The following is a 57,671-nucleotide window of genomic DNA, read 5'->3' as shown; positions in this document are numbered from 1 at the left end:
GTAATGCCCCATTTCCCTCCACGCCAATACCATTGAGCACTGACGCGGCGAAAGTTGCTATTTCGATTGTGTTTCGATGATTTGCTTGTAGGACATGAATCCGTTCAGGCCTTGCTTCGTACCCTGCTTCCGCCCAAGTAAAGCCGCGCGCGTATACCTGCTGGACAGTGTCGATTACAAACGTAACCGTGTGGTCTTGTGCTAAGTGATGGCGAACTGCTCGCAATTGATTGGCAGAGAAATCTTGGCTTTCATCGACAATTACAATGTCGTAGCCTATTGAAGTGACATCTTTTGCCATTGCCAATGCCACATCATTCCAGTCCATCCACTGATTTTCTTTAAGCCAAGCCTGGTAAGGATAGATTACGTCGTCGAGTATTTTTCTTCTCAAATTTTTATCTACTCGAGGAAGTGCGCCCCTCCCAGTTCGCTCACAACCTATGTAGGATTCTAAATCCTCAGCCTCAAATCGACCTAGTAGGTATTCTGCCTCCTTGACTATATAAGCAGGTGTGAGAGCAGCAATGTTACTGGCTAGCTGAAGCATTTTCGTTTGCGCACGTTTTTCTTGAACGTTAGGGCTATGAAACGCCCCAAGATTATCCATCGCCCATTTGCTAAATGTATTTATTTCAAGGCTTACCGATTTGCCATGTTCAACTTGGTGTTCCGCAAGTGATCTAAGATACCCGGCCAAGGTGCGATTGAATGTCAGAACTAGTACTTTGACAGGCTTCGTATCGCCGTTTCGCTCGTTTCTGCTGGAGAATAGGTGAATCAATGAGCGTAAACGAAGTAGAGCTGTGGAGGTTTTTCCACTCCCAGCAGCTCCACAAATGACTTCAACCCCAAATCGGTTGTAGCTCATCAGTTTCAGTTGTTCGCCTGTCGCTTTGACTTGAGGTAAAGTTTTCAATTACAACAAATTCCTTTTCAATTTTCGCGTCGTAAAAAATAGCTTTCCCGATGTTAGCAATAAGCCATCATCCTAGCCACAGGCACTTCATCATCTAAAGACGTCCACGGACGTCATTTTTTGCGTATTAAATCCAGTAAAAACAATGGCTTAGCGCTATTTTGCCGCGCAGAGGCTTTTTTGCGTTCCAACCGTCTGGGTATTTCAAATGGTATTCCAAGCCATCCGGTGCTTATTTTTGGAATACCAAAACGGCGTCAGAGGTAGCTCCAATTTCGATCAGAGGACGGCCCCGGTTGATAAACAGCCCCACCGGCCGCCCTGCATCAATCCGAATCGATAGCCTGACAATCCAGATCCGCCAGCGCTTCGGGTGCAAGAGTAGTCAGCACCAGGCGTGAGGCGAAGTCTGCGCACATATGAACCGTGTTGGTCGCAATGCGTTTGTACAAAGCCTGCCCCTCGGCCTCACCACTGTTGGGATTGACGTCGAAGTGCGGGAAATTGCTGCTGGCAATGTCCAGGCGCACGCGGTGCCCGCGTTTGAACAGGTTGCAGGTGGCAAACGGCTCGATCACGACTTTTACCCGTTGCCCCGGAGTCAGTAGCTGCGGTTTCTCCCACGAGTCGCGGTAACGGCAGCGCACGATTCCGTCGGTGATGTTCATCGCATAGCCATCCGGATAAACGTCCACCAGTTTGGCGGTGAAGTCGGTATCGAGGCCGTCGCTTTCCACCCACAGTTCAATGCTTAGCGGGCCGGCGACGATCATGTCTTCGGTCAATGGCAGGGTCTGGAAACTCAGCACATCGGCACGTTCGGCCAATGGCCGGTCATTACCCTGTGTGCCGAAAAAATCCGCTCGCTCACGTTGATCGAACGCGCCACCGACGAATACCGGAGCACCGGAGGTCAGTGCGCCGCCGATGGTCGGCACCGGATGATCGGGATCGGCGCGATAGCTCAGGCTCGACTCGCGAGCTGAAGGCTGATCCGTGGTCAATTGGCGCTGAGCGTTCAGGTACAGGCTCAGGGACCGACTGCCCGGAAGCGGCCACTGCGAGCTCTTCAACCAGCGTCCGCCATGGTGCAGTCGGCCGTGCTGATCTTTCGAACCATCACCCCCGCCCATCAGAAATACCTGGACGGACGACGTGGCCGCAGCCTCGCCGGTCTGGTCCTTGAGCGAGCGTGCAAACCAGTCCAGTCGACAATCCAGCCAGGTGCACGCCACGTTGCCATCGAAGTTGGCCGCCGCACCGAACTCGACATCGCCGCTATGACTGATGTTGCGATCGCCGTGCAGCCACGGTCCCATGATCAAATGCTGGGCGCTGCGGTTGTGGCGGCTGAAGGCACGGTAGTTGGCGAGCGTCGAGCTGACATACGCGTCGTACCAGCTGGACATGAACAGCACCGGAATATCCGGCAGGTTGTCGTAGTGTCCTTCGGCATAGATGCCGGGCTTGCGCCAGTAATCGCTGAAAGTACCCTGCGACCATTGTTCCAGTAGATAGGCTTCGTACTCCGGAACATGGCGAATCGGCGAGTGTCCGGCCTGCCACGGCATGCGGGCGAACCACTGGTGAATGTCTTCTTGCTCGAGGGCTTCGCGGATCTTCGGGTTGGCGATCGCGGCGGGACTTTCCTTGGCCTGCCGCCAGGCCCACGTCGCCTGTTTCAATTCGAACGCGCCACCCTGGCGAATGCCGCACTGGAACGCGTTCGCAAAGCCGCCGGAGTCGAGCACCATGCTTTGCAGTCCCGGTGGATGCAGGCAGGCCATCGCCAATTGCGTATGGGCCGCGTAGGACAAACCCATGCTGCCGATTCGCCCGTTGCACCAGGGTTGCTCGACAATCCAGGCGAGGGTGTCAAAACCGTCTTCGCCTTCCGAGGTGTATTTGGTGAATACGCCTTCGGAGGCGTAGCGCCCGCGACAATCCTGAAAGATCGCCACGAAGCCTTGCGCAGTGAAACGCTCGGCCATGGCCCCGCGGGAGATGTGCTGGGCGTCGAGTTGTTTTTCCGAGCGCGAGGGGCTGCTCTTGTTGTAGGGCGTGCGCTCGATCACCACCGGCCACGGGCCTGCGCTATCGGTTGGCAGGTAAATATCGGTCGCGAGGTGGATGCCGTCACGCAGACGGATCATCTGGTCACGCAGCAAGCGCATGGCGGGCAATGCCTGTTCGTTCAGCGAAGTCATATCAGAACCTTGTGGAAACCGGCGCCCGTCCCCTTGCGGGTGGACGCCCTGGAACTCAGTAACCGGTGGTCACTGCGACCGCCAGCAACACCATCGCCAGCACGGTATAGATCAGGAACAACGGCAAGATGTAGCGCGCCCACTGACCCCAGCCGACTTGTGCGGTGGCGAGCAGCACCAGCAGACCGCTGGAGGTCGGGGTGATCATGTTGGTCAGGCCATTGCCGAGCAAAAACGCATACACCGTGGTTTGCGGGCTGACACCGGAGAGTTGGCCGAGTGGGCCGAAGATCGGCATGGTCACGGCCGCCTGACCGGAGGTGGACGGGATCAGCACATCCAGGCCTAGCTGCGAAAAGAACATCGCGTAGGCCGAAACCACCGGGCCATGATCGCTGACCACGCTCGCCAGACCGTTGACGATGGTGTCGAGCACCTGACCGGTGCTAAGGATGATTTCCACCGCTGTCGCCAGACCGATCAACACACCGGCGATCAGGACTTTTTTCATGCCGTCGACAAAAGCACTGGCGGCGATGCTGGCACCCATGCCGTGGATCGCTGCGAAGATCACGCTCAGCAGCAGATAGAACGCCGACAGTTCGTGGTACTTCCAGCCCCAGCGGTTTGACGCAAAGACCATAAAACCCACGCCGAAGGCCAGCACCAGCAGGTTGAGCAGATGGCGCCACGGCAACGGTTGGCTTTCGAAGGTAATGACCGCGCTGGCGTCATAGCCGTGGCGACGAATGCTCCACAGCACGAAGACAATGCCAACGGCGAGGAACAATGCGTAAGCGGCAATGCGCATGCTCATGCCGCTGAAAATCGGCAGCCCGACCATAGGTTGCGCCACGGACAGTGCGACCGGATTGGTGATCGATGCCAGATAACCGATCTTCACTGAAATACAGACGATAGCCAGCCCGATCAGGTTCGACAGCCCCAGTCGATTGGCCATGGCGACCATCAGCGGCACGATCAGGATGAATTCCTTGGCCAACCCCATGAAGGTGCTGCCGGCGGAGAACACCAGCATCAGCATCGGCACCAGCACGTAGATGTTGCCGCGCGTCATGCCGAGCAGGCGTTCGAGCCCGGCGTCGATCACCCCGGCCTTGTTCAGCACGCCGAACATGCCGCCGATGAACAGCACCATGAAAATCAGTCCGGCGCGTTTTTCGATGCCCTGCGGGATCGCCATGAACCCTTCGATCAGCGACACCGGGCGGGCCACCGCATCCTTGGCTGCGCGAGGTTCGACAGCCAACAGATGAGTGAGGGAATGACTCTTTTCCAGGACTTGATAAGAGCCCGGTACCACCAGCCCGTTCTGACGCTGGAAGCTGCCGGAGTTGACCGCATACGTGAACCCGACCGCGAGCAACACGATGCTCAGCAGGATGATGGCCGGGTTAATGGTTTTGCGTACAGTCGGCTTGACGGGTTGCGTCTGACTTTCGGCGGCACCCGGTTGTGCGAGGTCGATCTGGGACATGGCGGTGAGCCCTTTGGTGTTTTTATTTTGAGTGTCAATGTTTCGATGGGGCAGACACTAGGGCAAACGCCAAAGGGCTACAACGTTATGCGTGGAGCGGGTCGGGCTATGCGTTTTGTGATGCGTGGACGGTCTTCATCGACTCGTTCAGACGTTGTTTGAGATGGGCGGCAAAGGCACTCACCATCGGTGGACGCTGCTCGTCCCGACGGAATGCCAGACCGAATTCGTAGCGCAGTGTCGGGCGAAAAGGTCGGGTGACAACCGGCAAATGAGTGAAGTGACTGGCCAGCAATCCATTGACGATCGACACCCCCAGGCCCTCGGCGACAAAGCTGCAGGCGGCGCCGACCGAATGCACTTCGATGCGCACTTGCGGTGTCAGGTTGACGGCTCGAAACACCTGATTGAGTTCGGCGCGCAAGGCCCGTTGCCGGCCCAGCAACACCAGCGGCACATTGCGCAGATGCTGCACGTCGATCACTGCATGGCGGGTCAACGGATGATCTGCGGGCATGACGCAGACACCTTCGGTTTCCAGTACCGGTTCAATGTCGAAGTCGGACAGTTCCGTAGGCAAACGCACGAAGCCGAGATCGGCAGACCGGTCGAGCACGGCGCGCTCGATGGTGTCGTACGAGCCGGTGAGCAACTCGACGACGATGTCGTCGTGACTCTTGAGAAATTCGGCAACGATTTTCGGCAGCAGCTCCTGGGTCATGCTGGTCGGCACGCCCACCTTGAGCAGGCTCTTGTGCGAGCGACCGATGCGCAGCTCATCGGCCATGCGTTGAATGCGCTGCATGCCATCCACCAGCCCCGTGACCTCGGCGAGCAGCTCTTCGGCTTCCGGCGTGGCCATCAAACGGCCCTTTTTGCGCAGGAACAAGGCGAAGCCCAATGCTTCCTCCAGCTGCGTCAGCAAGCGGCTGACGGCCGATTGGGATAGCCCCATGCGAGTGGCGGCGCCGATGGTCGAACCGGTGGCCATGATGGCTTTGAAAGCCTCGAGTTGCTTGATATTCACGCTGCCGATTCCCCTGGTTTTGCAACGGTGCACGCCCGCGAAAAACCAGCTTTCGCATAGCCTGATGCGCTTCTCGCATAACGTTGTGGACGCGCTGTCGAGCCGTTAGTGTCCGCCGCAATGCGCCGCTGAGTCCAGCTTCGCAGGCCAACAAAATCGAGACCCTTCCCGATTCCGGGACCTTTGCGACTGCCCATAAAACCGATAATGCGGGGCTGAGGAAAACACCATGCGTGGACTGTTCACGAGAGGCGGCATTGTGTCCGCAGGAATGCTGGCGGGTCTGTCGCCAGCGCTGATGGCCCAAGGATTTTTCGAGGATTCCCAAGGCAAACTGACCTTGCGCAATTACTACTTCAACGATGGCTATCGCGACGGTGGCGAGGACCGCAAAGAGTGGGCGCAGGGTTTCTTGCTCAACCTGCAATCGGGCTACACCGAGGGTACGGTGGGGTTCGGTCTGGATGCGCTGGGCCTGGCCGGCCTGAAGCTTGACTCCAGCCCGACCCATGCGGGCACCGGTTTGCTGCCGGTGCACGACGATGGCCACGCAGCGGATGGTTTTTCCAGCCTGGGTATCACTGCAAAAATGCGAATCGGCGAGGCCGTGATCAAGACCGGTAACCTGATGCCGAGGATTCCGGTGCTGGTCTACAACGATGGGCGCCTGTTGCCGCAAACCTTTCGCGGTACGCAAATCGAGTACAGCGGCATTCGCGATCTGTACTTGCACAGCGGTCACCTGGACAAGTTCAAGCAGCGCAACTCCACCGACAGCGTCGATATCTATCCACAGGGCTACACCGGTAGCAAAGGCACTGACTTTGATTTTGCTGGCGCCACCTACAAGTTCACGCCCACCCTCAGCGGCACCTGGTATTACGGGGAGATGCGCGAGTTCTACCGGCAGCAGTTTTTCGGTCTAGTGCACAAACTACCGATGGGCAGTGGCAGCCTGACCAGCGATTTGCGCTACTTCATCAGTGGCGATGCCGGTGAGGCACGCAATGGTGCGGTGGATGCCGATATGTTCAGCGGACTTTTCACCTATCGCCTCGGCGGCCATGCACTTGGCCTGGGTTATCAGAAGGTCAGCGGCGATACGGCATTGCCCTACACCAGCGTGTCGACGGTCTATTCGTTCTCCAATGCCGGCGTCGGAAAGTTCATCCAGGCCGGTGAGCGGACCTGGATGCTGCGCTACGACTATGACTTCGCTGCGTTTGTGCCTGGCCTGAGCCTGATGACCCGTTACTACAAGGGCGAGAACGGGGACTACAAAGGACGCGAAGCCCGGGAGTGGGAATCCGACACCAATCTGCGATATGTCATACAGAGCAGCGCGTTCCAAGGCGTAGGCATCGAAGTGCGAAAAGCCACTTATCGTTCTACCTACGCCAGTGATCGAGACAACTATCGCCTGTACCTGACTTATGACATCGCATTGTGGTAACCCATTGACCGGCCCCACAATCAAAGCTGACAAGGCCCGCCCAGTGCGGGCCTTATTGCATCCGGGGTTTGATAATTCATCCCTCACACCGCACCCTGTGGGAGCGGGCTTGCCCGCGAAGAGGCCAGCGAAACCGCCTGGATGTTTTCCAACCGCAGGTCCCCGCGTCACCACCCTCTCTCCCGGAGAAACCCATGCGCCAAGCCCTCCTGATCATCGACGTACAACCCAGCTTCGCCCCACCGCAGTGGCTGGTCGACGGTATCCAGGCACTCATCGGCACCCTGCCCAGTGTCGCCACGGTCGAGCGTCACGACGAGTCCATAACCCCCTTCGAAAAACAACTTGGCTGGCACCCCGCGCCGGACGATGACAGCCTGATCCCCGCCGATCGCATTTTCATCAAGCACGGCTACGCGCCCACGCCGCAAACCATCGAATACCTGAAAAGCCTGAACGTCGAACGCGTGCTGGTGTGCGGCCTGCAGACCGAAACCTGCTGCCTGGCGGCGGGGTTTGCGCTATTTGATGCGGGCTTGCAGCCGACCTTGATTACGGATTTGACGGTGGGGTCGTCGCTGGACCGGACGGGAGGGTTGGGGGTCAGGCTTTGGGAGCATCATTTCAAGCACACGGTGCGCTCCAAGCAACTTTGATCTGCAATTGGCACCACATCATTGAGCCAACCAACCGGCGTTAAGCAGGGCAAAAACTCACTTCCAGGAAATTTCCCTCAAGCTGTGTCCCACTCATGGACTGGAGCTTGATATGCAGCCATGTACGCTGACTTCTCAATCGAGCTCACCGCTTCTGCTGTTTCACCTTTGATGCGCTTCAAACCAAAGGAATGAACAATGACTCCTGCCGAATTGCTCATGCAAGATCAAGCAATGTCCTTCGCTAGATTGCACAAGAAAACCATAGCCAAGCGCCGAACAGATCGAGCGTTATACCCTCCTGAGCAAGATCCTGTATCAGTGTTCATGGCCGGCTCACCTGGAGCAGGAAAAACAGAGGCTTCAATCGCCCTGGTGAATCTGTTTGCTGATACAGCGATTCTGAGGATTGATCCTGATGAGCTTCGTAGTGAATTTTCCGACTACGCGGGAGGAAACGCCTGGATTTTCCAAAACGGAGTTTCAATTTTGGTCGAGAAAATTCTGGATTGCGCTTTCGACCAGAGGCAATCATTTGTGCTGGATGGAACATTTTCCAACATCGATGTAGCACGAAAAAATGTGGAGCGCTCTTTGCGCAAGGGCCGGTTCGTGCAGATTCTTTACGTCTACCAAAATCCGCTCCTGGCATGGGAATTCGTTAAAGCCCGTGAAGAACTCGAAGGGCGACGAATCCGACCAGAGCATTTCATCGACCAGTATTTCGCAGCGCGTGACGTGGTAAATACTCTTAAGCTAGAGTACGGGAGCGACGTTCATGTGGATCTGCTGATCAAGCACATAGACAATTCGGGACGTCTTTACAAAGCTGGGGTCGATAAAATTGACTACCATATCCCTGAGCAATACACGCGGGCTGATTTAATGGCCAGGCTCGGGTTAGGATCAGGAGCACATCAATGATTTCGATCAAGCCAGGTCTGTCCAAGGGCGCCAAAAGCTCATTTGCAGACTTTATTCGTAATGCCAAGTCGGAACAGAAAAAGCGTGTCTATAGCGAAGTGTTGACTGAAGCTACGAGACAGCAAAATCTTTTGATGATGGAAGTCGAAGCGAAACGAAGCTAACTGACCGCGCCAAAATGAAGCCCGACAAATTGTCGGGCTTTTTCGTTTGTTCCTTGAATAGAAAATGGCGTGCTTCGCACTCGATTGGCACGTAGTCACTGTCCTAGGACATTTCCCGCAAAACGCATCGCCTTTCATGAACTGGCGGGGCCTGCTTCTCGACGATAGCCTTCTTGGGTCGCTGCACATCAGCGATCGGCTTTGACAGGCTGAAGAGCAACCTTCCACTCCTCCTGATAAAACGGCATGCTTCCGCGCGTTCTGTCTTTATGGTGGCTGTGCGTGGGGCATCTTCGGATGCACCGGTTTTGTGCTCTCCGGTCTGTCAACCCGCGTACAGCTGCCACCCACATCTGATTGACAGCAGATAGTTGGCAGCTCCTTCAACCAAAGACGGAGCACAATCTTGAAAAAACATAGCCCTAACCCGCCAGACACTTCACCGGACTCAACAACCGAATCACCTGACCTATCCAACCTCTCCAACACCACCGAACCCGCCATCAGCGCCCGCCTGCGCAACCCCAATCACCTCGCCCCCGTCAGCCACGTCTTCACCATCCGCCCCGACATCGACACGCCATCCCTGCTCACCCACGCCAGCGAAACCCTCGCCTCGCTCAACGTCATGAGCACCGACCTTGCCTGCGAGCTTGAGAGTTCGCGTCGCAACATCGCCCTGGCGATCCAGCAGTTGGCCGTGCTGGCGCAATTGCTGGTGAACCGGGCACTGGACAACATCGCCCCACTCGACGAAGCAGAGGCTTGAGAGGGATCGATACATGCCGATGCCTGACAGACAGGTCAGTTGCAGGGCAAACACTTCGGATGAACCCGCAAAGCCCTTCTACACTCCATTCGCAAACGCCCTACCACACCCGTCGAATAGGCCCCCATGACCACCCTCACCGACCGTTTGAAGCAAGGCAAGGATGCGCGCAAGAAGTGCTCCCGCAGTTCGCAGGCAGCCTTGGGCAATGCTGATCGCGACCCTATACCGCTGATCAAGGCGTCGAGTGAGGGACGCATCAAATCGCTGGTGGAACTGCGCTACGGGCGCATGCTGGTGTCGCCGTTCACCTTCTATCGCGGCAATGCGCTGCTGCAGGCCCATGACCTGGCGGGCACTTCGAACATGGGGCTGGTTTCGCCGATTTGTGGCGATAGCCACTTGATGAATTTCGGCGGTTTCGCAACGCCGGAACGCAACCTGCTGTTCAGCGTCAACGACTTCGACGAAGCCCATCCCGGGCCGTGGGAGTGGGACTTGAAACGCCTGGTGGCGAGTTTTCTGGTGGCCGCCCGCGACTTGCGCCATGGCGAATCGGTTGAAGAAAGCATCTGCCATGAGGTGGTGAGTGCCTATCAGAAAACCATGCTCGAATGCGCCGAACAAAGTTCGCTGGAAACCTGGTACGAATCCATCAGCTATGACGACCTGCTGGCGCAGGCCAACAAAAGCACTCTGGAGCACGTGGAACGCGCCATCGAAAAAGCCGAGCGTCGCACCCATGCCGAACTGCTGCCAAAAATCAGTGATCGCGACGCCCATGGGCCTCTGATCATTCGCGATGACCTGCCGGAAATTTTCCACCTGCACAAGAACACCACGCTGCTGGACGCCGATGATGACTGGTTGCGCCTCTCGGACTGGCGTCCACTCTACGACACTTTCATGCGTGACTATCGCGGCACCCTGCAAGCGGACCGCCGTGAACTGCTGTCGCGTTTTCACGTGCAGGACATGGCCTTCAAAGTGGTGGGTGTCGGCAGTGTCGGCACCCGTTGCCTGGTGGCGCTGCTGACCGACGATCAGCAGTTCCCGCTGTTCCTGCAATTCAAGGAAGCGCGCCGTTCGGTGCTTGCCGGCTACGTGAAGGCCAGGTCGCGGGTGCGGCATGAAGGGCAGCGGGTGGCCGAGGGTCAACGCTTGATGCAATCGGCCAGTGACCTGTTCCTCGGCTGGACCACCGGTCCCAGCGGGCGGCATTTCCATGTGCGGCAATTGCGCGATATGAAAATTTCCGCCGAACTCGAGACGTTCGATGGCGATGCCTTCGCGGCCTATGGCCGGCTTTGCGGCCGAGCCCTGGCTCGCGCCCATGCCAAGGCTTCCGGGCACGCGGCGGTGATCAGCGGCTACATCGGCAAGAGCGAGGCATTGGCCGATGCGCTTTACAAATACGCCAAGGGCTATACCGAGCAGAACGAGCGCGATTTCGAGCGCTTCCAGCAAGCCTGCCGCAAGGGCCGTTTACGTGCGCGGTCGGAAGCCGACTTTGCTGCGGATCATTTACCGTAGCGGTGTCGCAGGCTCTGGTGCGGGGCTTTGATCGAGATGAATTTTTCTTCACCCCACCCTCTCGCGCCAGCCTGTACATTTCGCTCGCTCATTCAAGAAACTACGGTTTGCCCGCCCTCCCGCGGGCTTTTTTTTTGGTTGTTTCGGGGAGCATACCTATCCATTTCTGCGGTAACTGCCGCCTATGGCTTCGCTTTTACAGCACCGCGAGGCGAACTAACGCTCGACCTCATTGTTTGGTGGTGCACGCATTCCCTGTAGGAGCTGCCGAAGGCTGCGATCTTTTGATTTTGCGATCTGGAGATTGCTGAAGATCAAGATCAAAAGATCGCAGCCTTCGGCAGCTCCTACAGATATTTCGTTATCTGTTTTCCCTTGGGATTCCCCCAAGCCGAGGCGTCTGTGCGCCGCGGTGCAGTTGTTACGCCCACTCAGTTCACTGGCTGACTCTGAGCCACCGGCACCGGTTGTTGCGCTTTGGAGAGCACCGGCTGTTCCAGCCTCGCTCGCCCGTAAAACGCCAGCGCCGTCAGCAAACACGCCAGCCACACGAAGATCCCGGCCCAGAAGGTGTGGGACATGTAGTGCCAGCCTTGCAGCACCCGCGTTGTGCCGTAGATGAAACCGAGGGTCAGCGAGCCGTACATGATCGCCTTGGAATAGCGCCAGCGATAACGGCGAGCCACGAAGTACAACGCCAACATGGTGAAACCGCCCGAGGCATGTCCGCCCGGCCAGCAGCGCCCTTCACCGGCGACTTTCAGCAGGTCGAAATTCTCGTACCACTCGACGTGCTCCATTTTGCCGCCGTACAGGGTGGTCTCGATCGGGCAATACACGCTGGTGTGGCCCTTGAGGTAGTGAATCACACCGGTGCTGATGGAGAACGCGAACACCACGTAGAGAAAATCGCGACGGTGGCGGGTGGCAAAGCGCAGCACCGGTGCGACTTTGATTTTTTCCAGGAAGGCGATGATTTTCGAGTGCTTTTCAGCCTTCAGGCGCGGCCAGAGAAACGACAGCAAGGCACCGATAATCGCAATTTCGCCGGTCCAGTTCGGGATGATCCGCGCCCATTTGTGGGTAATTTTTTCGAACAGGTGGACCTGGTCCAGCGGGTACGTCTGCGTCACCGGGTCAAAAAAATAGTTGTTGAAGGCGATGTCGATGCGGGTCATGTCGAACATCAGGAACACCACGACCGCGCAGGCCAGCGGAATACCAAAGTTCACCCAGTAAAAGCGGTAGCGGGAAGCGGTCTGCATGCTCAATCCTGATTCAAAGGGAGGGTGAAGTTCAACGAGGTGTCACCGTGGGCCAATCCGATGCTTCGATAAAACCAAGCATGTGCGGACTGTTCGGCGTTTCGGCGGAGATAAACAGAGACGCTCCGTAACCCAGGGTCGACGTCGTCAAATCGAGGTCTTTTTCCAGTTGCGCCATGCATTCGCTGTGGGTCACCAGAATCAGGTTACGTCCGGGCACCTTGTGCGCCAATGCGTCGCGCAGCATGGTGCCCTTGCAACTGATCAACCAGTCTTCGCCCGTGCCGGCCTTGTTGAACATGAAGCCGGCGGTCTGCGCCGTACGCAGGATCGGGCTGTGGTAGATATCGGTCTTGTCCAGGCCCAGGTTGCGGAAATGCGCCCCGACATTTGTGGCAACACTGCGAGAGCGCACAGTAATGCCATCGTTGCCGATCAGGCAGGCAGCCGAAGAGTGATCGCAGCGTTCGACGTGGCGCACCAGTACGATCAGATCGCCCTTGGCCCACCCCTTCATCAACGCCTGTGCACCGCGCACATTGCCATGAGCCAGGTCCGGAACGGTGGCCGGTCGCAGTAAAAACACCGTCAACGGGATCACCAGCAGCGCCGAGGCCAACACCACCGCAGCGTTGCGATAGCGGGCAAAGCGCTTCAGATCGATCGAGCGTTTTATCCCGAAAAGACTCAGTCTTAGTTCCACATCAAGCCGCCTCGCCGGCACGCACCACCTCATTAGATCCTCGGAGGTTAAAGAAGCGTGCGTCGGCGGCGGGTGAAACCCATGTGAAAAAAAGCTTAAAAGCGCTGTAAAAATCTTGTTACAGAATCCGTTTGGAAAAATCCTTTCAGCTCCCGCCATTGCTGCCGATACATCCTGCTTACACAGCTTGGCGGCCCCCAAAAAAAACAATCTTCCAGCCAACCGACGAAAAAGTAGCACTACGTTCCTGGAGGAATTTGATGAATAGCTGGTTCGGCAACATCAGCGTGAACCTGAAACTGGGCCTTGGATTTGGCCTCGTGCTGGCACTGACCTGCGTCCTCGCCCTGACCGGCTGGACCAGCCTGGGCGGGTTGATCGACCGCAGTAACTGGATGAGCGACATCACCCAGCTCAACGCCGGCCTGACCAAGCTGCGTGTGGTCCGCCTGCAATACATGCTGACCAACGGCGACGAAACCGCCGCGCAGGGCGTGCAGACCACCCTCGACGCCTTCTCGGCCCAACAACAGGCCCTGCTGGCGAAGTTCAAGAGCCCGGAAAACCTCAAGCTGCTCCGGGAACAGGGCACAGTGATTGAGGCCTACAGGACATCCCTGGGCAAGATGCGCAACGCTTATCGCGCCGGCAACAGCGCCCGCGACGCCATGAGCGTCAACGCCGAAACCGCCAACTCGCTGATCAATGAAATCAACACCCGCGTGCAGCAAATGCCCCTGAGCGACCAGCGCTTCGAACAGTTCCAGGCCATTACAGCGGCCAAGGAAGCGTTCCTGTTGGCGCGTTACGAAGTACGTGGTTACACCGCCTCCACCAATGCCGAAACCGAGCAAAAAGCGGTCGGCCAACTGGACGCTGCCATCGCCAGCCTGAAACCGCTCAACGCGCATTTCGCCGACACCCAGCAAGACGCCCTGCGTCAGCTGGAAACCGCGCTGGGCAACTACCGCAGTGCCTTGCAGGCCTACAAGGCCGCCAGCAATGACGCGGTGCAGGCGCGCAAGGAAATGACCGACCAGGGCGCCGCCATCGTGTCCCAGAGCGATCAGCTGTATCAGATCCAGCTCGACCGCCGTGACGCCGAAAGCGCCCGGGCGCGCACGCTGCAATTGATCAGCACGCTGCTGGCATTGTTGGTGGGCATCATCGCCGCCGTGGTCATCACGCGCCAGATCACCCGTCCATTGCGCGAAACCCTGGCGGTGGTCGACCGCATCGCCAGCGGCGATCTGTCCCAAAACGTGCTGGTCACCCGTCGTGACGAACTCGGCGTGTTGCAACAAGGCATCGCACGCATGGGCGTGACCCTGCGCGACTTGATCAGCGGCATCCGCGACGGCGTGACCCAGATCGCCAGCGCCGCCGAGGAACTGTCGGCCGTGACCGAACAGACCAGCGCCGGGGTCAACAGCCAGAAAGTCGAGACCGATCAGGTCGCGACCGCCATGCACGAGATGACCGCCACCGTGCAGGAAGTCGCGCGCAACGCCGAAGAAGCGTCGCAAGCCGCTGCGGCGGCGGACGGCGAAGCCCGCGAAGGCGACAAAGTGGTCAACGAAGCCATCGCCCAGATCGAGCGCCTGGCCAGTGAAGTGGTGCGTTCCACCGAGGCCATGAGCGTGCTGCAACAGGAAAGCGACAAGATCGGCAGCGTCATGGACGTGATCAAGGCCGTGGCCGAGCAGACCAACCTGCTGGCACTCAACGCCGCCATCGAAGCGGCCCGCGCCGGTGAAGCCGGTCGTGGTTTTGCCGTGGTGGCCGACGAGGTCCGCGGCCTGGCCCAGCGCACGCAGAAATCCACCGAGGAAATCGAAGGCCTGGTGGCCGGCCTGCAGAACGGCACGCAACAAGTGTCCGCCGTGATGAACAACAGCCGCGTCCTCACCGACAGCAGCGTGGCCCTGACCCGCAAGGCCGGCGAGTCACTGGAGAGCATCACCCGCACGGTGTCCAACATCCAGTCGATGAACCAGCAGATCGCCGCGGCGGCCGAACAGCAAAGCGCCGTGGCCGAAGAGATCAGCCGCAGCATCATCAATGTGCGCGATGTGTCGGAGCAGACGGCTGCGGCGAGTGATGAGACCGCCAAGTCCAGCGTTGAACTGGCGCGGTTGGGTGGTCAATTGCAGCAAATGGTGAGCCACTTCCGCGTTTGACCTTCGCCTTGCGGTGAATGAAATATCCCTTCGCGGGCAAGCCACGCTCCCACAGGGTGTTGGGTCGTTCACAGAATCTGTGTTCGACAACTTACCTGTGGGAGCAGCGGTCCAGCGGTCCGACTTGCCCGCGAATGCGATCTGAAGGACTACCAATGATGTGTCGAACCGAGAATCTGGCTGCCCTACTTCAGCGCGAAGGCAGATCCAATTCGACTCCACCATCGATGCTGAACCGTTTGTGGATTCGAGTCCCCAAGCCGTCAGTACATTTACTCTGTTCCAGCGCTTTACTCAAAATCAGACACGCTTGTTCTTCAATGGAGAGACCATTGATGTCTGCCGCTACTCGCAGTTCTTCATAGAGCTGACGGTCAATATTGTTGATGGTCAAACTCACCACAATGCCCTCCGATGTAACGGCAGTTGAAGCGACGAGGCTACCATGACTGCTCGTCAATCGAATGTTGGATTAGGTTGTGCCGACTGAGTGATCCGCGCGTTGGCGAGGGCACTGCTCTCGCCATTTTTGCGTGGTTTGCGACACTCACCGCGTCCCACGCTGGCGCAACGCCGACGGCATGAAGTACGCGTCTTCCGGCACCGGTTGGGTGAAGTCCACTGTGCCCTGCTCTTCGTTATCCAGGTTCTGCACGTAGTAACGACGCGCCTGCAGGTCATGGAAAACGTCCAGCGCGCTCCAGGTTGTGGGCAGGTCGTAGAAGTTTTTCAGGTAGGCCATCGACACCCGCCACAACTCCCCTCGCCCGTCGTATTGATCCACCAATGCGGCACCCCAACTGTCCTCGTCGAGAAACAGCACGCGCTTGGAATAGATATGCCGCGCGCCCGGCTTGAGCGTGCCTTCGACCACCCAGACCCGGTGCAGCTCATAACGGGTGTATTGCGGGTTGAGGTGGCCCGGTGTGAGCAACTGCGCGTACTTCACCTCAGGGCTGCCGACTTTGTAGTTGTTGTAGGGAATGTAGACCTCTTGCTTGCCCTTGAGCTTCCAGTCGTAGCGGTCCGGCGAGCCGTTGAACAGGTCGGTATCGTCCGCCGTGCGCAGGCCGTCGGATGAGGCGATCGGGGTGTCATACGCGAGGTTCGGCGCCCGGCGCACACGGCGTTGGCCCGCATCGTAGACCCAGGCCTGACGCGGGTCCTTCAGCTGGTCCAGGGTCTCGTGAACCAAGGCCGCACCACCCGCCAGGCGGGCCGGGCTCTTCACGAACGCCAGGTAGTAAAACAGGATGTTTTTCAGGTCGGCGAATTGCCCGCCCGGGCGGTAATAGTTGAAGAGCCCCTCCTGCTGCGAGGTCACTAGCGCGAAGCTGCCATTGCGTTGCACCGGTGCTTCGGAGGCGCGGCGGACCACATAGATACCGCGATAACGGGTGATGTGGTTCCACAACACCTCGACCCCATCCTTGGGCACCGGGAAGGGCACGCCGCCATAGGCATCGGCAAAACCGGTGCCGCCATCGAGCAGCTTGGTCGCGGTCGCATTCTTCAAGGTGTTGTCATACAGCCACTGCGGCGCCGAGCCAGAGCGGCGTGAGGGATAGACCGGCATCTGGAAGGTGTCGGGGTAGCTGTTGAACAGGGCGATCTGACCCGGGCTGAGGTGGGCCTTGTACTGTTCAAGGTTGGCCTTGGTGATGGTGAACAGCGGCTTGTCCGCCACATACGGGTCCGGGTGATGCTGACCTGGCTTGTAGCCCGCCGGCGCCTGGGTGATGCCGCCGGTCCAGGCCGGAATGGTCCCCGCGGCGTTGCCGGCACGCTCGGCGCCCATTGGGGTCAGGGTGGTTTTCAGTTGTTCGGCCAGCTGGGGCGTGACCGCGGCCAGCGCGCTGCCGGCGGCCAGGCTCAGGAACAGCGCCAGGGTGGTCTTGGTCAGTCGTGAAGTGTGAAACATGATCGTTCTCCGAAATACAAAAACCTGTGGGAGCGAGCCTGCTCGCGAAAGCGGTCTTTCAGGCGACATCTGTGTTGAATGTGCCGCCCTCTTCGCGAGCAGGCTCGCTCCCACACAGGGTCTGCGTGTAGCAATCAAAGGAAGTACTTGAGGTTGAAGCCGATGTTGTCGCGGTCACGCAGGCCGTTGTCCTGCCCGCCGCCATAGAACTCGGTGTATTGCAGCTCGGCCTCCAGCTTGTTCTGGTAGTTGGCCTTGATCCCCAGGGTGTAGGCCTTGCGCCCCTCGATGATGTTGCCCGCCTGATAGCTGTTGCCCTCGAAGTCATCCTTGTAGACGACATAAGGCGAGACGTTGACCCCGGCATACACGTCGTTCCAGGTGCCATTGAGCATCGCGGTGTAGCTGTAGGAGTTGCGGTTGACCTGGTCGTCGCGCTCGCCACCGGACACATAGGAAAAGTTGCCGGTGCCCGCGTAGTAACGGTTACTGCCGTCATAAGCGGTGTATTGCAGGCTGCTGCCGCGCAAGTGCTCCGACGCCAGCTCGAATACGCCGAACATCGAGTCGAACGACAGGCTCGGGCCAAAGTTGTAGATAGTGCCCAGGGACGTGTTGAACGCCTCCACCCGCTCGGCGTTATTGATCTGGCTGTCGAGCGTGACCTGCTGCCCGCCGATGTTGATGGTCTGGCCGCCTGCCGCAGCGGCGGCGCCGTTGGCCAGGTCGCCGATCAGGTCGTTGGTGGCGGCGATCCCGATGGGCAGGTTCGGCCGATACGCCACTTCACCGAACACCGACGCCTGGCCCAGGGTGGTGTTGAAACTGAAACCGTACATGCGGATGTCTTCGGCGTAGCGCCGGTGCGCCTGAATATTGCCCAGCACATCCACGGTCGCCAGGCCGTTGGCCAACTGCCCCGCCTGACTGCCGGCGACACCGGCCAACAGGTTGGTCAGGGCATTCATGTCGATGCCCTGGTACCCGCCCAGATCGGCGGAAATGGTCGGCTCCTTGGCGTGGTAGTTGACCATGTACAACCCGAACTCGGTGCTGTTGAGTGCTTCTGCGATGTAGCGAAAAGCGAAACCGAACTGGCCGTCGTTGCGCGCGTTGAAATCCTTGCCGACCGTGGCCACCTTGACGGTGTTGCCAAAGGTCGGGGTGACCCCATTGGCATACAGGCCGGTGGTGCTCAGGGCCTGGTTGAGCAGCGGGTTATTGCCCAGCGCGCTGTACAGATCGATCACGTTGCCGAAGCCAGGCACCGGGGTGTCCAGCGCGGTACCGCTGAAGTTGTTGTAGGCGGTGTTGCCGCCGTCGGCGAACAGGTCCGTCTGCGAGTAGAACGTGCCGACCGGGTCGATGCGGGTTTCCTTCCAGTTGGTCTGGTAAAAGCTTTCCATGGTCAGGCTGTCGGTCAGGCCGATGTTGAAGCTCAGTGCTTCCACCGGGACCAGCACTTCCTTGACCTCGGCCCCGGGCAAACGGTACTTGGCCGCATCCACCGGGTTGGTGGTGTTGATCCCGCCACGGTAGAAAATCCCCTCGCCCCAGTTGAACACCTGGCGCCCGACACGCGCGGTGACCGGCATCTGCGCGACGTCCCAGTTGCCATAGAGGTAGGCGTCGAGCAACTCCACCCGGCTGCCGGCGATATCGCGGGTCTGGCTGGTGAAATGGTCGTCCTGCGGATAACTCTGACTGGGTTGCGACGGGTTGTTGTTGTCGTAGTAATCGTTGCGCTTGTCCATCAGTTGGGTGTCATAGAACGCAGTACCGCGCACGAACATCCCGTAGTTCTGATAGTTGGCCTCGAGCTCCGAGGTGATCTTGTACACCTCGGAAACCAGCCCGGTGTCGAAGTTGCGATTGCCGTCGTTGGTGTTGACGTCGTCGTTGTTCTTGTCCCGGCCCTGGACCCGCCACAAGCGGCCATAAGACAAGGTACTGTCGAATGAACCGGTGACCTGGTTGTCCAGCACGCTGAACTCCTCGGCCTGCACGCCGTCGACCGCGCACAGTTGCAGCAGCCCTGCCAGGCCCACGCCGGGAAGCGCCGCGCCAGACAGGCGAAATCGAGTGCTCATGATCTGTTCCTCTTTCCCTGGATTTATTGTTGTTGTGTGCGTTACTGCGATGGCTGGGGCGACAATCCCGCACCGGCATAAATCCGGCTGTGCGCGCCGAAATGTCCCAGCAGTTTGAACAGCTGTCGGTTAAGTGCCGGATGGTCGAAGTCTTCGCGCTGCAGCTGATTACTGCGGCTGAAATTGCCGGTGATCGGTGCTGTGTCCAGCCATTGGCCGATGGTTTCATCGAACGCTGCGGACGCGTCGACGGACTCGGCACTCACCACTTCGCGCAGGTAGTCCTCCGAGTACGGCGGGTAACGGGCGTCCTGGGCAGAATCGGCATAGGCGTCGAGCATCGGATGGGGTTGGCCGGTGCGCAGCAAACGACGCAACCAGTTCGACTGATACTTCTCCACTTCCATGTGCCGGGTCGCAACGCGTTCGATGGACGCCTGCTTGTCGGCCGCGAAACCGGCCAGTGCCTTGCCTTCCAGCAGAAGAAGATTGACGAGGTCGACACCGGGCAATGGCTTGGCGTGATAAGGCTGGGTCAGGTCCTGAATGTGGTGCAGGCCCCAGCCGAGAAAGCGATAACCCCAATATGGATGGCCGGTGGCAAAGGCCAGTCGCGCCAATCCCATGTATTGATAGGCGCGCCAGTCGGGCCAACTGCGTTCGAGAAATCCGGCAGCGGCGTACACCACCGGGCTCTCATGGAAGAACCCCATGTGGAACGGAGCCTGGGAGCTGTACTGAAACCGCGCATCACCGAACGGCTGCGGGCCGAAGCCGTACAGCGCGCCGACATCGCCGGGGTTGTCGCTGAACAGGTTGATGTCGTGGCCGTAGTCAGGCTCATCGGCGGCGCTGGCCAACACGGCCAGGGGCGCGACTTGTTCGTGGTCAGCTACGACGATGAAGCGCTGGCGATTCCACGGCGACAGCGTCTGCTCGACCATGACCTGCTCGGCCTTGAGGTGTTCACGCTCGGGTTGATCCTTGCCCGGCATCGGCTGGATGACCATCGCCAGATGAATCTGTGGATTGATGCGCAGTGCGGTGAGAAAGTCGTGGCGCAGATTGTCCCCAGGCACGGCTGGCAATCGCAGGTTGTCGGGGCGCGGCGGGTACTGGGCGAAGTGCTCGCGGGCGAAGCGCTCCTGCTCGTCGAGCAACGCGCTCACGGCCTCGTATTGTTGCGAGAGAAACTGCTCCAGCGGCTCGACTTCGACCTGCGGTGCGTCGCGCAAGGCCGGCAGGTCCTGCAACGCCAGGTAGCTGCCCACCGTATGGTTGGACCAGCCCCACGCCATCGGCGCCGTTCCACAAAGCAGCAACAGGAGGAATGTCAGCTTCATTGCCTGGTTCTTATTGGATGTGCAGTGAGGGTTGAGCCTAACAACCGACCCTGCCCCTGACACTGTCCAATCTCACCAGAAAAGTTCTCCGATAGCGCCACATGCACGCCGCAAAAAACACCACGGACAATGTGGGAGCGAGCTTGCTCGCGATGGCGGTGGGTCAGTCACCATTGATATCGAATGCACTGCCGTCATCGCGAGCAAGCTCGCTCCCACAGGGTTCCCGGGTGTTTTCCTAAGCGGGGTAACCGGTGATTTTGCGGATGCTCTGGTACAACGGCTTGAGCTGTCGATACATGCGCAGGTAGACCTCTTTGTACAGTCGCTCATAGACCTGCTGCGCCTCGGGTTGCGGCAGGAAGACCGCACCGACCCGCGTCATGGCGGCCATCGCCGTGGGAAAATCCGCGTACAGCCCCAGCCCCACCGCGCAGCAGATGGCCGCACCCAGGCCGGACGCTTCGTAGACATGCGGACGCTCGGCCGGCAGCCCGAAAATGTTCGCCGTGAGTTGCATCGCGGCATCACTCTGGGAGCCGCCACCGGCGACGCGCAAGCGCGTGACGGAGACCCCCGAACGTTTCTCGATCTTCTCCATGCCCTGGCGCAAGGCATACGCCAGGCCTTCGAGGATCGCCCGGTAAATGTGCGCGCGGGTATGCACATCGCCGAAGCCGATCATCGCGCCCTTGGCTTCCACACCCGGCTCGCGGATGCCGGGCGACCAGTAGGGTTGCAGCATCAACCCCATGGAGCCCGGCGGCACGGCCTCGACCAGCGCATCGAAGAGCTGCTCGGGCTCCACGCCCTGGGCCTTGGCCTGCTGCATTTCCCGCAGGCCGAACTCGTTCTTGAACCAGCTGACCATCCAGTAGCCGCGATAGATCATCACCTCGCAGTTGAATTGATCCGGCACCGCCGACGGGTAAGGCGGAATCAACGGGACGATTTCCAGGTAGCGCGAGCGGGTGCTGGTGATCGTCGCCGTGGTGCCGTAGGACAGGCACACGGTGCCGGCGTCGACGACGCCGGAACCCACGACTTCGCAGGCCTTGTCGGCACCCGCGGCAATCAGCGGCAGCCCCTCGGGAATGCCGGTGTGGCGGCTGGCTTCGGCGCTGATGTAGCCGAGGGTTTCACTGGGCTTGTGCAGGCTCGGCAGTTGCTCGGGACGCACCGCCAGCGCCTGCCATTTCCAGTCGGTGGGTGCGGCCCATTTCAGGCGTTTGAAGTCGAAGGGCAAGTAACCGACGCACCCCCCCACGGAATCGACAAAGCGTCCACAAAGACGATGGGTGAGAAACCCCGAGAGCAGCAGGAACTTGTCGGTCGCCGCCCACACTTCAGGCTGGTGGCGGGCGATCCAGTTGGCCTCGGCCTGGGCGCGGAAGTAGTCCACCGTGGCTTGCGCGCCGACCAGTTTGAACAACCAGCCCCACGGTCCCTTGATACCGCCTTCGACTTCGCTCTGACGCTGATCGAGCCACAAAATGGCCGGGCGCAATGGCTTGCCCTGGGCATCGACGTTGATCACCGTACCGCGTTGGGTGGTCAGGGACACGCCGGCAATCTGTGAGCGATCGATCCCGGTTTGCTGCCACACCTGCTGGCAGGCTTCACCCAGTTTCTCCCAGTAATATTCCGGGTCTTGCTCGGCCCACCCCGGTTGCGTCGAGTAATAGGCCTGCAACTCGACCTTGCCTTTGCCCAGCAGATTGCCCTGCAGGTCGAAGAGCAGCGCGCGCACGCTCTGGGTGCCATTGTCGATGGCCAACAGGTAACGCTTGTTCGGGTGGTTATCCATGGAGCTCTCTTCAATGGGCATCAATGCGTGGCATCCGGCAATCCGTGATGGCGTTGCCACAACGCCCGATAACGCTGTATCTCCTGCTGCCAACGCTCATCGTCCCAGCCCAGTCGTGGCTGGCAGAGTTGGCGAATGGCCGCGAAACAATCCTCGCCGCCACGCGGCAGCAGCAGGCCCAGACGGGTACGGCGCAGCAGCAAGTCATCGAGATGCAGAACCATTTCCGCCTCGCAAGCAACGGCCAGTTCCGCCCACAAGGTGTCGGTGCTGCCTACCGTTTCATGGCCCAATCGGGCGATCAGTTGCGCCAGCCTCGGCAGGTCACGGCCATGCCGCCCGGCCAGGCGCCGCCACTGGCGGGCGCTGAGCCCCGGTATCGCCAGCGACGGCACGACGGCGAAAACCGGCGCGGCGTCATCATTGAAGGGCCGCTCGAGCATGCTCGCGCAGGCCCTGAGCACTTCGATCGCTTGCGGGCGAAAGGTGGTCAGCTTGCCGCCGGCCAGGGTCACGCAACCCGGCTCCTGCCACAGCACATGCTCACGGGTTTCATTCGACGGCTTGAGTTCACCCGCCACGCTGCCCACCACCGGGCGCACGCCCGACCAGGTCGACAGCACATCGGCTGCGTCCACTTCAGCGCCGGGAAATTGTTGAGTGCAAGCTGACAGCAGATAGTCGAGTTCCTCAGCGCTGATACTCGCGCTTTGATCCAGATCCTCGCGATGATCGAGGTCCGTGGTGCCGACCACCGTGGCACCCTCCCAAGGGAAAACGAACACCGGTCGACGGTCACGCTCATGCAGGAAGGTGAAGGCTTGCGCCACGGGCAGGCGCCAGCCCGGCAACAACAGATGACTGCCACGCAACGGGCGCAACTGACGAGGCGCATCGGGCAGGCGCAAACGCTCGGCCCACGCGCCGGTGGCCACGGCCAACACCCCACAACGCACTGTCAGTGATCCGCCCCCCTCGCAGTCTTCGACCTGAACCCCGCAAACGCGCCCCTCCTCACGCAGCAATTGCTGCACGCGCACGCCGTTGAGCACCACGGCGCCGTCGGCCCGGGCCTCGCCCAAGACGCGCATCACCAGGCGGGCATCATCGGTCAGCGCATCGACAAAACAGGTGCCGCCCAGCAGGTCATCTTCCTTCACCCCGGGGGCCAGATACCGCAGTTGTTGCGCGTCATGAAAGCGATGGCTGCGCCGCCCGGCCAACGCGTCATAGATGGACAGCAAACCACCCAGCACCCGTGGTCCGGGAAAACCGCCACGGTAATGCGGCATCATGAAACTCATCGGCTCGACCAGCCCCGGCGCTTCGTCCAGCAGCCGCTGGCGTTCACGCACCGAATCGCGGGTCAGGCGCCACTGGCCCTTGGCGATGTAACGCAAGCCGCCATGGACCATTTTCGAAGAGCGGCTGGAGGTGCCCCAGGCGAAATCGCGCTGCTCCAGCAGCAGGCAACGCCACCCTCGGCGCGCGGCTTCGCGCAGGATGCCGGCGCCGCTGATGCCGCCGCCGATGACGATCAGGTCCCAGGTTTCAGCCGCCAGCGTCGGCAGCACCTGCTGACGCCACGCCGCGTTCCAGTCCAGGCTCATGGCCGTCACTCCTGCAACAGCGTGCCAGGGTTCAGTCGCCCGGCCGGATCGAAGTGCCGACTCAGTGCCTGCAGGGTGTCCATCGCCAGCGCGCCCTTCTCACGCAGCAGGTACGGCGCGTGGTCCTTGCCCACGCCATGCTGGTGACTGATGGTGCCGCGGTTGTCGACGATGGTCTGGCTGGCCGCCTGCTTGAGTACCTGCCAGCGCGCCAGGGTGGCGGGGTAATCCGCCGCCGGACGAAACACATAGGTGGTGTAGATGCTCGACCCTTCGCCGTAGACGTGGGACAGGTGGGTGAACACGTGGACCCGTTCGCCCTGCGCCGCCAAGGCATCACGCAGGCTGTTTTCGATCAGCGTGAGCAGGTTATCGACGTTGCTCCAGTCAGTGGCCGTTTCCAGGGTGTCGACCACGTAACCGGCGTTCCACAGGTTCTCGCGCAGGTAGGGAAAGCGGAAGCGGTTCTGCGCCCACTTCTTGCCGAGCAAGGTGCCGGTAAACACCCCGCCGAACGCCTTGAGGTGCTGCCGGGCCTGGCGCAGGGACAGCGCATTTTGCCGACGGTTGCCGGTCACGCCGAATGTCAGCAGGCATTTGCCCTCACCGGCGCCGCGCAGGGCCAGGTACTTTTCCAGCCAGGCGATCTGCTGCGGGTGACCGGCCAGCGCCAGCTGGGTTTCGGTTTCCACCGCGTTGGACAGGCGCAGCATCGACAGCGGCACGCGCGCCTGGGCCAGCTGGCGGATGGCTTGCAGCGCCTTGGGCCAATCGGGCAGGAACACCCCGTAGAAACGTTCATCGGCGGGCAGTGCGCTGACCCGTACCTTGACCTCGGAAATGATCCCGAAGCGGCCCTCACAACCCAACACCACTTCGCGCAGATCGGGGCCGGCCGCCGACGCCGGAAAGGAGGGAATGTCCAAAGGTCCGGCAAAGGTTTCCAGGGTCCCACCGGCGAACAATTGCTCGATTCGCCCATAGCGCAATGACTGCTGGCCACTGGAGCGGCTGGCGACCCAACCGCCCAGGGTCGACAGCTCCCACGACTGCGGGAAATGCCCCAGGGTGTAACCACGGGCGCGCAACTGACTTTCCACCTGCGGTCCACTGGTGCCGGGGCCGAAGGTGGCCAGCAGGCTCTCTTCGTCGAGGTCCAGCAGGCGACTCATGCGGGCCAGAGAAACCGTCACCACCGGCCGCGCGGAACTCGGCGGATTGATGTGACCGGCCACCGAGGTGCCGCCGCCATAGGGAATCAGGCACAGGTCCTGTTCATGGGCGAGCAGCAGTAAACGGCGAATCTGTTCAGCGCTCGTGGGATAGGCCACGGCGTCGGGATAATTGCCCAGCTCGCCCTCACGCAACGCCAGCCAGTCCGGCAGGCTCTGGCCGCGAGCATGCAGCAAACGATCATGGGCATCCACGCTGTACAGGAAGTGCTGCTGCAACCGCGACGGGGGCACGCGGGCCAATGCCGTCTCAAGCGTCGCATCGGGCAGCGCTCGACCGTCACCTACCCGCCGGGCGAGAAAACTCGCGCCCTGGGCCGGCAGTTCGACCACCGTGGTTGCATCTCCCCAGCCGTTCCAGCGTCGCATGCGTGTGTCCTTTTGCGGTTCTTATCAGTGATATTTCAGGCCCCCATACTAGTCAGCCGCCGGAAAGTGTCACGGTCGCATCGGGCCAGTTCGAGTAGCCAATTGAGTCAAACGTCGCGCAGGCGTCAGCCATTTACTTTAGCCGTGGTTTCAAATTACCTTTCAGGGCATTCATCCGCGCACGCGGGCCTTGATCAAAGGAATACGATCATGCAATCCCTGGGCTTCACTTCCGTTCCGCCGCTGCTCAAGTACCTGCGTCATGCCGAACAACTGGGCATGGCCATCGAGCCGGCGTTGACGGCTGCCGGGTTGCAGGCACAGCAGTTGAGCGACAACAGCCTGCGGTTGCCCGGTGAAGCCCATGAACGGCTGCTCGATTATTTCTGCGAACACTCGGGCGATCCGTTGTTCGGTCTCAACGCCGCGCGCTTTGTGTTGCCCAACTCCTGGAGCGTGCTGGGTTACATCACCATGAACTGCGCGACACTGGGCGATGCGATGAGCCGCATCATGCCGTTCGAGAAACTGGTGGGAGACATGGGTGTCAGCCGCGCCGAGGTGCAAGGCAGCGACGTGCACCTGATCTGGACCTGCCGTCATCAACGCCCGCGCATTCGCCGGCACCTGGTGGAAAACGTGCTCGGCTCCTGGCTGCAATACGCGCGCTGGATCGCCGACACGCAAATGTCGCCGGCCGCCGTCTGGCTGGAACATGCCTGCCCGGCCGACACGACGCTGGCAGAGTACGAGCAGTTCTTCGACTGCCCGGTACTGTTCGACCAGCCTTATTCGGCGCTGATTGTGCCGTTACCGTATTTGCAGTTGCCCTTGCGCCAGGCCGATGCGCAATTGCTGCGCACCCTGGAAGAGCATGCCCAGGGATTGATGGCCACACTGGAGGACGCGTCGCTGGAACAGCGGGTCAAAAGCATCCTGCGCCAGCTGCTCAAGGAGGGTCTGCCTCGCAAGGAGCAGGTGGCCGAGCATCTCGCCGTGTCCGTGCGCACGCTGCAACGCCAGCTGCATCAGGCCGGTACGTCGTACCAGCAGATCCTCGATGACCTGCGCCAGGAACTGGCCGAGCATTACCTGCTCAACAGCACCCTGCCAATTCAGGACATCGCCCAATACCTGGGCTTCACCGAACCCCGCTCGTTTCACCGCACCTTCAAAAGCCGGCGCGGGATCCCGCCCGGCGAGTTTCGCCAAACCCACCGGGTGCCGAACGAAGGCTGAAGGCTCAGGGGGTGAAGGTTCAGGGGTTGAAGGTTCAGGGGTTGAAGGTCAGAGACTGATCGCGTTGGTGAACACCAACCGATTGCCGAACGGGTCGGCGATGGTCATGTCCTGGCTGCCCCAGGGCATGGCCTGAATCTGTGGATGGGAAAACCTGTATTCCCGGGCCAGCAGTTGCTGTTGAAACTGCTCCAGCTCATCCGTTTCGATCCGCAGCGCAGAACCCGGTGCGCTGTCGCCATGGTGTTCGGACAAATGCAGCACACAATCGCCCCGGGAGATTTGCAGGTACAGCGGGAAATCCGCTTCAGGTCGATGTTGCCAGTCGATCTTGAAACCGAGGAAGTCGACGTAGAACTCCACGGCTTTGGCTTCGTCGAAAATACGCAGGACCGGAGTGGTTTTGCCGAAGCTCATCGGATTGCTCCCTGTAGGAGCGAGCTTGCTCGCGATGGTCGTCAACATAACGCGTTTTGCCTGGCTAAACGCGGTGCTTCTGACTCCATCGCGAGCAAGCTCGCTCCTACATTAGTGAACAGCATTAGGTTGTCGGGCTTGATGTCAGCAATTCGGCTGGGTGGGGGGATTCTTTAATTGCACATTGCCACTATGTGATGCAGATCAAAAGATCGCAGCCTTCGGCAGCTCCTACAGGCTGCGATCTTTTCGTCCCGACTCAATCAATGAAACCCGTCACGCAAATCCCCTTGCCGCGCCAAAAACCGCCCTTCCCTGCGCCCGTTGGCCTGGCCATCGCGGTAACTCAACACGCCATTGACCCATACGCCCTCGATACCTTGTGCCGCCCGCTGCGGATCGTTGAAGTCGGCCACATCCCGGATGGTCGCCGGATCGAACAACACCAGGTCCGCCCAATGGCCTTCGCGTATTTCACCGCGTTCCTTCAAACCGAAGCGCGCCGCCGACAGCCCGGTCATTTTGTGCACGGCGGTGTGCAGCGGGAACAGTCCTACGTCACGGCTGAAATGTCCGAGCACCCTGGGGAATGCGCCCCACAGGCGTGGGTGTGGGAACGGGTCTTCCGGCAAGCCGTCGGAGCCGACCATCGACAGCGGATGCGCGAGGATCCGGCGCACATCCGCCTCATCCATGCCGTAGTACACCGCACCGGCCGGTTGCAGTTGGCGGGCGGCATCGAGCAACGACAGGTTCCATTCGGCGGCGATGTCCATCAGGTCGCGGCCGCCCATCTCCGGGTGCGGCGTCGACCAGGTGATGGTGATGCGGTGGGCGTCGGTCACCTGCTTGAGGTCCAGGGTCGATGAACTCGCGGCATACGGATAGCAATCGCAGCCCACGGGGTGCGATTTCGCTGCTTCTTCCAGGGACGCCAGTAACTGCGGACTGCGCCCCCAGTTACCGGCACCGGCACATTTGAGGTGGGAAATGATCACCGGGCTTTGCGCATGGCGACCGATCCGGAACGCCTCGTCCATGGCCTCCAGCACCGGCTCGAATTCACTGCGCAAATGGGTGGTGTAGACCGCACCGAACGCGGTCAACTCTTCGGTCAGTTGCATCACTTCATCGGTCGACGCTGAGAAGGCGCTGGCATAGGCAAGGCCGGTGGACAGGCCCAGCGCACCGGCCTCAAGGCTCTCGTGCAACTGCTCACGCATCGCGGCGATTTCTTCGGTTGTGGCGGTGCGCAACAGATCGTCGAGGTGGTTGCTGCGCAATGCGGTATGACCCACCAAAGCGGCGACGTTCAGCGTGGTGTTCGCCGCTTCGACCGCCGCCCGATAGTCGCGGAAGGTCGGATAAACGAATGCAGCGGCCGTGCCGAGCAGGTTCATCGGGTCCGGCGGATCACCACGCAAACTCACCGGTGAAGCACTGATACCGCAGTTGCCGACGATGACCGTTGTCACGCCCTGGCTGAGCTTGGGCAGCATCTGCGGCTGGCGAATGACCACGGTGTCGTCATGGGTGTGCACGTCGATGAAACCCGGCGCCAGCACATGACCCTGTGCGTCGATTTCTTCGTTGGCGTGGGCATCGCTCAAGTCGCCGATGCGCTCGATGCGACCGTTCAGGATCGCCACGTCGGCGGGGTAACCGGGGCTGTTACTGCCGTCGATGATCAGGGCGTTGCGAATCAGCGTGTCGTACTGCATGTCAGTCTCCCAGCGGCAAGTGATCGTCGCCGCCGCGGTATTCGTCGAGGGCGAGTTTGATCCGCCGCAGACGTTCTTGATTGTCTTCAGGGTTAGCCAGGGCCAGCTCGGTGGCGAGCACATCGATGGCCAGCAGCATGCCGTAGCGCGCCGCCGTGGGCTTGTAGATGAACGAGGTTTCGGCGCTTTGCAGCGGCAGGACGATGTCGGCCAATTGCGCCAGCGGCGAATCGCCGCGAGTGATGGCCAGGATGCGCGCGCCGTAGTTGCGCGCCAGCTCCACCGTTTCAATCAGTTCCGGGGTGATCCCGGTCAGCGAGCAGACAATCACCACCTGTTCGGCGCTGAGGCTGGCGGCGGTGACGCGCATCATCACCGCATCGTGGCACGCCGTGATTGGATAGCCCAGGCGCACCAGGCGCACTTGCAGTTCATCGCTGCACAGGGTCGAACAGCCGCCCATGCCGAAGGCGTGGATCATCCGCGCCTTGCCCAGCAGTTTTACCGCATCGGCGAAACGCGACTCATCGAATGCCGCCAGGTGCTGGCGCAAGGTGGATTCGATGTCACCGACGATCTGCCCGTAGAACGCCGACTGCTCGGGGGTGCCCGCCGGGTCGAGAAACCGGCTGCCGACACCGCTGGCCTGGGCCAGCTGCAAACGCAAATCACGCAGATCCTTGCAGCCGACCGTGCGGGCGAAACGCGACAGCGTGGCGCTGCTGACCTCTGCCCGCAGCGCCAGTTCATCGAGGCTGGCGGAGGCGGCGAAGCCTACGTCGTCGAGCATCAGGCGGGCGATGCGTCCTTCACCGGCGCTGAAGGAATCCTGGCGGGCGCGGATCTGGTAGAGGATGTCCATGCAAGTGGCTCCGGCTAAATCAGGTAGGAAAGGCCGACGGTCAGTCCGAAGGCAATGACCGAGATCAACGTCTCGAGCACGGTCCAGGTCTTGAAGGTTTGGGCAACGGTCATGTTGAAGTATTCCTTGATCAACCAGAAACCGCCGTCGTTAACGTGGGAAAAGATAACCGACCCGGCGCCCGTCGCCAGCACCAGCAGCTCCGGATGGGGATAACCCAGACCAATGGCCACCGGTGCGACCACGCCTGAAGCGGTGGTCATGGCCACAGTGGCAGAACCGGTGGCGATGCGCATCAGCGCAGCAAACAGCCAGCCCATCAACAGCGGCGACAGATGAAATTCGTGGGCCAGGCCAACGATCTGATCGGTGACGCCGGCGTCCACCAGAATCCGGTTCAGGCCACCACCGGCGCCCACCAGCAGCGTGATGCTCGCGGTCGGCGCCAGGCATTCGTTGGTGAACTTGAGGATCGATTCGCGGTTGAAGCCCTGGGCCAGGCCGAGGGTCCAGAAGCTCAGCAAGGTGGCCAGCAACAGCGCGATCACCGAATTGCCGATGAACAGCAGGAACTGGTTGAAACCACTGCCCGGCGTGGAAATCAGATTGGCCCAGCCGCCGATCAGCATCAGCACCACCGGCAACAGGATGGTCGCCATGGTGATGCCAAAACCCGGCAGGCTGTCGCGGGGTTCACGCTCGAGGAACTGGCGCTCCAGCGGGTTTTCCGCCGGCAATTGAATGCGCGGCACGATGAACTTGGCGTACAGGGGACCGGCGATGATCGCGGTCGGAATGCCGATCAGGATCGCGTACATCAAGGTCTGCCCCACCGACGCCTGATACACCTGCACCGCCAGCATCGCCGCCGGATGTGGCGGCACCAGCGCATGCACCACGGAGAGCCCGGCGACCATCGGCAAGCCGACCATCAGGATCGACACGCCCACGCGCCGCGCCACGGTAAACGCAATCGGCACCAGCAAGACGAAACCGACTTCGAAGAACAGTGGCAGCCCCACCAGAAACGCGATGGTCACCATCGCCCAATGCGCGTTCTTCTCGCCAAAGCGGTCGATCAAGGTCCGCGCCACCTGCTCGGCGCCGCCGGACTCGGCCATCATCTTGCCGAGCATGGTGCCCAGCGCCACCACCAGTGCGATGTGCCCCAGGGTTTTGCCGACTCCGGCCTCGTACGCCCCCACCACGCCGGACGGAGGCATCCCGGCGACCAGCGCCAGGCCAAGGGAAATCAGGGTGATGACAATGAACGGATTGAGCCGGTAACGGGCGATCAGAACGATCAGCGCGATGATGGCAACGGCGGCATACACCAGCAGCCAATAGCCGAAGGACAGGGTCATGCGGTACTCCTCGAGAGGGTCACGTCGAAATATTTGTGAAACTCTTAAAACATTTCGGCAGGTGATTTTCAAACGAGGTGAAAGTAATTTTCGTGCAGAGGTAAGGGATGTCGCACAAAGGCATGGCGTGTCGCGAATTATGAAAGTCGGCTGTATGAATTTTCATCGCCGACAGACCGATCTTTCCCCGCTGAGCGTGGGAAAGATCGAATGATCTGACCTCAGTCGTGCTGCATCCGGGCACGCTTGAGCAATTTCTTGCAGCGCTCGGACAAGTGCAGCACTCGCAAGTGCTTGCCGGCCTTGGCGTAGCGCTCGCGCAAGGTGCCCAGCGCGGCGATGGCCGAGTAGTCGACGAAGCTCAGGTGCTGGCAATCCAGGGTCACTTGCGCCGGGTCATTGGCCGGATCGAACTGATTGAGAAAGGGTGTGGTCGAGGCGAAGAACAGCGTGCCATGCACCCGGTACAGCTTGCTGCCGTCGTTCTGCAGATGACTGTCGGCATACAGTTGGCGGGCCTGCTGCCAGGCAAAGTTCAGCGCCGCGATGATGATGCCGCAGAGCACCGCGGTGGCCAGGTCGGTGAACACGGTAATCACCGTTACCGCGATGATCACCAGCACGTCGTTGAGCGGCACCTTGTTCAGCACCCGCAACGAGGCCCAGGCGAAGGTCTGTTGCGACACCACGAACATCACCCCGACCAGCGCGGCCAATGGAATGCGCTCGATCAGCGGCGACAGAAACAGGATGAACAGCAGGATCGACACCCCGGCCACCACCCCGGACAAACGCCCGCGGCCGCCGGAACTGAGGTTGATCACGGTCTGGCCGATCATGGCGCAACCGCCCATGCCGCCGAATGCACCGGACACCACATTCGCCGCCCCCAGCGCCACACACTCGCGGTCCGGGTAGCCACGGCTCTCGGTGATTTCGTCGGTGAGGTTGAGGGTCAACAGGGTTTCGAGCAACCCGACCAGCGCCATCAGGATCGCGTAGGGCGCGATGATGCGCAGGGTGTCCAGATTCCACGCAATGTCCGGCAGCGCCAGCGTCGGCAGGCCACCGGCGATGTGCGCCATGTCGCCCAGGGTGCGGGTTGGCAAGCCAAGCAGATACACCGCCAGGCCCACGCCGAGAATCGCCACCAGCGCCGGCGGCACGGTGCGGGTCAGGCGCGGCAGTACGTAGACAACGGCCATGGTCACCGCGACCAGGCCAAGCATCATGTACAGCGGCGTGCCGCTCAGCCAGGCCTCACCGTCCTTGAAATGCTCCAGTTGCGCCAGGGCAATGATGATCGCCAGGCCGTTGACGAAGCCGAGCATCACCGGGTGTGGCACCATGCGCACCAGCTTGCCGAGCTTGAGCAGCCCGAACGCCATCATGATCAGCCCGCCCAGCAACACCGTGGCCAGCAAGTACTGCACGCCGTGTTGCACCACCAGCGCGACAATCACCACGGCCATCGAGCCGGCCGCACCGGACACCATGCCCGGTCGCCCGCCGAACAGCGCGGTCAAGGTGCAGATGATGAACGCGCCATAGAGACCCATCAGCGGATTGAGGTGGGCCACCAGGGCGAAAGCGATGCACTCGGGCAACAGGGCGAAGGACGTGGTAAGCCCGGCCAGGACATCGGCGCGTAGACGTTTTGCTTTCATGGGGGGGACCGCACACAGGGAGAGACGAAAAAGAGTGTGCGGATGTTACGGAATCGAGGGCCGACCGGCCAGTTTATGGGCTGCTGAAAAGCTTCGCGAGCAGGCTCGCTCCCACATTTGATCTACACCGGTCACAAAATTTGTGTACGACGCAAAACCCTTGTGGGAGCGAGCCTGCTCGCGAAGAACGATGACGCGGTCTAACGCGAACTCACACCATCTCGTCACGAATCCACTCAACCACCGAAGTCCGCTTCGGCACCCACCCCAACAGTTCCCGCGCATGCTTGCCGCGCACCCGACTGTTGGAACCCAGACCATAGTTGGCCATTTCATAACCCCACTCGGCTTCGGCATCCTTGAGCGGCCAGTCCTGCGGCTCGCCCAGGTTCAGCGCCCGGGCCATCGCCGTGGTCATGTCGACGAACGACGCTTCACCGCTTTCAACGAAGTAGAAGGTGCCCGGTACATTTTTGGTCAGCGCCAGCAGGTACAGCGCAACCACGTCCTCGATGTGCACGTTGGACCAGATGTTGCGGCCCGTGCCGACATGGCGCACCACGCCGCTTTTGCGCGCCTGTTTGAGCAGGCGCGGCAACTGCACGCTGTCGCGATGGACGCCCAGGCTGTGGCCGTAGATCAAGGTGTTGCAGATCACTGCCGAGTTCACCCCCTCCATGGCCGCCGCCAGGATCAGGTTATCGATGGCCACGCGCGCCGCCTTGTCGACGGTCGGTTCCGGCAGGTTGTCTTCGAAGTAGATGACATCGCTGGATTGGCCGCCCGAGGCATCACCGACAATGCTCGAACCGCTGGTGTGCAGGAACACCTTGCCAGAGCCGCGCAAGGCATCGAGCAGGGCTTCCACCGCGCCACGATGATCGCTGCTGGCCGCGTTGATCACAGCGTCGGCAGCGAGCGCCTGATCGGCCAACAGGGCGGAGTCGTCGAGGGTGCCGATCACCGGGGTGATGCCCAGTGCACGCAGCTCATCGGCCTGTTCGGCGCGGCGCACCAGACCGGTGACGTTGTGACCGGCCTGGACCAGGCCCGTGGCGATGGAACCGCCGATAAATCCGGCAGCGCCGGTAACGAATACGTTCATGGAGAAACTCCCTGCGTGGATAAGTGATGCAAGGAGTATCCGGTAGTGATGACTGACGAAAAATCCCCGCCGACCCAATTCACTTTTGCGCAGGGATCACGAATCAGCCTTTGAAATCCGCGCTCGCATAATCCGCCAACTTGCCCTGGATAAAGTCCAGGAAGCATTGAATCCGCAAGGCCAGCTGCGAGTTGCGGTAGTACACCGCATTGATCGGCTGGCGGTAGCCGCTGTTGAATTCGGCCAGCAACACTTTCAAGCGTCCGGCACGAATGTCCTCGATGGTCATGAAATGCGACAGGCTGGCGATGCCCTGGCCGTCCAGTGCCAGATGGCGGATGGTCTCGCCGCTGGAGGCGCTGATCGACGCCTGGATCGGCCAGCGATCGCCATGCACATAACGCAGCGGCCATTGGTTGAGGCCTTCGTTCTGGGTGAACCCCAGCAGCGTATGGTCGGCCAGGTCAGCCACGGCCTGCGGTGTGCCGTGTTTTTCCAGGTAGGCCGGGCTGGCGACGATGTGCAGCGGGCTGCAACCCAGGGAGCGGGCATGCAGTGTCGAGTCGGTCAGGGTGCCAATGCGAATGGCGATGTCGGTGCTCTGTTCCAGCAGGTCGATGATCAAGTCGTTGCTGTTGAGTTCGAGCTGGATGTCCGGGTAGAGCCTGCGGAATTCATCGATGTAGGGCACGATGGCGTGCAGCATGAAGGGTGATGCCGCGTTGATCCGCAGCCGCCCGGACGGCGTTTGCTGGCGTGAGGACAGGCGCTCTTCGAGCTCGTCCATCTGATCGAGAATGCGCTTGGCGTGCTCGAAGAAATACTTGCCCTCCTCGGTCAGGTCCATGCGTCGCGTGGTGCGATTGATCAAGGTGGTGTCGAGCTTGGCCTCCAGCCGCGACAGCGTACGGCTGACTGCCGAAGGCGTTTGCCCGACCTGCTCGGCCGCCGCAGAAATCGACCCGCATTCAATCACGCAGACGAATATCTGCAATTCATCGGATCTGGCTTTCACGTGTGTCCTCGTTTGGAATCGGCGCGGCGAGAATCGCCAGGATCGCAGCCTGCGGCAGCTCCTACAGAGTGTTGTGTACACATGTAGGAGCTGCCGAAGGCTGCGATCTTCCCGGCCATTGCAACGGATAGTAGCCGAGCGTCATGCCTTGAGGCCAAACACCTCAATCAAATGCTGCTCATAACGCGCCACATCGCCCTCGATGTTCGGGCGCTTCATCACGTCCACACAGAGGAACGTCGGCAAACCGGTCATGCCAAGGAACTCGTTGGCCTTGTGGAACGGGAAGTACACCGCGTCCACACCTTTGGCTTCGAAGAAATCGGTCGGGTCGTCGAAGGCTTGCTGCGGGGCGTTCCAGGTCAGCGACAGCATGTACTGCTTGCCGTGAATCAGGCCGCCGCTGCCGTACTTCTGCGAGGCGTCGGAACGGGTGCGGCCGTCGCTGGCGTAGAGGCTGCCATGACCTTCGGTGAAGACTTCATCGATGTACTTCTTCACGGTCCACGGCGCGCCCATCCACCAGCCGGGCATCTGGTAAATGATCACGTCGGCCCAGAGAAACTTGGCCACTTCTTCGGCGACGTCGTAGCCCTCGTCGATGAAGGTGGTTTTGATATCCACACCACCGCGATCCAGCACGCTCAACGCGGCTTCATGCAGGGTAGTGTTGTAGCGGCCGTCGGAGTGCGCAAATTGTTTGCCGCCGTTGAGCAACAGGACTTTTTTCATGGAAGGTCTCGGGAAGGGTCGGGAATTCGATGGCGGCAGAGTACCGATCAGCCTCGCGCGGAATAAGCGTCGATTTGGCAAAATTCATTTGACCCACAAGCACGAATCCACAGTCGATTGTTGCCCTAGACTGGCGCCCATTCTGACCTGAGGAGAGATGTAGATGAGTGAAATCCAGGGCTTCATCCTGCACGCCAAGACCCGTCCGGAAAAATCCGACGCCTTCGAAGCGTTTTTCAGCGGCTACGTGGAAGCAAGCCGCGCCGAACCCGGCTGCATCGAATACCACATGCTGCGCGACAAACAGGACCCGACCCTGTTCATCTTCTACGAGATCTGGCAGTCCCAGGCCCATCTGGACGTGCACTCGAACCTGCCGCACATGAAGCAGTTCCTCGAGCAGCGCGATGAATATCTGGAACGGGACTTCGAAGTCCGCGCCATCGAAATGATCAGCCCGTCGTCCGCTAGCCGCTGACCAGCAAATGGCCGCCGAGCACACCCAGGCCAACGAAAAACACGCGCTTGAACCACAGGGCGCTGATCCGCTGGCGCAGCGATTGCCCCAGCCACATGCCGAGCATGGCCGGGATCAGCGCCAGCAGCGACGCGCTCAATTCACCCCCGCCGAGCGCGCCACGCCATAGCAAGCCACCGGCCAGGGCCAGGGTCGAGACGGTGAACGACAGGCCCAGCGCCTGCACCAGTTCGTCCCGGCTCAAACCCAGCGCTTGCAGGTAGGGCACCGCCGGAATCACGAACACGCCGGTGGCCGAAGTGATGACGCCGGTCAGCAGGCCGCACAGTGGACCGAGCCAGCCTTCACGCTGGGGTCCAACGCGCAAGGTCGGCAGGCACAATCCGCTCAGCGCATACAGCAACAACGCAGCGCCCAACCCTCGCACCACCCAATGGCCACCGCTCATGCCGATCCACAGCGTGCCTGCCCCAGTGCCGATGAAGATCGCCAGCAACATCGGCCACAGTCGTTTGACCAACCCGGACAAATGCCCGCCGAATGCCAGTTGCCAGATGTTGGTGAGCGTTGCTGGAATGATCAATAGCGCGGCTGCCTGCGACGGTGCCATAGCCAGACCCAGCAGTCCCATGGCAACCGTTGGCAGGCCGAGGCCGATCACGCCCTTGATCATGCCGGCCAGCACAAAGGTGCCGATCACCAACAGTGACAGGGCCAATCCGAGATTCTGGTAAAACGCCGAGAGTGTGTTCATGGGGCTATGGTGGGCCCAGGGGGGCTGATTGAAAATCTGCCATATACTGAGGCTGCCTCTTGCTTTGACAGAGGCTGATTGTTTCGCTGCGGCAACTGGCCTCTTCGCGAGCAGGCTCGCTCCCACAGGGGGTTATGTGCCGATCACATACCCTATGTGGGAGCGAGCCTGCTCGCGAAGGCGTCGGTCCAGACAACCGAAAATCCGGGACAAACAATGCACTTCGACCTGACCGACCTGCGCCTGTACCTGAACATCCTCGACACCGGCAACATCACCGCCGGCGCCGCACGCAGTCATCTGTCACTCGCGGCGGCCAGCGCACGAATTCGCGCCATGGAGGCATCACTGGGCGTCGAGTTTCTTCAGCGCAACCGTCGCGGGGTCAGCCCGACACCGGCCGGCGATGCCCTGGCCCGGCACGCCCGGGTTCTGCTGCAACAGGCCGAACGCCTGCAACAGGAACTGGCTGAATATGCCAAGGGCGTCAAAGGCCAGGTGCGGCTGCTGTGCAATACCACGGCGATCACCGAGTACCTGCCGGAGTTGCTCGCGGACTTCCTGCACAGCCACCCCAACCTCGACATCGACCTGCAGGAACTGCCCAGCACCCGCATCACCCACGCCTTGCGCCAGGGCGCGGCGGACTTGGGCATCGTTTCCGACGCGGTGGACACCGATGACTTGCAGACCCGAGCGTTCCGCGATGATCCGCTGGTGCTGATCATGCCCCGCGAACATCCCCTGGCACAGGCAACCTTGGTGAGCTTCACCGACACGCTGCATCACGACTACGTCGGCCTGAATGCCAACAGCGCGCTGGCGGTGTATCTCGAAGAACAGGCGCTGCACGCCGGCCTGCGCATGCAGATCCGCATCCGTGCCGATGGCTTCGATGGCGTAATGCGCATGGTCGCCCGTGGCGCAGGCCTGGCGATTGTGCCGCTGGCTGCGGTCGAGCGCGGGTCAGGCGGACTGTCCTTCAAGAGCCTCGCCCTGCAGGAAGCCTGGGGCCAACGCAAATTGCTGCTCTGTGCACGGGACTTCGCCGCCTTGCCCGGCTATGCCAAGGCCCTGCTGCACGCCTTGACTCTCCCCTGAGGGGCAGACTTTATCCTTGAGGTTTGATCTTCGAGGACAGCGATGATGGGCAAACGAATACTGGTGATACTCGGGCATCCGTCCAGCAACAGCTTCTGCGCCGCCCTTGCCGAGCGTTACGCACAGACGGCCGTGCGCGCCGGGCATGAGGTGCGTCAGTTGTTTCTTGGCACCCTGGATTTTGACCCGGTGCTGCGCGAAGGCTATCAGCAGGTCCAGCCGCTGGAGTCCGACTTGCGTAACGCCCAGGCCGACATCCTGTGGGCCGAACAGCTGACGCTGGTTTATCCGATCTGGTGGGGCGGCGTACCGGCCTTGCTCAAGGGCTTTTTCGACCGGGTGTTCTTGCCGGGTTTTGCCTTCAAGTATCGCCAGGGCAAAGCCTTCCCCGACAAACTCCTGCACGGCCGAACCGCCCACCTGCTGGTGACCATGGACACACCGCCCTGGTACTACCGCTGGATCTACCACATGCCCGGTTTGCATCAGGTCCGTAAAACCACACTGGAGTTCTGTGGCATCAAGCCAACCCGCACCCTCACCTTCGGGCCCATTCTCGGCGCCAGCGCAAAACGGCATGCGTCCTGGTTACGCCAGGCCGAAGCTATCGCCAGCGCTTGAGTCGGTCGATAATGCGCCGAGCTTTATCCTCGGAGAAAAGGACCTTCCCATGTACATCGGCCAAGCCGCGCAACGTTCCGGAACCACTGTCAAAAGCATCCGTCACTACGAATCGATTGGCCTGCTGCCTGCCGCTCGACGTCAGGGCAAGTACCGCATCTATGACCAGCACAGTGTCGATCTGCTGATGTTCATCAAATGTGCCCAGCAGCTGGGTTTCAGGCTCAAGGAATTGCAGTCAGCCTTCGCCGGACATCAGGACCCGCAGTTGCCATGGGAACGGGCCCATCAGGTCATCGCCGGCAAAAAACGGGAAATCGCCGAACGGATAGCGGCGCTGTCGCAACAGCACGCGCAATTGGTCGAGTTCGAAAACAGTCTCGAACAATCCAGGCTCGACTGCCCGTTGACCCGTCACTGAGGGCTGTGCGTTTCTGGACAGCTCAGTGTCGAGCACAGACAACTGACCCACGGACAGGCGCTATAGGGTGCGACTTCAGTTCTTGAGCCCACTGCCCGGAGTCATCATGACCGCACCGATTACCGTTCTTCGCGACACCCACCCGCTGCCCGTGCTCGACGCCTGCAAATGGGAAAAGCTCGAAGGCGACCCGCACACCGTCAACCTCAACGCCTACACCAGTGAAGACGGCAGCAAGATCATGGGCACCTGGATCTGCACGCCGGGCAAGTGGTATGTGGAATATGTGAAGTGGGAGTACTGCCATTTCCAGGAAGGCTACTGCATCATCACCCCCGAAGGCATGGCGCCGATCCACCTGCGCGCTGGGGACATTTTTGTCATCGAGCCCGGGATGAAAGGCACCTGGGAAGTGGTGGAAACCGTGCGCAAGTATTTCGTGTTTGCCTGATGCAAAAAAACCGGGGGATCACCCGACGTGATCTCCCGGTCAAAAGTCTTTAGGTAAGCGCCGTACCCTGTGGGAGCGAGCTTGCTCGCGATAGCGGTGGGTCAGTCACCATCAATGTCGACTGTAACGACCTCATCGCGAGCAAGCTCGCTCCCACAGTTTTTGCTATTGCGGCTTGCGATAGCTATTGATGATCGCCGAGAAGTCGTTGCCACCTTCCCCACGCAAACTCATCGCCTGATACAACTGCTGGGCCACCGCGCCAAGCACCACCGGCTGGTGCGCCTGACGCGCCGCTTCAGTGGCCAGCCCCAGATCCTTGAGCATCAGTTCGGCCCCGAAGCCACCGGTGTAGCCGCGCGACGCCGGTGCTGTTTCGACGATGCCCGGCCACGGGTTGTACATCTCCGAACTCCAGCAACGCCCCGTGGAACTGTTGATAATGCCCGCCAGCACCTTGGTGTCGATGCCCAGCGCATCACCCAGGGCCATGGCTTCGCTGACGCCGACCATGGAAATCCCCAGCAGCAGGTTGTTGCAGATTTTAGCGATTTGCCCGGTGCCGACCTCACCACAATGGACGATGTTGCGGCCCATCTGCGCCAGTACCGGCTGCAGTGTGGCGAACAGTTCAGGCGTGGCGCCGACCATGAAGGTCAGTGTCCCGGCGGCTGCACCACCGGTACCGCCAGAGACCGGCGCATCGGCCATGGTCACGCCCTGTTTGGCAGCGGCGGCGGCCACGTCCCGTGCGGTCTGCGGATCGATGGTGCTGCAATCGACGGCCGGTACGCCTTGCCCGATACCGGCGAGCACGCCGTCTTCACCCAGCCACACACTGCGCACATGCACCGCGGCAGGCAGCATGGTGATCACCAGTTCGGCGCCCTCCGCCGCTTCACGGGCCGATGCACTGATACTGCCGCCCAGCTGTTCCAGCTCCGCCAGCACAGCCTTGTTCAGGTCCACCAGGCGCAGCGCATGGCCGGCCTTGATCAGGTTGCGCGCCATCGGCGCGCCCATGTTGCCCAGACCGATAAAAGCGATTTTCATGTCCGGCTCCTTATCGCAGGTTGATGGTGGTGTTCACACCGTCGTTGACGCTGTTGTCATCGAACCAGCGGCTGGTGACGGTCTTGGTCTGAGTGTAGAACTGCACCACTTGCTTGCCGTAAGGACCGAGGTCGCCAAGCTTGGAGCCGCGCGAACCGGTGAAGCTGAAGAATGGGACCGGCACCGGGATCGGGATGTTGATGCCGACCTGGCCGACGTCGATTTCATTCTGGAACTTGCGCGCCGCTGCACCGCTCTGGGTGAACAGGCCCGTGCCGTTGCCGAACGGGTTGGCGTTGACCAGGGCGATGGCCTCGTCGAGGGTGGCGACTTCCAGTACCACCAGTACCGGGCCGAAGATTTCCTGGGTGTAGATCTGCATGTCGGTGGTCACGCCGGAGAACAGTGTCGGGCCGACAAAGTTGCCCTTCTCGTAACCGGGAACCGAGATCTCGCGACCGTCCAGCTCCAGTTTGGCGCCTTCCTTGATGCCGCTTTCGATCAGGTCGAGAATCCGCGCCTTGGCCTTTTTCGAAATCACCGGACCGACATCGGTGCCCGGCTCGCTGCCGGCATTGACCTTGAGTTTTTGCGCCAGCGCCTTGAGGTCCGGCAGCCATTGCTTGGCCGCACCCACCAGCACCACCACCGAAGTGGCCATGCAGCGTTGACCGGCAGCACCGAAGCCGGCACCCACCAGCGCATTCAGCGCTTGTTCGCGATTGGCGTCCGGCAGCACCACGGCGTGGTTCTTGGCGCCCATCATCGATTGCACGCGCTTGCCGTGTTTACCGGCCAGGTCATAGACATGAGTACCGACGGCGGTTGAACCGACGAAGGAAACCGCCTTGATGTCCTTGTGGGTGCAGAGCCCGTCCACCACGTCCTTGCCACCATGCACGACGTTGAGCACGCCGGCCGGAATGCCCGCCTCGATCGCCAGCTCCACCAGGAGCATGGTCGACATCGGGTCCTGTTCCGACGGCTTGAGCACGAAGGTGTTACCGCAGGCGATGGCCATCGGGAACATCCACAGCGGAATCATCGCCGGGAAGTTGAACGGGGTAATGCCCGCGCACACGCCGATCGGCTGGCGCAGGGTGTAGGTGTCGACGCCACCGGCGACGTTTTCAGCGAATTCGCCCATTTGCAGGCTGCCGATGGAGCAGGCGTGCTCGACCACTTCCAGGCCACGGAAAATATCGCCTTCGGCGTCGGCAATGGTCTTGCCCTGCTCGGCGCTCAGGACCGCGGCGATGCGCTTGGAGTGCTCGCGAATCAGCGCCTGGAGCTTGAGCATGATGCGCATCCGCGCGCCGATGGGCGTCAGCTTCCAGGTCTGGAAAGCACGATGAGCGGCGCTGATGGCGGCGTCGACTTCTTCGGCGGTGGCAAACGGCACTTTGGCCAGCACTTGCTGGGTCGCCGGGTTGATGATGTCGTGCCATTCGGTGGACTTGGACTCGACCCACTCGCCGTCGATCAACAGTTTGACCTTTTGCACGGTGGTTTCGTTAGGCGTGAGCGATACGTTCATGTGGGTCTCCGGATCCTTGTTGTTATCTTGGGAGCCAAGGCGAGAGAGTCGCCTTGAGATGAGCTGTGTGTCGCGAATTGGTTCTCGGACTGTTTTTGGAGTATAGATGTGCAAACTTCTGATAAGAACGCACATAAAAACCGGTCCAACATGCAAAAAAACATCACCTCCCTCGGCTCGTTGAACTGGGATGACCTCAAGTTTTTCCTCGAGGTCGCCCGCACCCGCAAGGCCAGCACTGCGGCCAAGCGCCTGGCGGTGGACTACACCACGGTGTCGCGGCGCATCAGTTCGCTGGAAACGGCGCTGGGCACTTTGCTGTTCGAGAAGTCCCGGACCAACGGCTTTGTCCTGACCGCCGAAGGCCAGCGGTTGATGGGGTATGCCGAGTCGATCGAAAGCACCTTGCACATGGCGTGCGAGCAGGTTTCCGGGTCCGGCGTGGCACTGTCCGGTCATGTGCGCATGGGCTGCACCGAAGGCTTCGGCAGCTTTTTCATCACGCCGCAGCTGAGCCACTTCGTCGACACCTACCCGGCGATCTCGGTGGACATCCTGCCGCTGCCGCACTTCATCAGCCTGTCCAAGCGCGAGGCCGACATCGTCATCGCCCTGGAGCGTCCGGAGCATGGCCCGTACGTCTGCTGCAAATTGTGCGACTACCGGTTGCAGCTGTACGCGACCCAGGATTATCTCGACAACCACCCGGCCATCCGCCGCCCGGCAGACCTGGCGAAACATTCGTTTATCAGTTACGTCGACGACCTGGCGTTCAGCTCGGAGCTGTTGTACCTGGCCAATGTACTGCCCGGCGCCAGCGCCAACCTGCGCAGCACCAGCGTGATCGCGCAGTTCGTGGCGGCGCAGCAGGGGCGCTCACTGGCGATCCTGCCGTGCTTCCTCGCCACTCAGGACCCGCGCCTGCTGCCGGTGTTGCCGCAGGAAATCAACATCACCCGACAGTTCTGGATGTACTGCCGCGAGGACCTGCGCAAGCTCAAGCGGATCACCCTGTTGTGGGATTACATCCGCCAGGTCACTGAGCAGAATCACGGCCTGCTGATGGGAGAGAGCCGGGAGATGTTGTTTGCCGACTGAAAATTTGAAGGAATCAGGTAGCGGCACCTAATGAGGTCAGCAGGCCTTTTCCAACAGTTTGTAACAGCGCTCGTAACACCTCGACGTCGACATTCAGATACGCACAGGCATGGGACAACAGCCACGCGAGGGCTCCCATGATGGGGACGTCTGCCCCCCATCTGTCGGTCAAATGATGTTCAACGCCTTGAGAATCACCAGCGATTGCTCGGCAAACGCTTCGGCCTGTTCAGTCAGTTCGGCGATATTCTCTTCAGCCGTGGTCAACGGCCGATTGTCCTTGATGAGGACTTCGCCTTGTTCGGCGAGGACGCCCCACGCCAGCTGAGCCCATTCAGCCGGATGTTTTCTGCCTTGCTTGATGGATATCAGGAACAGCTGCTGGAAGCGGCTGACCGGCACGCCACCGCCCGTTACCGGACTGGCCAGGACCTGGATTTTGTTACTGAGCAGGGCGCGTTTGCATAGTTGCAGATTGAGGGTATTGCAGCGCGCCTGCACCAGTTTCTCGGCGACTTCGCTCTGGCACGGTACCGCAGCGCCCATCCCGATCAATACGGTGATGGCCTGCACCAGATCGTCATAAGGCATTGATGGCACGGCCCCGGCCAACTGGCGCAACGTTTTCGGTGTATAAGCATTGGCCGTCAGCGCTTCAAGTACGGGCCCATAGATTTCTGCCTGCAACGTAGCTTCGCCGGCAGGCCCCCTGACGGTGTCAGATAATGTTTCTGCCGCCCGCAGTAGGACAAAACGCGTGTTGAACATACCCTGGCGCTGTTCAGCGGCAGACAGTCGGTTGGCGCCGCGCACGTACAGATCTCGACGGAAATGCTGGTTGACGAAGTAGTCGCGCGCTTGTTCACGCATGACCGGGTGCTCGATTCCTTCCAGGAAGTCCATGCCTTCTGCGCTCAAGTTGAGCGGGTCCACCGAGTCCAGCGGGACGGCCGTCGTGGCGTAGTCGAGTTTGGCAGGGGCCAGGGCATCGACCACGTCGGTGAAATACATGCAGTTCCAGTCGCGGTTGAAGTATTCATGGGCGACGTACTGGCGATCCTGGCCTTTGATGCCCTGGAGCTTGTCGTCCAGGTTCGGTGCCGCGCTGGCGTAGTTGGGGTTGGCCGCCAGCAGCGTTTCGGAGAATTGCAGTGCGGCCTCGATACGCTGGTCCGGGCGAGCGGAGGTGTGCGTGGCGAAGCGGTCGTGCAGCCTGAACAGATGACGCAAGGGCGCCGCTGGCGACCAGCCGGGGAAGCAGTTGTAGCTGATGTACAGCAGGCCACCGGGCTTGAGGTGACGACGGGCGAACTCGACGATCAGTTTCTGGTTGTCGCGGCTGACCCAGGTCCAGATGCCATGCAGGCTGATGCTGTCGAATTGTGGCAAGTCGTCGCGGGCGAGCAGTTGCTCGAAGCTGTCGTCATACAGCCGCGCATCGCTGTTCCAGGCAGTCGCCAGTGCATTGGCATGGGCTGCCTGGCCCGGGTGGAAATCCGTGCCTATGTAGGACCCTGGGTTGGCGGCGGCATGGATATTGATCGAGACGCCCTGGCCAAATCCCAATTCGCAGTGATAACCGTCGGTCGTCTCAAGACTGGCAAAACCGCGCAACAACAAGCAATAGCGCTGGAAGACTGGATTGATTTCCCGGCTGTAGCTGTAGGTGTAGCCCTCGTCCGTAAAATACCCTTCGTTCCAGGCGTCGCTCATGCTTTTATCCCTTTATTTCGAGAGTGAAAAGTTGCTCTTATAAGGGGTAGCTCTTGCGCACTACAAGCAATAAAAAGCGGGTGAGCAATCTTTTCGTGTCCACTCCAGGCTGTAGCCGTTGCGGCTACAGATGGCACAGCCTGAGCGTGAACGCCAGGGACGCCCTTGGCTTGCATGAGGGAGGCTAGCGAGTCCGCATATCCAGCTCACCAAGAGCCGCTCGCCGATCAGTCGGAGCTGACGACGATGGCGACCCGGCGATTCTCCGTACGGCCACTGGAAGTGGTGTTGGTGGCCACCGGTACGCTGCTGCCCAGGCCGCGCAACTGGATATTTTCCGGCTTCATGCCGACCGTGTTGAGCACCTTGGCAACGCTTTTCGCCCGGCGCACGGACAGTTGCTCGTTGTAAGCCTCTTTGCCCGATGCGTCGGTGTGACCATCGACCCGCACTCGCTCGATACCCACTCCGAGCAGCGCCTTGCCGATGCGCTCGACGATCTCGGTGCTCTGTTTGTTCAGGCTGTCATCGTCGCTGCCGAATAACACCTTGCCGGACAAACCAAAGGCCCAGCCATCGTCGGTCAGCTCGAAACCCTGCTGTTTCAGCACGGCGATCTGCGCCGGGCTCAGGCCTTTTGGCGGGGCAGTCTGGCAACCGGTCAGGCTCAGCAAGGCCACGAGCAAAGTCATGGTGAAAAAACGCAGGGAACGCGGGTTGAAAGTGAACACGGAAATCAGCTCCTGTTTTGAACATCGGCGGCAGGGTGCTCCGACCCTGCCGTGTACTGTGCGCCTCGGGACAGGCGCTTGGCCTGGTACATCGCACTATCGGCGGCGTTGAGCAGGGCACCCGGCGTTGCGCCATGATCCGGGTACACCGCGACGCCGATACTGAGTGAGGTCAATACCTGGGTACTGCCCGGCAATGGAATCGGCATGTCCATGCTGGCCAGGATCTTGTCGGCAATCCGTTCGGCGTCTGCGGTCTTGTGCAGCGGCGTCAGCAGCACGGCAAACTCATCACCACCCAAGCGCGCCACCAGGTCCCCTTCCCGCAGTTGCGCACGAACCCGGTTGGCCACGGCCACCAACACCGCATCCCCCGCCGCATGGCCGAAACTGTCGTTGATCTCCTTGAAGCGATCGCTGTCGAGAAACAACACCGCCACTCGCTCGCCGAGCTTGTTGGCGTTGCGCAGCGCGCGCATCAGGCGACCTTCGAAAAATGCCCGGTTGGGCAATCCGGTGAGGCTGTCGTGACTGGCCTGGTGCGCCAGGGATTCGTTTTCGCTTTGCAGGTGCGATTGCCAGGCTTCGAGCTCATCGAGCAGGGCATTGAAGTCGTTGCCGAAATCATCGAGCTCGGCAATGTCGGCGGGCGGCACGCGCTTGTCGAAGGCCCGTTCACTGCGCGCGGCGTGGGCGACGGTGGCCAGGTTGCGCAGGGGCTTGATGATCCCGCGAAGTTGTCGGCGCGCCAGAAAGAGCGCAACCCAGGCACTCACGGCCGTGCACAAGAGGATGCCCACCAGGCCGCTGAGCAAAAAGCGCATCAGGTTGCCGCCGTGCCCGGTGAGCCTGATGCTGCCGACTTCCCGCCCTTGATGGAGGATCGGCATGCTCATCGGTTCTTCGAGAAACGCTTTGGCGATGTGCCGTTCGAGATCGGATACCCAGTCGGTTTCCGGTCGTTGCCAACGGGCCAGCAACTGCCCCCGCTGGTCGAACACCTGGGCGTCGGCCACTTCTTCGGTGGACACAATCAACGCCAGCGCTTCGGTGGCAGCAGGCTTGTCGTTGAACACCACCGCGGCTTCCACGGTGTAGGTGATCGAGCGTGCGATCAGGTGCAGGTTGTGATCCGCGTACACACGCAAAGCCAGCACGCCGAGCAACGTCAGCGAAACACTGGCCATTGCGACACCCACCAGCGCGACGAGCAAGTTGCCGCGACCGATGACCGAATGCAAAGTCGGGCGACTGCCCGGAGTCAGTAGCTTCATGGCGCCGCCGGCTTGCGACGCGAGAGTTGCAGCACGCTCGGATGGATGCGTACACCGCTGCGAGCGACGGAGTCGAGATTGACCTCGAACGACACCTGCTCGTCGCTGACCCGTAAGCAAAACAGGCTGCCGACCGTGCACTGCTCGTCACTCTCGCTAATGCTCAGCACCGGATGCCCAATCAACGCGGCAAACAATCGGCTGCGTTCTTCGCCAGTGAGCTTGCCGATGTAAACCGCATCGCAGTCACTGACAATCGCGGGGTTGTCGGCCAACAAGCGTTGCACCGTGACAGGTCGACCGGTCGCCTGGGTCGTGCCTTTGACCAGGTCGTCGGTGTATTCGGTAGGGCCGACCAGGCACAGGCGCAGCAACAAAGGCTCAACGGGCCAGCGGGCATAGCTGAGGATGCCGAGGACCACCTGGGTAACCGCTTTGGCGCGCTGGTCCGCCATGCCCACCGGGGGCTGCGATTGAGCGAAAGCGACGCTGGCCAGCAGACAAAGAAGGATGGCAAGCAGCGCTTTCTTACAGCCAACGACGCGCTCTGTCGTCCTGACAGCCACCTTCATGCAGGGATACTCTTGGACCGAAGCGAAATGATGCCGCAACGATAGCACAGCGAGGAAATGCCAGCGAGGCCACGTACTACGCTGCTTCGGACAATTTCCTACAATCGCCCACCGACCTTTCAGTCTGTCGGCTCACTGCCGTCCTTCAGCTCCAGCATCAGCCCGCTCAAGCGCTTGACCCGGCGTTTCACCGCCTCTTCAAACACGCCTGGGCGCGATTCGATCAGGGTGAACCAGTCCTTGGCCCGGGTAATCCCGGTGTAGATCAATTCCTTGGTGAGGACCGGATTCAAGGCGTCGGGAAGAATCAACGCGGTGTGCGCGAACTCCGAGCCCTGGGATTTATGCACGGTCATGGCGTACACGGTTTCGACATCATTCAAGCGGCTTGGCAGGACAAATCGCACGCCGCCCTGGCCGTCATTGCGTGGGAACGCCACACGCAAAACCTGTTTTCCGTGGCCCTCCTGCTCCGGGAGCTTGAGGGCGATGCCAATATCGCCGTTCATCAAACCCAGCCCGTAATCGTTGCGGGTCATCAGCACGGGGCGACCTTCGTACCACTGCTGGTCGCTATCGATCAGGCGTGCCCTGAGCAACGCCTCGGTCACTCGCTGGTTCAGGCCCTCCACACCCCACGGCCCCTTGCGCACGGCACATAACAGCTGGAACCCGTCGAAGGCTTGCAACACCTCCCGGGCCCAGTCGGTCCAGCGTGAATCTTCAAGCGGGCTGTCGAGTGGCGGCCGCTGTTTGCGCAGTAAGGTCAGGTAATGCCGATAACCCTGCGGGCCCTCACCGTGACCTTCGAGCAGCAAACGCTCCAGGGTCCGGTCCTGCTCCCCTTTGAGGGACAAGCCATACACATCGTCATGGCTTCGCGCAGACAACAACTTGCGGGCTTCTTCCGGTTGCTGCTGGTTGACCCAACGAGCGAGCTGGCCAATACCGCTGCCTTCACCGAATCGCCGGGAATGGCGCAACATCACCACCTGTTGGGCCAGTGGATGAGCACCCTGGGTATCCTCCTGCAAGCCACTGGCCTGAAGGCTTTCGCCACTGACGGCTTCCAGCCACTGGCGAGTCTGCGGGCTGTACCAGCCAGCCTCCGCGTCGCGACACAAATCCCCCAGTACCGCACCGGCTTCTACCGAAGCCAACTGGTCCTTGTCCCCCAACAGCACGAGGCGCGCATGGGCCGGCAAGGCGTCGAGCAGATTGGCCATCATTTCCAGGTCAATCATCGAGGCCTCGTCCACCACCAGCACATCCAGCGGCAGGCGATTGCCCGCGTGGTGCCGGAAATGACGTGTCCCGGGCCGGCTGCCCAGCAGACGGTGAACGGTGGTGACATCCGACGGGATCTTCTCGCGTATGGCTTCGCTGACCTTCAAGGTCCGGACTTGCTGGCTGATGGACTCTGTCAGACGCGCCGCGGCCTTGCCGGTCGGTGCGGCGAGGCGAATGCGCAAAGGCATGCCGGCCTCGACCGCCGGCGCCTGGAGCAACGCCAGCAAGCGCACGACGGTGGTGGTCTTGCCGGTTCCCGGCCCCCCCGTCACGATGCTGAAGGCGCTGCGCGTCGCCAGGGCGCAGGCCAGCTTCTGCCAGTCGATCACTTCACCCGGCCGGGCAGGCCCAAACAAACCGGTGAGGCGCTGGAGCAGGTCGCTCGGTGTGGATTCATGTTCCGTCAGGCGCTCGCGCAACGAAAGGTCGATCCGCCGCTCATAGGCCCAATAGCGGCGCAGGTACAAGCGTTTGCCCGATAACACCAAGGGTCGGTCACGCACGTTGTCACGGCTGTCAGCGGCCAGGGCGACCAGGTTGCTGGCGGCCAGCACCTTGCACCAATGAGCACCGTCCAGCGATCCGAGCAATTGCGACGGCAACAGCATGGCGCCGCCTTGAACGTCACCTTCGGGCGGTAATGACAGGGCGAAGTCCGGTTCTTTCAGCGTCTCGAACAGGTCGAGGCAGACATGCCCGTGGCCCAACTGGTGGCTGGTCAACGCGGCTGCCAGCAAGACCAACGGATCATCCTCCGGCGCCAGCTCATGCAGAAACGCCACAAAGGCTTTGTCCAGCGCGCGCAGCCAGCCACGTTCGACCCAGCGCGTGAGCAGCAATAGCAAGTCGTCGGCACGACTCAGCGGCGCGAGTTCGACCAGGCTTTCGGCTGCCAGCGATGTCGGCAGCAAATCGGCGAATGAGCGATTCATAACAGTACTCCCTGTTCCCAGGCGGGCTCGGCCTTGGGCTCTGGCTTGCCCTGGAACAGCCTGTCCAGACGCTCGATCAGTTCTCTTGGCGGACGGGTGAAAAACACACCTTGGCTGGCTGCACGTGTACCCCGCAGGAACAGGTACAACGCACCGCCGACATGCCGGTCGTAGTCGTAATCGGCGAGCCGCGCCTTGAGCTGGCGATGCAGGGCCAACAGGTACAACACGTATTGCAGGTCATAGCGGTTGTCGAGAATCGACTGCTCCATGGCCGGCACGGTGTAGGCCGCATCATCGGCGCCAAGCCAGTTGGATTTGTAGTCGGCAACGTAATAGCGGCCGTCGTGTTCGAACGTCAGGTCGATGAAGCCCTTGAACATGCCGTTGAGCAGCACCGGTTCGGCGGCCACCCGGGCCACCCCGTCATGGGTGTACTGGCACACCAGCGCATCGAGCTTGAGCACATCGACCTTGTGGCTCGCGAACCAGAACTCCATCTCGACCTGGTATTGCGTCAATTGCGCGAATATCACTGGCCCCTGATCGGCACCCAGTTGCAACGGCGACTTGAGCAGATGCTGCAGCCAGTCACTCAGCGTGGTGATCCAGCCCTCCCAGCCTCGGCGATTGCAGCGACGGGCAATGGCGTCGATCACTTCCTGGGGGGCTGCGGCAAACCCTTCGCCCCCCGCCCATTCGAGCAGACCATGGAGGAAGGTGCCGGGGTTCGGGCCGCGCGGGAAGCGATGGATGTCGCCGCCACTGGCCACCACTTCCCTGGGAGCCTGCGGGTCGAGACGTTCGTCATCGAACAGTTTTTGCGCCTGCGGACTCTCCGGCGCCTCGTCCGTGCCGACACTCAGGGTGTCGCCAATGCGCAATGCGCTGTAAGAGGCGATCCACCAGTTTTCACTGGCCTTGCGTTTGGGGATCAGCGGAGCCAGCAGCGCCGCGTCGTTTTGCGGTGGCTGGTAATGCTCTGTTGTCGCATCAGGCATCTGGGCATACGCCAGCGCCGGGCAGTCCTGTTGCAGGTCGCGCAACCACTGCTGCAACGCCGGGGAGTCGGCCAATGGCGCACCGCCCCCCAACAGATAACCCAACGCAGACAGATGCAGCACCGAACCATTGTTGTTGCCGCGCTTGAGGTCAGCCACCCCCAGCCAGCAGGCGTGTTGCGCTCGGGTCAGGGCGACATAGAGCAAACGCAGATCCTCGGCCAGACGCTCATCGTCGGCCAGGGCAATCAATTCTGCCGTCGGCCTCAACGTGACTTGGGCATTGCCTGATTCATCGTGGTAGTGCAACGGCAGGCGGCTGCCGTCCACCGGCTTCGCCGAGCAAATGAACGGCAGGAACACCAGGGGGTATTCAAGGCCTTTGGACTTGTGGATGGTCACGACCTTGACCAGTTGCTCATCACTTTCCAGACGCAGGATCTGCTCCTCGCCCGCCTGCCCGGACAACGCCAGATGCTCGGACAGATGCCGGATCAGCGCTTGTTCGCCATCGAGTTCGGCGGCGGCCTGTTGCAGTAATTCGGACAGGTGCAGGAGGTTCGTCAAGACCCGCTCGCCGTCACTGCGGGCGATCAACGCCTGGGGCAGGCGGAAGTCGTGCAGCAAACGGCGCAGCATCGGCAGCACGCCCTGCTTGCGCCAGACTTCGCGATAGCCACGGAACTGCATGACCCGGGACTCCCAGGCCAGCTCGTCCTGATTCAGCCGCTCCAGCTCGGTCAACGAAAGGTTCAAGGTGATGCTGGCCAACGCGGCCCGTAGCGGGCGTTCGACATCCGGCTCGGCGCAGGCCTTGAGCCAGGTCAGCACGTCATGCGCCTCCTGGGCGGCGAACACCGAGTCCTTGTCCGAAAGGTAGACACTGCGCACGCCCCGCGCAGCCAATTCGCCACGCACCGCCTGCGCTTCCTTGCCATCGCGTACCAGGATGGCGATGTCCGCCGGCAGCAGGCCCCTGAACGCTTTGCCGTCCTGGGTGAATCCTGCTTGCCCCTGCTGCCCGCCATTGAGCAATGCCGTGATTTCACTGGCGCAGGCCGCCGCCAGTTGCTGCCGGTACACCGCACCGGACAACGGTTGTTCGGCCGGCAAGTGCCAGATGTTCAAGGCCGGGACTGCCTGATCATTGATATGCAGGACTTCTTTGCGGCCCTGGGAGGCCACCGGCATGAACGGAACCGGGTTATTGCCATTCGGCTCCCGAAAGAGGAATGCGCCCCGTCCCGACTTCCGGGCTTCGGCACGCTCGAACACATGGTTCACCGCGTTGACCATGCCATGGCTTGAGCGGAAGTTGGTGCCCAGGGTGTGCAGGCGGCCGGTGGTGGCCTGACGGGCGCGCAGGTAGGTATGGATGTCGGCCCCGCGAAAAGCGTAGATCGCCTGTTTCGGGTCGCCGATCAGGAACAGGCCGCACTCGGGGCTGTTCTCTTCAATCCGGTAGATGCTCTCGAAGATCCGGTACTGCACCGGGTCGGTGTCCTGGAACTCATCGATCAGGGCGACCGGAAACTGTTCACGAATCAGGGTGGCCAGGCGCTCGCCGCCATCGGACTGCAAGGCCGCATCAAGGCGCAGCAGCATGTCGTCGAAACCCATTTCCGCACGACGGCGTTTCTCTTCCTCGAAACGTGTCCCGACCCAGCGGGCGGCATGTTGCAGCACAGCGGCATCGGGCGTTGGCAACCCGTCGAGACAGGCCTTGAGGCCGGCCATCGCATCGAGCCCCGGATGTCGAGGCGCTTCGCCCTTCCAGGCTTCGGCCATGCCATCAGGGGTCAGTCGCGTGAAACCGGTGCCGATATCCAGTTGCTCAAGGGATTCGTCTTCGGCCCAGGCTTTGATTTTTTCGAACCAGGGCTCGAAATAGCGTGCCTGCATCTTGCGACCGTCGACGCTCTTGCTCGCGACACCCTGGTGACAGATCGCAAGCAACTCGTCCGCCCACTGCGGCCATGGCTTCTTGAGCTCGACCAGGGCAGCCCGTCGCTCTTGCAGGCATTGCGAAATTATCTCGGCGGGCTCTTTCCCTTGAAGCGTATCGCGCTCACTGGCGAACAGCGCACGAATCCGCGGCAGCAACGCCGCCGGACCACCCCAATTGCTGCGCACCCAATTCAGCGCATCACCTTGCATCGGGTAGCAGAACAGCCGCCAGTAATCGCGCAGGACTTCCCCCAGCAAGTCGCTGTGATCGGTTTCCAGGGTCTGGGTAAACAGGCTGCCGCTGTCGAAGGCATGCTCGCGCAACATGCGCTGGCACCAACTGTGGATAGTCGACACTGCCGCCTCGTCCATCCACTGGGCGGCGATATCCAGGCGGTTTGCGCACCCGGGCCATTGCTCGGGCAAATACTGGTCACGCAGCTCGGCAATCAGGCTGTCGGGGGCAGGCGTTTCATCGCGAAAAAAGCGTGCGGCCTCGGCGAGTCGCGTGCGAATGCGTTCGCGCAACTCTTTAGTGGCGGCGTCGGTGAAGGTCACGACGAGGATTTGCGGCGGCAAGAGCTCACGTCCGAAGCCGCTGCGCTCTCCACCACCATGCTCGCCGCCATTGCCCAGCACCAGGCGCAGGTACAACGCGGAAATGGTGAAAGTCTTGCCAGTCCCCGCGCTGGCTTCGATCAGTTGACTGCCACGCAGCGGGAAGGCCAGGGCCAGCGGTGTCTTCGTACTCATCAACGCGACTCCTCGCTGGACAGTGAACGCCAGGGTGCTTCAAGCAGCGGGCGATAGAGCGCATCACACCAGTCGGGGAAGGTTTCATCGGCGCTCAGGGCATCGTAGTCGGCGAATTGGCGTGCGAGTGCCGGACTTTCGCGTCGCTCTCCGTCCGTCGTCTGCCCGTCGCCTTCATAGGCCTTGCGCGCAGCGGCTGCGGCTTTGACCGGGTCGGTTTGCCCCAGCCACGCGAAGGCGGTCTTGACCGCGATCGGCAGAGGCTGGCGCATACCCGACTGCCAGGCCATCAGCAGATCGCCGAGAATTTTCCGTGCCGTGGACTCGTCCATCGGTGCGAGCAACAGGCTGTCGTCGCTGGCCACCAGTGCGGTGGTCAACGCCATGCCACTGGCACAGGCCACCAGATGCGTGAGCCACGGGCGCGTCAGTCGATGCCATTTGCGCGATTTGATCGAGCCGATGCTGTTGGGGATCGTCGTGACAGACAGCAAACCACCATCAGCGCGCTGATGCAGGCCGCTGAGCCAGCCCTCGATGTGCAGGCCTTGCAGTTCAAGATTGACGGGCAACGCACTGCTGAGCGGTTTCGGCCACAAAGCCAGGAGCTGTTGGTGGCGTTGCAGCAAGTCGGGCAATGGTTCGATCAATTCACGTTGCAGGCACTCACCGAAACCGGCCATGGGCAGCAGCCCGCTGTTTTGCAGGCGTTTGGCCTGATCCTCCAGTGCCTGTCCGGTATGTTCCGGATCTGCCAGTGCCGCTTCGAGCAAACGGTCGCTGAGGCTGTAACGCTGCAACGCATCCAGGACAAAAGGCTCTTCATCGGCCAACGGCACTTCAGCCGCCTCGAAGAAGACTTTCAGTCGCTGGCTGAAAAAGTGCCGTACCGGATTGCGCAGGAAATCCTGCAGTTGACCGAGGCTGAGGGGTTCGTCCTGAACGTGAGGCCCGAGCACCTCGGCGCTCGCCTGTTGCTCTGCCGCTTGATGAAGGACCTGCCATTCGGTGGCGTAGCTGAACGACTCATCCCCTTCGTGAAAGTAGCGGGCGCTGAAAGGCTGCAAGGGGTGTTCCCGGGTCATGGCTTCAAGCAGGTCCTCGCCACTCTGTGCCAGTCGCCAACCGCTGGCCAAGTGGTCACGCAACTGACCAATCAATACCGACGCCGGCCTCTCGCTGTTGTCGCGGATGCTGCGGCCCACCCAACTGATGTAGAGCTGATCCCGTGCCGACAGCAAGGCTTCCAGAAGCAGGTAACGGTCATCTTCACGTCGGGAGCGATCACCCGGCCGGTAATCACTGCCCATCAGATCGAAATCCAGCGGTGGTTGCGCACGCGGATAATCGCCGTCATTCATGCCCAGCAGGCAGACCAGCTTGAACGGGATAGCGCGCATGGGCATCAAGGTGCAGAAGTTGACCGCACCGGCCAGAAAGCGTTGGGACAAACGGCCCTGATCCAGACCTGCAAGCCAGGCTTCACGAACGACCGTCAGCGGCAACTCGTCCTGCAAACCGACGGACTCGCAGGTCTCGAGCCAGGTCTCGCGCAGCTCTTCGAGCTGGGCCAGCAAGTAGTCATCGTGTTCGTTACTGGCGAGGAAGAACAACTGCACCAACGCCTGCAAGCGCAAGCCCCATTGGCGCGGTGGTGCAGGCTGAGAGAGTTCGTGGTGAGCCACTTCCAGCGCGTCCAGCAGCGCAACCAGCGGACCAATGAGCGCAGCGTCCAGACCACCGATCTCGTCGTAGGGTTCGATACCCTCATAGGCATCGGCGCTGCCAACGGCGTAACCGAGCAACATCCGTCGCAAGCCGAAACGCCAGCTGTTTTGCTCCAGCTCATTGGGCAGCCCGAGTCCGGCACGTTGCTCGGCATTCATGCCCCAGCGAATGCCGGCACCTTCGATCCAGCGGTGCAGGGTCGGCAGGTCACGCTCCTCGACACCAAAGCGCGCGCGCAGTGCCGGGACGTCGAGCAGATCGAGAATCTCACTGACGGGGAATCGGCTGTCAGGCAGCTTGAGCAGGTGCTCGACCGCAATCAACAGTGGATCGCGACCACGCTGGCCCTGGTCAGCCAGCGTAAACGGAATGAAGCGCGGGTCTTGACGGTCGAGTTGGCCAAACACGGCGCGAATGTGCGGGGCGTAGCTGTCGATATCCGGGACCATGACGATGATGTCCCGGGGGCGCAATGTCGGATCGGCACTGAAGCGCGCGAGCAGTTGATCGTGGAGAATCTCGACTTCTCGCTGGGCGCTGTGGGCAATGTGAAAACGGATCGATTCGTCCGCCTGCAGATCGATGGCCGGCCAGCGCTCGCGAGTCTCGTTGAGAGGACGCAACTCGAGGATGTCATCCTGCAACTGGTTGAGCACATTCAGCGGCTGACCGTCGCTGAACAGGTCGATGCGCCCGTCACGGAATGCCGAGCGATAGCTGTTGGGATCGTCGTAACTGTCGAGCAGGTTGATGTAGTCCCGCCCCTGTTTACCCCAGGCAGCCAGCAGCGGGTGAGCATGCTGGTGCAGGGTTTGCGGATCGATCACTACCGGCATGCCGCTCTTGCGGGCCTGGCGCTTGTATTGATGCCGTAGCAGGTCTTTATCGGCGACGATGTCCGCCCAATGGTGACGACACGGGTTATGTACGCATAGCAGGACCTGACTGAATCGTGCCAGCCCCGCCAGTGCTTCCAGGGCTTGGGCAGGCAGTGAAGAAATCCCGAAAACGATCACTCGCGAGGGCAATCCCTGGGGAGCTGTTTCGAGGTTGTTGATGCGCTCGACAAATCGCTGATGGACCCCGGCACGGCTTTGCGCCATGCCTTGCTCTCCCACATCCAGCAAGAGTGCACGCCATAACTCTGCCTGCCAGCAATTGGCCGGCGTCAGGGCTTTGGCCTCGCCCCTGGCGCTTCTTGTCTGATGTCGACCTTCTGCCCAGTCTTCAAGCCAGTCAGCCCGATAGACCTGGTACTGGTCGAACAGGTCCGCCAGACGCTCAGCCAATTGATAGCGTTTGCGCAGATCGGTGTCATGGGTCAGGAAGCGTTGCAGCGGCTCGAAGTGTGGCTGGTTGATCAACTGCGGCAGCAGGCGCATCAATCGCCAGGTCAGCGGAGCTTTATCGAGCAGGGACTTGGCCGGAATTTCATCGCGCCCAAGGACCATGCGATAGAGCTGCCACATGAAACTGCCGGGCAACTGCACGTCGATGGCGGCGGCGATGCCGCAGCCGCCCATGTCGTCTTCTTCGGCATCTTCCGCCAGGGCCAGCTTCAGCCATTGGGCAATGCCGTTGCTTTGCACCAACGCGATTTCATTCTCCAGGGGAGCCAGCGGGTAGCGCCGCATCCAGCTGACCACCAGGCTGCGCAACTCGTCCAGGCGATTGCCGTGAACCACCATAAAACCAGCACTGAGGGACGTGGCGTCCGGCATAAGGCTTCCTTGGAAAATGCAAATTCGAGGGAGGACTTTAGCATTTGTAGGAGCGAGCTCGCTCGCGAAGGTCGTCAACGATGACGCGGGTTGTCTGGGGTAACGCGGTGCCCTGAAGTTCTTCGTCGGAACGCCGCCCGGAGCAGGCTCGCTCCTACAGGGAACAGCGTTTGAGGTGTACGGAGGCGCAAAAACAAAACCCCTACCTGCATACGCAGATAGGGGTTTCGGAATTTAATCTTGACGATGACCTACTCTCACATGGGGAAACCCCACACTACCATCGGCGATGCGTCGTTTCACTTCTGAGTTCGGGATGGGATCAGGTGGTTCCAACGCTCTATGGTCGTCAAGAAATTCGGGTACCGAGTCGTGGCCGGTTGGCCGCGCTTCAGCAAATTGGGTATGTGACAGCTAGGTGTTTTGTGAGTCTCTCGAACTTTCGGTTCGTTTCGTCTTCACACACCGCAATCTGATGCTCCTCTTTGGAGTAGTCAAATTGCTTGGGTGTTATATGGTCAAGCCTCACGGGCAATTAGTATTGGTTAGCTCAACGCCTCACAGCGCTTACACACCCAACCTATCAACGTCGTAGTCTTCGACGGCCCTTCAGGGAACTCAAGGTTCCAGTGAGATCTCATCTTGAGGCAAGTTTCCCGCTTAGATGCTTTCAGCGGTTATCTTTTCCGAACATAGCTACCCG

At 60.8% G+C, this 57,671-nt stretch carries 45 protein-coding genes, 2 rRNA genes and 1 pseudogene (1 of these 48 running past the window's edge); 15 read left to right on the top strand and 33 right to left on the bottom strand.

Going from position 1 to position 57,671, the window contains the following annotated elements; translation table 11 throughout:
- The 4 genes from AC3WJW_RS09320 to AC3WJW_RS09305 form a co-directional block, all read right to left on the bottom strand.
- A protein-coding gene (locus AC3WJW_RS09320; RefSeq protein ID WP_493725821.1) for a 3'-5' exonuclease crosses the window boundary here: on the bottom strand, positions 1-919 show its 5' portion. Its footprint begins 494 nt before the window's first position; 919 of the gene's 1,413 nt are visible here — the first part of the coding sequence; its start codon is at positions 917-919; its stop codon lies beyond the left edge, outside the window.
- 326 nt (positions 920-1,245) lie between these two features.
- On the bottom strand, positions 1,246-3,093 hold the full coding sequence (locus tag AC3WJW_RS09315; protein WP_493726015.1) for a CocE/NonD family hydrolase: 1,848 nt from the start codon (positions 3,091-3,093) through the stop codon (positions 1,246-1,248).
- Between the two features lie 88 nt (positions 3,094-3,181).
- Positions 3,182-4,624, bottom strand: coding sequence for a YfcC family protein (locus tag AC3WJW_RS09310; RefSeq protein ID WP_493725820.1), 1,443 nt, complete (start codon positions 4,622-4,624; stop codon positions 3,182-3,184).
- 106 nt (positions 4,625-4,730) lie between these two features.
- Positions 4,731-5,651, bottom strand: coding sequence for a LysR family transcriptional regulator (locus tag AC3WJW_RS09305; RefSeq protein WP_493725819.1), 921 nt, complete (start codon positions 5,649-5,651; stop codon positions 4,731-4,733).
- A 229-nt stretch (positions 5,652-5,880) separates the two neighbouring features.
- Between AC3WJW_RS09305 and AC3WJW_RS09300 the strand changes: the two genes are divergently transcribed.
- The 6 genes from AC3WJW_RS09300 to AC3WJW_RS09275 all read left to right on the top strand — a co-directional run bounded on the left by AC3WJW_RS09300 (position 5,881) and on the right by AC3WJW_RS09275 (position 11,150).
- The gene (locus tag AC3WJW_RS09300) at positions 5,881-7,104 is read left to right on the top strand and encodes an OprD family porin (RefSeq protein WP_493725818.1); all 1,224 of its coding nucleotides are present in this window, start codon (positions 5,881-5,883) and stop codon (positions 7,102-7,104) included.
- Positions 7,105-7,298: 194 nt separating this feature from the next.
- Entirely contained in the window at positions 7,299-7,760 is a 462-nt protein-coding gene (locus tag AC3WJW_RS09295) for a cysteine hydrolase family protein (protein ID WP_493725817.1), read from the top strand.
- A 198-nt stretch (positions 7,761-7,958) separates the two neighbouring features.
- Entirely contained in the window at positions 7,959-8,684 is a 726-nt protein-coding gene (locus AC3WJW_RS09290; protein WP_493725816.1) for a zeta toxin family protein, read from the top strand.
- A complete protein-coding gene (locus tag AC3WJW_RS09285) occupies positions 8,681-8,848 on the top strand; it encodes a hypothetical protein (RefSeq protein WP_493725815.1) in 168 nt (55 codons plus the stop codon). Before AC3WJW_RS09290 ends, AC3WJW_RS09285 begins: the two co-directional genes overlap by 4 nt.
- Positions 8,849-9,254: 406 nt before the next feature.
- Complete coding sequence (locus AC3WJW_RS09280) at positions 9,255-9,617, top strand: DUF6124 family protein (protein ID WP_493725814.1); 363 nt, start codon at positions 9,255-9,257, stop codon at positions 9,615-9,617.
- A 126-nt stretch (positions 9,618-9,743) separates the two neighbouring features.
- On the top strand, positions 9,744-11,150 hold the full coding sequence (locus AC3WJW_RS09275) for a DUF2252 domain-containing protein (protein ID WP_493725813.1): 1,407 nt from the start codon (positions 9,744-9,746) through the stop codon (positions 11,148-11,150).
- A 431-nt stretch (positions 11,151-11,581) separates the two neighbouring features.
- On the opposite strand, the gene AC3WJW_RS09270 is transcribed toward AC3WJW_RS09275, so the two are convergent.
- Positions 11,582-12,415, bottom strand: a complete 834-nt coding sequence (locus tag AC3WJW_RS09270; protein ID WP_493725812.1) for a phosphatase PAP2 family protein — start codon at positions 12,413-12,415, stop codon at positions 11,582-11,584.
- Positions 12,416-12,446: 31 nt separating this feature from the next.
- Positions 12,447-13,118, bottom strand: a complete 672-nt coding sequence (gene pmrG, locus AC3WJW_RS09265) for a lipopolysaccharide core heptose(II)-phosphate phosphatase PmrG (RefSeq protein ID WP_493725811.1) — start codon at positions 13,116-13,118, stop codon at positions 12,447-12,449.
- 260 nt (positions 13,119-13,378) lie between these two features.
- Between pmrG and AC3WJW_RS09260 the strand changes: the two are divergent.
- Positions 13,379-14,440: pseudogene (locus tag AC3WJW_RS09260) on the top strand (methyl-accepting chemotaxis protein); the annotation flags it as partial.
- Entirely contained in the window at positions 14,435-15,298 is an 864-nt protein-coding gene (locus AC3WJW_RS09255) for a methyl-accepting chemotaxis protein (protein ID WP_371317832.1), read from the top strand. The pseudogene AC3WJW_RS09260 and the gene AC3WJW_RS09255, both read left to right, overlap by 6 nt.
- A gap of 190 nt (positions 15,299-15,488) precedes the next feature.
- Here the strand turns inward: AC3WJW_RS09255 and AC3WJW_RS09250 are convergent, their stop codons facing one another.
- The 7 genes from AC3WJW_RS09250 to AC3WJW_RS09220 all read right to left on the bottom strand — a co-directional run bounded on the left by AC3WJW_RS09250 (position 15,489) and on the right by AC3WJW_RS09220 (position 25,670).
- Complete coding sequence (locus AC3WJW_RS09250; protein WP_493725810.1) at positions 15,489-15,698, bottom strand: FitA-like ribbon-helix-helix domain-containing protein; 210 nt, start codon at positions 15,696-15,698, stop codon at positions 15,489-15,491.
- A 147-nt stretch (positions 15,699-15,845) separates the two neighbouring features.
- Positions 15,846-17,219: a DUF1329 domain-containing protein gene (locus AC3WJW_RS09245; protein WP_493725809.1), complete on the bottom strand. Its 1,374-nt coding sequence runs from the start codon at positions 17,217-17,219 to the stop codon at positions 15,846-15,848.
- A gap of 134 nt (positions 17,220-17,353) precedes the next feature.
- The gene (locus AC3WJW_RS09240) at positions 17,354-19,309 is read right to left on the bottom strand and encodes a DUF1302 domain-containing protein (protein WP_493725808.1); all 1,956 of its coding nucleotides are present in this window, start codon (positions 19,307-19,309) and stop codon (positions 17,354-17,356) included.
- A 41-nt stretch (positions 19,310-19,350) separates the two neighbouring features.
- On the bottom strand, positions 19,351-20,652 hold the full coding sequence (locus tag AC3WJW_RS09235) for a phospholipase (RefSeq protein WP_493725807.1): 1,302 nt from the start codon (positions 20,650-20,652) through the stop codon (positions 19,351-19,353).
- A 238-nt stretch (positions 20,653-20,890) separates the two neighbouring features.
- The gene (locus AC3WJW_RS09230; protein ID WP_493725806.1) at positions 20,891-22,459 is read right to left on the bottom strand and encodes an FGGY-family carbohydrate kinase; all 1,569 of its coding nucleotides are present in this window, start codon (positions 22,457-22,459) and stop codon (positions 20,891-20,893) included.
- Positions 22,460-22,479: 20 nt separating this feature from the next.
- The gene (locus tag AC3WJW_RS09225; RefSeq protein WP_493725805.1) at positions 22,480-24,069 is read right to left on the bottom strand and encodes a glycerol-3-phosphate dehydrogenase/oxidase; all 1,590 of its coding nucleotides are present in this window, start codon (positions 24,067-24,069) and stop codon (positions 22,480-22,482) included.
- A gap of 5 nt (positions 24,070-24,074) precedes the next feature.
- A complete protein-coding gene (locus tag AC3WJW_RS09220; RefSeq protein ID WP_493725804.1) occupies positions 24,075-25,670 on the bottom strand; it encodes an FAD-binding oxidoreductase in 1,596 nt (531 codons plus the stop codon).
- 210 nt (positions 25,671-25,880) lie between these two features.
- Between AC3WJW_RS09220 and gliR the strand changes: the two genes are divergently transcribed.
- Positions 25,881-26,909: an AraC family transcriptional regulator GliR gene (gene gliR, locus AC3WJW_RS09215; protein WP_493725803.1), complete on the top strand. Its 1,029-nt coding sequence runs from the start codon at positions 25,881-25,883 to the stop codon at positions 26,907-26,909.
- A 48-nt stretch (positions 26,910-26,957) separates the two neighbouring features.
- On the opposite strand, the gene AC3WJW_RS09210 is transcribed toward gliR, so the two are convergent.
- The 8 genes from AC3WJW_RS09210 to mdaB all read right to left on the bottom strand — a co-directional run bounded on the left by AC3WJW_RS09210 (position 26,958) and on the right by mdaB (position 35,792).
- On the bottom strand, positions 26,958-27,326 hold the full coding sequence (locus AC3WJW_RS09210; RefSeq protein ID WP_493725802.1) for a glyoxalase superfamily protein: 369 nt from the start codon (positions 27,324-27,326) through the stop codon (positions 26,958-26,960).
- A gap of 263 nt (positions 27,327-27,589) precedes the next feature.
- Complete coding sequence (locus tag AC3WJW_RS09205; protein ID WP_493725801.1) at positions 27,590-29,047, bottom strand: N-acyl-D-amino-acid deacylase family protein; 1,458 nt, start codon at positions 29,045-29,047, stop codon at positions 27,590-27,592.
- A gap of 1 nt (position 29,048) precedes the next feature.
- A complete protein-coding gene (locus tag AC3WJW_RS09200; RefSeq protein WP_007973204.1) occupies positions 29,049-29,909 on the bottom strand; it encodes a MurR/RpiR family transcriptional regulator in 861 nt (286 codons plus the stop codon).
- Positions 29,910-29,923: 14 nt separating this feature from the next.
- The gene (locus tag AC3WJW_RS09195; RefSeq protein ID WP_102698907.1) at positions 29,924-31,273 is read right to left on the bottom strand and encodes a GntT/GntP/DsdX family permease; all 1,350 of its coding nucleotides are present in this window, start codon (positions 31,271-31,273) and stop codon (positions 29,924-29,926) included.
- A gap of 221 nt (positions 31,274-31,494) precedes the next feature.
- Positions 31,495-32,940, bottom strand: coding sequence for a SulP family inorganic anion transporter (locus AC3WJW_RS09190; RefSeq protein ID WP_493725800.1), 1,446 nt, complete (start codon positions 32,938-32,940; stop codon positions 31,495-31,497).
- Positions 32,941-33,151: 211 nt separating this feature from the next.
- Positions 33,152-34,045, bottom strand: coding sequence for an NAD-dependent epimerase/dehydratase family protein (locus tag AC3WJW_RS09185; RefSeq protein ID WP_493725799.1), 894 nt, complete (start codon positions 34,043-34,045; stop codon positions 33,152-33,154).
- 103 nt (positions 34,046-34,148) lie between these two features.
- Positions 34,149-35,060: a LysR family transcriptional regulator gene (locus AC3WJW_RS09180; protein ID WP_007973212.1), complete on the bottom strand. Its 912-nt coding sequence runs from the start codon at positions 35,058-35,060 to the stop codon at positions 34,149-34,151.
- Positions 35,061-35,201: 141 nt separating this feature from the next.
- On the bottom strand, positions 35,202-35,792 hold the full coding sequence (gene mdaB / locus AC3WJW_RS09175; RefSeq protein ID WP_015093361.1) for an NADPH:quinone oxidoreductase MdaB: 591 nt from the start codon (positions 35,790-35,792) through the stop codon (positions 35,202-35,204).
- Between the two features lie 163 nt (positions 35,793-35,955).
- Here mdaB and AC3WJW_RS09170 point away from each other — a divergent pair, with 163 nt between their 5' ends.
- A complete protein-coding gene (locus tag AC3WJW_RS09170; RefSeq protein ID WP_493725798.1) occupies positions 35,956-36,270 on the top strand; it encodes a putative quinol monooxygenase in 315 nt (104 codons plus the stop codon).
- Here AC3WJW_RS09170 and AC3WJW_RS09165 read toward each other — a convergent pair.
- Entirely contained in the window at positions 36,260-37,024 is a 765-nt protein-coding gene (locus AC3WJW_RS09165) for a sulfite exporter TauE/SafE family protein (protein WP_493725797.1), read from the bottom strand. The two genes, AC3WJW_RS09170 and AC3WJW_RS09165, sit on opposite strands and share 11 nt — an antisense overlap.
- 216 nt (positions 37,025-37,240) lie before the next feature.
- Between AC3WJW_RS09165 and AC3WJW_RS09160 the strand changes: the two genes are divergently transcribed.
- From AC3WJW_RS09160 to AC3WJW_RS09145, 4 genes are all read left to right on the top strand, one after another.
- Positions 37,241-38,125, top strand: a complete 885-nt coding sequence (locus AC3WJW_RS09160; protein WP_493725796.1) for a LysR family transcriptional regulator — start codon at positions 37,241-37,243, stop codon at positions 38,123-38,125.
- A 42-nt stretch (positions 38,126-38,167) separates the two neighbouring features.
- On the top strand, positions 38,168-38,746 hold the full coding sequence (locus tag AC3WJW_RS09155) for an NAD(P)H-dependent oxidoreductase (RefSeq protein ID WP_493725795.1): 579 nt from the start codon (positions 38,168-38,170) through the stop codon (positions 38,744-38,746).
- A 49-nt stretch (positions 38,747-38,795) separates the two neighbouring features.
- On the top strand, positions 38,796-39,167 hold the full coding sequence (locus tag AC3WJW_RS09150) for a MerR family transcriptional regulator (RefSeq protein ID WP_493725794.1): 372 nt from the start codon (positions 38,796-38,798) through the stop codon (positions 39,165-39,167).
- A 106-nt stretch (positions 39,168-39,273) separates the two neighbouring features.
- A complete protein-coding gene (locus AC3WJW_RS09145) occupies positions 39,274-39,618 on the top strand; it encodes a cupin domain-containing protein (protein ID WP_007900627.1) in 345 nt (114 codons plus the stop codon).
- Positions 39,619-39,783: 165 nt separating this feature from the next.
- Here AC3WJW_RS09145 and mmsB read toward each other — a convergent pair whose 3' ends face one another.
- On the bottom strand, positions 39,784-40,671 hold the full coding sequence (gene mmsB, locus AC3WJW_RS09140; RefSeq protein ID WP_218480183.1) for a 3-hydroxyisobutyrate dehydrogenase: 888 nt from the start codon (positions 40,669-40,671) through the stop codon (positions 39,784-39,786).
- Between the two features lie 10 nt (positions 40,672-40,681).
- On the bottom strand, positions 40,682-42,208 hold the full coding sequence (locus AC3WJW_RS09135; protein ID WP_429384411.1) for a CoA-acylating methylmalonate-semialdehyde dehydrogenase: 1,527 nt from the start codon (positions 42,206-42,208) through the stop codon (positions 40,682-40,684).
- Positions 42,209-42,358: 150 nt separating this feature from the next.
- Between AC3WJW_RS09135 and AC3WJW_RS09130 the strand changes: the two genes are divergently transcribed.
- Positions 42,359-43,306 carry a LysR family transcriptional regulator gene (locus tag AC3WJW_RS09130; RefSeq protein WP_493725793.1) on the top strand — a complete coding sequence of 316 codons (948 nt, stop codon included), beginning with the start codon at positions 42,359-42,361 and terminating at the stop codon, positions 43,304-43,306.
- 168 nt (positions 43,307-43,474) lie between these two features.
- Here AC3WJW_RS09130 and AC3WJW_RS09125 read toward each other — a convergent pair whose 3' ends face one another.
- The 9 genes from AC3WJW_RS09125 to AC3WJW_RS09085 form a co-directional block, all read right to left on the bottom strand.
- On the bottom strand, positions 43,475-45,019 hold the full coding sequence (locus AC3WJW_RS09125; protein WP_493725792.1) for a methyltransferase regulatory domain-containing protein: 1,545 nt from the start codon (positions 45,017-45,019) through the stop codon (positions 43,475-43,477).
- Positions 45,020-45,246: 227 nt separating this feature from the next.
- On the bottom strand, positions 45,247-45,750 hold the full coding sequence (yfiB, locus tag AC3WJW_RS09120; protein ID WP_493725791.1) for an outer membrane lipoprotein YfiB: 504 nt from the start codon (positions 45,748-45,750) through the stop codon (positions 45,247-45,249).
- 5 nt (positions 45,751-45,755) lie between these two features.
- Positions 45,756-47,024 (bottom strand): diguanylate cyclase DgcN/YfiN, encoded by a 1,269-nt coding sequence (gene dgcN, locus AC3WJW_RS09115; RefSeq protein ID WP_493725790.1) that lies wholly within the window; start codon positions 47,022-47,024, stop codon positions 45,756-45,758.
- The gene (gene yfiR, locus AC3WJW_RS09110) at positions 47,021-47,596 is read right to left on the bottom strand and encodes a regulatory sequestration protein YfiR (protein WP_493725789.1); all 576 of its coding nucleotides are present in this window, start codon (positions 47,594-47,596) and stop codon (positions 47,021-47,023) included. Before yfiR ends, dgcN begins: the two co-directional genes overlap by 4 nt.
- A 119-nt stretch (positions 47,597-47,715) precedes the next feature.
- Entirely contained in the window at positions 47,716-49,818 is a 2,103-nt protein-coding gene (gene recD, locus AC3WJW_RS09105) for an exodeoxyribonuclease V subunit alpha (RefSeq protein WP_493725788.1), read from the bottom strand.
- Positions 49,815-53,519 (bottom strand): exodeoxyribonuclease V subunit beta, encoded by a 3,705-nt coding sequence (recB, locus tag AC3WJW_RS09100; RefSeq protein WP_493725787.1) that lies wholly within the window; start codon positions 53,517-53,519, stop codon positions 49,815-49,817. Before recB ends, recD begins: the two co-directional genes overlap by 4 nt.
- Entirely contained in the window at positions 53,519-56,968 is a 3,450-nt protein-coding gene (gene recC, locus AC3WJW_RS09095; RefSeq protein WP_493725786.1) for an exodeoxyribonuclease V subunit gamma, read from the bottom strand. The genes recB and recC overlap by 1 nt, the downstream gene beginning before the upstream one ends.
- Before the next feature lie 238 nt (positions 56,969-57,206).
- Positions 57,207-57,322 (bottom strand): 5S ribosomal RNA (rrf, locus tag AC3WJW_RS09090).
- 160 nt (positions 57,323-57,482) lie between these two features.
- Positions 57,483-57,671 (bottom strand): 23S ribosomal RNA (locus tag AC3WJW_RS09085); the annotation flags it as partial.

The sequence above is a fragment of the Pseudomonas sp. GW821-FHT07G06 genome, assembly GCF_058986625.1.
This window is presented reverse-complemented; position numbering and strand designations above follow the sequence as displayed.

Bases quoted from the DNA above. Each gene is read 5' to 3' on its own strand.
- AC3WJW_RS09315 (WP_493726015.1), bottom strand. From the start codon at position 3,093: ATGCGCTTGCTGCGTGACCAGATGATCCGTCTGCGTGACGGCATCCAC.
- AC3WJW_RS09310 (WP_493725820.1), bottom strand. From the start codon at position 4,624: ATGTCCCAGATCGACCTCGCACAACCGGGTGCCGCCGAAAGTCAGACG.
- AC3WJW_RS09300 (WP_493725818.1), top strand. From the start codon at position 5,881: ATGCGTGGACTGTTCACGAGAGGCGGCATTGTGTCCGCAGGAATGCTG.
- AC3WJW_RS09295 (WP_493725817.1), top strand. From the start codon at position 7,299: ATGCGCCAAGCCCTCCTGATCATCGACGTACAACCCAGCTTCGCCCCA.
- AC3WJW_RS09290 (WP_493725816.1), top strand. From the start codon at position 7,959: ATGACTCCTGCCGAATTGCTCATGCAAGATCAAGCAATGTCCTTCGCT.
- AC3WJW_RS09285 (WP_493725815.1), top strand. From the start codon at position 8,681: ATGATTTCGATCAAGCCAGGTCTGTCCAAGGGCGCCAAAAGCTCATTT.
- AC3WJW_RS09275 (WP_493725813.1), top strand. From the start codon at position 9,744: ATGACCACCCTCACCGACCGTTTGAAGCAAGGCAAGGATGCGCGCAAG.
- AC3WJW_RS09270 (WP_493725812.1), bottom strand. From the start codon at position 12,415: ATGCAGACCGCTTCCCGCTACCGCTTTTACTGGGTGAACTTTGGTATT.
- AC3WJW_RS09255 (WP_371317832.1), top strand. From the start codon at position 14,435: ATGGGCGTGACCCTGCGCGACTTGATCAGCGGCATCCGCGACGGCGTG.
- AC3WJW_RS09245 (WP_493725809.1), bottom strand. From the start codon at position 17,219: ATGTTTCACACTTCACGACTGACCAAGACCACCCTGGCGCTGTTCCTG.
- AC3WJW_RS09240 (WP_493725808.1), bottom strand. From the start codon at position 19,309: ATGAGCACTCGATTTCGCCTGTCTGGCGCGGCGCTTCCCGGCGTGGGC.
- AC3WJW_RS09235 (WP_493725807.1), bottom strand. From the start codon at position 20,652: ATGAAGCTGACATTCCTCCTGTTGCTGCTTTGTGGAACGGCGCCGATG.
- AC3WJW_RS09230 (WP_493725806.1), bottom strand. From the start codon at position 22,459: ATGGATAACCACCCGAACAAGCGTTACCTGTTGGCCATCGACAATGGC.
- AC3WJW_RS09225 (WP_493725805.1), bottom strand. From the start codon at position 24,069: ATGAGCCTGGACTGGAACGCGGCGTGGCGTCAGCAGGTGCTGCCGACG.
- AC3WJW_RS09220 (WP_493725804.1), bottom strand. From the start codon at position 25,670: ATGCGACGCTGGAACGGCTGGGGAGATGCAACCACGGTGGTCGAACTG.
- gliR (WP_493725803.1), top strand. From the start codon at position 25,881: ATGCAATCCCTGGGCTTCACTTCCGTTCCGCCGCTGCTCAAGTACCTG.
- AC3WJW_RS09210 (WP_493725802.1), bottom strand. From the start codon at position 27,326: ATGAGCTTCGGCAAAACCACTCCGGTCCTGCGTATTTTCGACGAAGCC.
- AC3WJW_RS09205 (WP_493725801.1), bottom strand. From the start codon at position 29,047: ATGCAGTACGACACGCTGATTCGCAACGCCCTGATCATCGACGGCAGT.
- AC3WJW_RS09200 (WP_007973204.1), bottom strand. From the start codon at position 29,909: ATGGACATCCTCTACCAGATCCGCGCCCGCCAGGATTCCTTCAGCGCC.
- AC3WJW_RS09195 (WP_102698907.1), bottom strand. From the start codon at position 31,273: ATGACCCTGTCCTTCGGCTATTGGCTGCTGGTGTATGCCGCCGTTGCC.
- AC3WJW_RS09190 (WP_493725800.1), bottom strand. From the start codon at position 32,940: ATGAAAGCAAAACGTCTACGCGCCGATGTCCTGGCCGGGCTTACCACG.
- AC3WJW_RS09185 (WP_493725799.1), bottom strand. From the start codon at position 34,045: ATGAACGTATTCGTTACCGGCGCTGCCGGATTTATCGGCGGTTCCATC.
- mdaB (WP_015093361.1), bottom strand. From the start codon at position 35,792: ATGAAAAAAGTCCTGTTGCTCAACGGCGGCAAACAATTTGCGCACTCC.
- AC3WJW_RS09170 (WP_493725798.1), top strand. From the start codon at position 35,956: ATGAGTGAAATCCAGGGCTTCATCCTGCACGCCAAGACCCGTCCGGAA.
- AC3WJW_RS09165 (WP_493725797.1), bottom strand. From the start codon at position 37,024: ATGAACACACTCTCGGCGTTTTACCAGAATCTCGGATTGGCCCTGTCA.
- AC3WJW_RS09160 (WP_493725796.1), top strand. From the start codon at position 37,241: ATGCACTTCGACCTGACCGACCTGCGCCTGTACCTGAACATCCTCGAC.
- AC3WJW_RS09155 (WP_493725795.1), top strand. From the start codon at position 38,168: ATGATGGGCAAACGAATACTGGTGATACTCGGGCATCCGTCCAGCAAC.
- AC3WJW_RS09150 (WP_493725794.1), top strand. From the start codon at position 38,796: ATGTACATCGGCCAAGCCGCGCAACGTTCCGGAACCACTGTCAAAAGC.
- AC3WJW_RS09145 (WP_007900627.1), top strand. From the start codon at position 39,274: ATGACCGCACCGATTACCGTTCTTCGCGACACCCACCCGCTGCCCGTG.
- mmsB (WP_218480183.1), bottom strand. From the start codon at position 40,671: ATGAAAATCGCTTTTATCGGTCTGGGCAACATGGGCGCGCCGATGGCG.
- AC3WJW_RS09135 (WP_429384411.1), bottom strand. From the start codon at position 42,208: ATGAACGTATCGCTCACGCCTAACGAAACCACCGTGCAAAAGGTCAAA.
- AC3WJW_RS09130 (WP_493725793.1), top strand. From the start codon at position 42,359: ATGCAAAAAAACATCACCTCCCTCGGCTCGTTGAACTGGGATGACCTC.
- AC3WJW_RS09125 (WP_493725792.1), bottom strand. From the start codon at position 45,019: ATGAGCGACGCCTGGAACGAAGGGTATTTTACGGACGAGGGCTACACC.
- dgcN (WP_493725790.1), bottom strand. From the start codon at position 47,024: ATGAAGCTACTGACTCCGGGCAGTCGCCCGACTTTGCATTCGGTCATC.
- yfiR (WP_493725789.1), bottom strand. From the start codon at position 47,596: ATGAAGGTGGCTGTCAGGACGACAGAGCGCGTCGTTGGCTGTAAGAAA.
- recD (WP_493725788.1), bottom strand. From the start codon at position 49,818: ATGAATCGCTCATTCGCCGATTTGCTGCCGACATCGCTGGCAGCCGAA.
- recB (WP_493725787.1), bottom strand. From the start codon at position 53,519: ATGAGTACGAAGACACCGCTGGCCCTGGCCTTCCCGCTGCGTGGCAGT.
- recC (WP_493725786.1), bottom strand. From the start codon at position 56,968: ATGCCGGACGCCACGTCCCTCAGTGCTGGTTTTATGGTGGTTCACGGC.